Annotated in this window: 51 protein-coding genes and 8 pseudogenes (1 of these 59 cut by a window edge); 24 read left to right on the plus strand and 35 right to left on the minus strand. The window is 61.4% G+C overall.

Translation table 11 applies throughout. The features are described from left to right. Window positions 1-111: 111 nt before the first annotated feature. The 11 genes and pseudogenes from DQ405_RS00280 to DQ405_RS00325 all read right to left on the minus strand — a co-directional run bounded on the left by DQ405_RS00280 (window position 112) and on the right by DQ405_RS00325 (window position 12982). Entirely contained in the window at window positions 112-1386 is a 1275-nt protein-coding gene (locus tag DQ405_RS00280) for an ATP-binding domain-containing protein (protein ID WP_241729728.1), read from the minus strand. Continuing rightward, window positions 1368-2708: an ATP-dependent nuclease gene (locus DQ405_RS00285; RefSeq protein ID WP_241729730.1), complete on the minus strand. Its 1341-nt coding sequence runs from the start codon at window positions 2706-2708 to the stop codon at window positions 1368-1370. The genes DQ405_RS00280 and DQ405_RS00285 overlap by 19 nt, the downstream gene beginning before the upstream one ends. Window positions 2709-2941: 233 nt before the next feature. Beyond that, the gene (locus DQ405_RS27380; RefSeq protein ID WP_241729733.1) at window positions 2942-3154 is read right to left on the minus strand and encodes an AAA family ATPase; all 213 of its coding nucleotides are present in this window, start codon (window positions 3152-3154) and stop codon (window positions 2942-2944) included. Window positions 3155-3641: 487 nt separating this feature from the next. Further along, a complete protein-coding gene (locus DQ405_RS00290) occupies window positions 3642-4475 on the minus strand; it encodes a thymidylate synthase (protein WP_168422385.1) in 834 nt (277 codons plus the stop codon). Next, window positions 4472-4978 (minus strand): hypothetical protein, encoded by a 507-nt coding sequence (locus DQ405_RS00295; RefSeq protein ID WP_168422386.1) that lies wholly within the window; start codon window positions 4976-4978, stop codon window positions 4472-4474. The genes DQ405_RS00290 and DQ405_RS00295 overlap by 4 nt, the downstream gene beginning before the upstream one ends. After that, the gene (locus DQ405_RS00300) at window positions 4975-7044 is read right to left on the minus strand and encodes a tyrosine-type recombinase/integrase (RefSeq protein WP_168422387.1); all 2070 of its coding nucleotides are present in this window, start codon (window positions 7042-7044) and stop codon (window positions 4975-4977) included. The genes DQ405_RS00295 and DQ405_RS00300 overlap by 4 nt, the downstream gene beginning before the upstream one ends. After that, window positions 7041-9389, minus strand: coding sequence for a site-specific integrase (locus tag DQ405_RS00305; protein ID WP_168422388.1), 2349 nt, complete (start codon window positions 9387-9389; stop codon window positions 7041-7043). Before DQ405_RS00305 ends, DQ405_RS00300 begins: the two co-directional genes overlap by 4 nt. Then, complete coding sequence (locus DQ405_RS00310; RefSeq protein ID WP_174824636.1) at window positions 9386-10642, minus strand: tyrosine-type recombinase/integrase; 1257 nt, start codon at window positions 10640-10642, stop codon at window positions 9386-9388. Before DQ405_RS00310 ends, DQ405_RS00305 begins: the two co-directional genes overlap by 4 nt. 91 nt (window positions 10643-10733) lie before the next feature. Next, a pseudogene (locus DQ405_RS00315) lies at window positions 10734-11282 on the minus strand (thymidylate synthase); the annotation flags it as partial. A 106-nt stretch (window positions 11283-11388) separates the two neighbouring features. Continuing rightward, the gene (lgt, locus tag DQ405_RS00320; RefSeq protein ID WP_168422389.1) at window positions 11389-12189 is read right to left on the minus strand and encodes a prolipoprotein diacylglyceryl transferase; all 801 of its coding nucleotides are present in this window, start codon (window positions 12187-12189) and stop codon (window positions 11389-11391) included. A gap of 10 nt (window positions 12190-12199) precedes the next feature. Next, complete coding sequence (locus tag DQ405_RS00325) at window positions 12200-12982, minus strand: sulfite exporter TauE/SafE family protein (protein WP_168422390.1); 783 nt, start codon at window positions 12980-12982, stop codon at window positions 12200-12202. 112 nt (window positions 12983-13094) lie between these two features. Between DQ405_RS00325 and DQ405_RS00330 the strand changes: the two genes are divergently transcribed. Continuing rightward, window positions 13095-13868, plus strand: coding sequence for an NRDE family protein (locus tag DQ405_RS00330; RefSeq protein WP_168422391.1), 774 nt, complete (start codon window positions 13095-13097; stop codon window positions 13866-13868). On the opposite strand, the gene ptsP is transcribed toward DQ405_RS00330, so the two are convergent. Both ptsP and DQ405_RS00340 read right to left on the minus strand, forming a co-directional pair. Next, on the minus strand, window positions 13865-16138 hold the full coding sequence (gene ptsP, locus DQ405_RS00335) for a phosphoenolpyruvate--protein phosphotransferase (RefSeq protein WP_168422392.1): 2274 nt from the start codon (window positions 16136-16138) through the stop codon (window positions 13865-13867). The two genes, DQ405_RS00330 and ptsP, sit on opposite strands and share 4 nt — an antisense overlap. 19 nt (window positions 16139-16157) lie before the next feature. Then, window positions 16158-16637 (minus strand): RNA pyrophosphohydrolase, encoded by a 480-nt coding sequence (locus tag DQ405_RS00340; RefSeq protein ID WP_031310843.1) that lies wholly within the window; start codon window positions 16635-16637, stop codon window positions 16158-16160. 179 nt (window positions 16638-16816) lie between these two features. Between DQ405_RS00340 and DQ405_RS00345 the strand changes: the two genes are divergently transcribed. Further along, complete coding sequence (locus DQ405_RS00345) at window positions 16817-17470, plus strand: histidinol-phosphatase (protein WP_168422393.1); 654 nt, start codon at window positions 16817-16819, stop codon at window positions 17468-17470. A gap of 90 nt (window positions 17471-17560) precedes the next feature. Here the strand turns inward: DQ405_RS00345 and DQ405_RS00350 are convergent, their stop codons facing one another. The 4 genes from DQ405_RS00350 to ilvA all read right to left on the minus strand — a co-directional run bounded on the left by DQ405_RS00350 (window position 17561) and on the right by ilvA (window position 21319). Continuing rightward, a complete protein-coding gene (locus DQ405_RS00350; RefSeq protein ID WP_168422394.1) occupies window positions 17561-18028 on the minus strand; it encodes a DUF2269 family protein in 468 nt (155 codons plus the stop codon). Further along, window positions 18025-19293, minus strand: a complete 1269-nt coding sequence (locus tag DQ405_RS00355) for an SDR family oxidoreductase (RefSeq protein ID WP_168422395.1) — start codon at window positions 19291-19293, stop codon at window positions 18025-18027. The genes DQ405_RS00350 and DQ405_RS00355 overlap by 4 nt, the downstream gene beginning before the upstream one ends. Then, entirely contained in the window at window positions 19293-19733 is a 441-nt protein-coding gene (locus tag DQ405_RS00360) for a DUF2269 family protein (protein ID WP_168422396.1), read from the minus strand. Before DQ405_RS00360 ends, DQ405_RS00355 begins: the two co-directional genes overlap by 1 nt. Before the next feature lie 71 nt (window positions 19734-19804). Then, window positions 19805-21319, minus strand: a complete 1515-nt coding sequence (ilvA, locus tag DQ405_RS00365; RefSeq protein ID WP_168422397.1) for a threonine ammonia-lyase, biosynthetic — start codon at window positions 21317-21319, stop codon at window positions 19805-19807. A 154-nt stretch (window positions 21320-21473) separates the two neighbouring features. On the opposite strand from ilvA, the gene rpiA reads away from it, so the two are divergent. Further along, a complete protein-coding gene (rpiA, locus tag DQ405_RS00370; protein ID WP_168422398.1) occupies window positions 21474-22145 on the plus strand; it encodes a ribose-5-phosphate isomerase RpiA in 672 nt (223 codons plus the stop codon). Between the two features lie 88 nt (window positions 22146-22233). Beyond that, window positions 22234-22580: pseudogene (locus DQ405_RS00375) on the plus strand (YegP family protein). A 42-nt stretch (window positions 22581-22622) separates the two neighbouring features. Here DQ405_RS00375 and DQ405_RS00380 read toward each other — a convergent pair. The 4 genes and pseudogenes from DQ405_RS00380 to DQ405_RS00395 all read right to left on the minus strand — a co-directional run bounded on the left by DQ405_RS00380 (window position 22623) and on the right by DQ405_RS00395 (window position 26721). After that, on the minus strand, window positions 22623-23525 hold the full coding sequence (locus DQ405_RS00380; protein WP_168422399.1) for an SdiA-regulated domain-containing protein: 903 nt from the start codon (window positions 23523-23525) through the stop codon (window positions 22623-22625). A 103-nt stretch (window positions 23526-23628) separates the two neighbouring features. Beyond that, a complete protein-coding gene (locus tag DQ405_RS00385) occupies window positions 23629-24540 on the minus strand; it encodes an SdiA-regulated domain-containing protein (protein ID WP_168422400.1) in 912 nt (303 codons plus the stop codon). A gap of 104 nt (window positions 24541-24644) precedes the next feature. Next, window positions 24645-25309: pseudogene (locus tag DQ405_RS00390) on the minus strand (fumarylacetoacetate hydrolase family protein). A 17-nt stretch (window positions 25310-25326) separates the two neighbouring features. Further along, on the minus strand, window positions 25327-26721 hold the full coding sequence (locus DQ405_RS00395; RefSeq protein ID WP_168422721.1) for an FAD-binding oxidoreductase: 1395 nt from the start codon (window positions 26719-26721) through the stop codon (window positions 25327-25329). 200 nt (window positions 26722-26921) lie between these two features. Between DQ405_RS00395 and serA the strand changes: the two genes are divergently transcribed. Further along, a complete protein-coding gene (gene serA, locus DQ405_RS00400) occupies window positions 26922-28151 on the plus strand; it encodes a phosphoglycerate dehydrogenase (protein ID WP_168422401.1) in 1230 nt (409 codons plus the stop codon). A gap of 59 nt (window positions 28152-28210) precedes the next feature. Here serA and DQ405_RS00405 read toward each other — a convergent pair whose 3' ends face one another. The 3 genes and pseudogenes from DQ405_RS00405 to DQ405_RS00415 form a co-directional block, all read right to left on the minus strand. Continuing rightward, a complete protein-coding gene (locus DQ405_RS00405) occupies window positions 28211-28498 on the minus strand; it encodes a hypothetical protein (protein ID WP_168422402.1) in 288 nt (95 codons plus the stop codon). A gap of 127 nt (window positions 28499-28625) precedes the next feature. Continuing rightward, on the minus strand, window positions 28626-28940 hold the full coding sequence (locus tag DQ405_RS00410) for a hypothetical protein (RefSeq protein WP_168422403.1): 315 nt from the start codon (window positions 28938-28940) through the stop codon (window positions 28626-28628). 210 nt (window positions 28941-29150) lie between these two features. Next, window positions 29151-30850, minus strand: a pseudogene (locus tag DQ405_RS00415) (OPT/YSL family transporter). A 280-nt stretch (window positions 30851-31130) separates the two neighbouring features. Between DQ405_RS00415 and DQ405_RS00420 the strand changes: the two are divergent. From DQ405_RS00420 to DQ405_RS00470, 11 genes and pseudogenes are all read left to right on the plus strand, one after another. Continuing rightward, window positions 31131-31715, plus strand: a complete 585-nt coding sequence (locus DQ405_RS00420) for a helix-turn-helix transcriptional regulator (RefSeq protein ID WP_168422722.1) — start codon at window positions 31131-31133, stop codon at window positions 31713-31715. After that, window positions 31703-32113, plus strand: a complete 411-nt coding sequence (locus DQ405_RS00425; RefSeq protein WP_168422404.1) for a CsgE family curli-type amyloid fiber assembly protein — start codon at window positions 31703-31705, stop codon at window positions 32111-32113. The genes DQ405_RS00420 and DQ405_RS00425 overlap by 13 nt, the downstream gene beginning before the upstream one ends. Window positions 32114-32233: 120 nt before the next feature. Then, window positions 32234-32722, plus strand: a complete 489-nt coding sequence (locus DQ405_RS00430; RefSeq protein ID WP_168422405.1) for a curli production assembly protein CsgB — start codon at window positions 32234-32236, stop codon at window positions 32720-32722. Between the two features lie 23 nt (window positions 32723-32745). Continuing rightward, complete coding sequence (locus DQ405_RS00435) at window positions 32746-33672, plus strand: hypothetical protein (RefSeq protein ID WP_168422406.1); 927 nt, start codon at window positions 32746-32748, stop codon at window positions 33670-33672. A gap of 42 nt (window positions 33673-33714) precedes the next feature. Next, window positions 33715-34161: a curli-like amyloid fiber formation chaperone CsgH gene (gene csgH / locus DQ405_RS00440; RefSeq protein ID WP_174824637.1), complete on the plus strand. Its 447-nt coding sequence runs from the start codon at window positions 33715-33717 to the stop codon at window positions 34159-34161. A 199-nt stretch (window positions 34162-34360) separates the two neighbouring features. Beyond that, entirely contained in the window at window positions 34361-35371 is a 1011-nt protein-coding gene (locus DQ405_RS00445) for an SDR family oxidoreductase (protein WP_168422407.1), read from the plus strand. A gap of 135 nt (window positions 35372-35506) precedes the next feature. Beyond that, a complete protein-coding gene (locus DQ405_RS00450) occupies window positions 35507-36109 on the plus strand; it encodes an outer membrane protein (RefSeq protein ID WP_168422408.1) in 603 nt (200 codons plus the stop codon). Window positions 36110-36179: 70 nt separating this feature from the next. Beyond that, complete coding sequence (locus DQ405_RS00455) at window positions 36180-36857, plus strand: response regulator (RefSeq protein ID WP_045160296.1); 678 nt, start codon at window positions 36180-36182, stop codon at window positions 36855-36857. Beyond that, window positions 36854-38251, plus strand: a complete 1398-nt coding sequence (locus DQ405_RS00460; RefSeq protein ID WP_168422409.1) for an ATP-binding protein — start codon at window positions 36854-36856, stop codon at window positions 38249-38251. Before DQ405_RS00455 ends, DQ405_RS00460 begins: the two co-directional genes overlap by 4 nt. An 82-nt stretch (window positions 38252-38333) precedes the next feature. Next, window positions 38334-38776: pseudogene (locus DQ405_RS00465) on the plus strand (ketosteroid isomerase-related protein). A gap of 323 nt (window positions 38777-39099) precedes the next feature. Continuing rightward, entirely contained in the window at window positions 39100-39453 is a 354-nt protein-coding gene (locus DQ405_RS00470) for a hypothetical protein (RefSeq protein WP_178113958.1), read from the plus strand. A 200-nt stretch (window positions 39454-39653) separates the two neighbouring features. Here DQ405_RS00470 and DQ405_RS00475 read toward each other — a convergent pair whose 3' ends face one another. The 10 genes and pseudogenes from DQ405_RS00475 to DQ405_RS00525 form a co-directional block, all read right to left on the minus strand. After that, window positions 39654-41306, minus strand: coding sequence for a proton-conducting transporter transmembrane domain-containing protein (locus DQ405_RS00475; RefSeq protein WP_168422410.1), 1653 nt, complete (start codon window positions 41304-41306; stop codon window positions 39654-39656). After that, window positions 41303-42799 carry a complex I subunit 5 family protein gene (locus tag DQ405_RS00480; RefSeq protein ID WP_168422411.1) on the minus strand — a complete coding sequence of 499 codons (1497 nt, stop codon included), beginning with the start codon at window positions 42797-42799 and terminating at the stop codon, window positions 41303-41305. Before DQ405_RS00480 ends, DQ405_RS00475 begins: the two co-directional genes overlap by 4 nt. Then, window positions 42796-44220 carry a complex I subunit 5 family protein gene (locus tag DQ405_RS00485; protein WP_168422412.1) on the minus strand — a complete coding sequence of 475 codons (1425 nt, stop codon included), beginning with the start codon at window positions 44218-44220 and terminating at the stop codon, window positions 42796-42798. Before DQ405_RS00485 ends, DQ405_RS00480 begins: the two co-directional genes overlap by 4 nt. Beyond that, window positions 44217-44498 (minus strand): NADH-quinone oxidoreductase subunit K, encoded by a 282-nt coding sequence (locus tag DQ405_RS00490; protein WP_168422413.1) that lies wholly within the window; start codon window positions 44496-44498, stop codon window positions 44217-44219. The genes DQ405_RS00485 and DQ405_RS00490 overlap by 4 nt, the downstream gene beginning before the upstream one ends. After that, window positions 44495-45406 (minus strand): hydrogenase subunit MbhD domain-containing protein, encoded by a 912-nt coding sequence (locus DQ405_RS00495; protein WP_168422414.1) that lies wholly within the window; start codon window positions 45404-45406, stop codon window positions 44495-44497. The genes DQ405_RS00490 and DQ405_RS00495 overlap by 4 nt, the downstream gene beginning before the upstream one ends. After that, window positions 45399-45695, minus strand: a complete 297-nt coding sequence (locus tag DQ405_RS00500; RefSeq protein WP_168422415.1) for a cation:proton antiporter — start codon at window positions 45693-45695, stop codon at window positions 45399-45401. The genes DQ405_RS00495 and DQ405_RS00500 overlap by 8 nt, the downstream gene beginning before the upstream one ends. Next, entirely contained in the window at window positions 45688-45939 is a 252-nt protein-coding gene (locus tag DQ405_RS00505) for a monovalent cation/H+ antiporter complex subunit F (protein WP_168422416.1), read from the minus strand. Before DQ405_RS00505 ends, DQ405_RS00500 begins: the two co-directional genes overlap by 8 nt. Then, window positions 45939-46430, minus strand: a complete 492-nt coding sequence (locus DQ405_RS00510) for a Na+/H+ antiporter subunit E (protein WP_168422417.1) — start codon at window positions 46428-46430, stop codon at window positions 45939-45941. Before DQ405_RS00510 ends, DQ405_RS00505 begins: the two co-directional genes overlap by 1 nt. Before the next feature lie 118 nt (window positions 46431-46548). After that, window positions 46549-48950: pseudogene (locus DQ405_RS28420) on the minus strand (glycoside hydrolase family 65 protein). Further along, window positions 48943-49902: a PfkB family carbohydrate kinase gene (locus tag DQ405_RS00525; RefSeq protein WP_168422419.1), complete on the minus strand. Its 960-nt coding sequence runs from the start codon at window positions 49900-49902 to the stop codon at window positions 48943-48945. Before DQ405_RS00525 ends, DQ405_RS28420 begins: the two are co-directional and overlap by 8 nt. A 408-nt stretch (window positions 49903-50310) precedes the next feature. Here DQ405_RS00525 and DQ405_RS00530 point away from each other — a divergent pair. The 5 genes and pseudogenes from DQ405_RS00530 to DQ405_RS00540 form a co-directional block, all read left to right on the plus strand. Further along, window positions 50311-51051, plus strand: a pseudogene (locus DQ405_RS00530) (carbon starvation CstA family protein); the annotation flags it as partial. An 86-nt stretch (window positions 51052-51137) separates the two neighbouring features. Then, window positions 51138-51251 (plus strand): annotated as a pseudogene (locus tag DQ405_RS28050) (carbon starvation CstA family protein); the annotation flags it as partial. 27 nt (window positions 51252-51278) lie between these two features. Beyond that, window positions 51279-51953 carry a carbon starvation CstA family protein gene (locus tag DQ405_RS27385; protein WP_241729739.1) on the plus strand — a complete coding sequence of 225 codons (675 nt, stop codon included), beginning with the start codon at window positions 51279-51281 and terminating at the stop codon, window positions 51951-51953. Then, window positions 51950-52216, plus strand: a complete 267-nt coding sequence (locus tag DQ405_RS00535; protein WP_168422420.1) for a cory-CC-star protein — start codon at window positions 51950-51952, stop codon at window positions 52214-52216. Before DQ405_RS27385 ends, DQ405_RS00535 begins: the two co-directional genes overlap by 4 nt. Further along, window positions 52207-53193 carry an ArsA family ATPase gene (locus DQ405_RS00540; protein ID WP_168422421.1) on the plus strand — a complete coding sequence of 329 codons (987 nt, stop codon included), beginning with the start codon at window positions 52207-52209 and terminating at the stop codon, window positions 53191-53193. The genes DQ405_RS00535 and DQ405_RS00540 overlap by 10 nt, the downstream gene beginning before the upstream one ends. A gap of 19 nt (window positions 53194-53212) precedes the next feature. Here the strand turns inward: DQ405_RS00540 and DQ405_RS00545 are convergent, their stop codons facing one another. Beyond that, a complete protein-coding gene (locus tag DQ405_RS00545) occupies window positions 53213-53842 on the minus strand; it encodes a CDP-alcohol phosphatidyltransferase family protein (RefSeq protein ID WP_168422422.1) in 630 nt (209 codons plus the stop codon). Between the two features lie 376 nt (window positions 53843-54218). Between DQ405_RS00545 and DQ405_RS00550 the strand changes: the two genes are divergently transcribed. The 3 genes from DQ405_RS00550 to DQ405_RS00560 form a co-directional block, all read left to right on the plus strand. Next, complete coding sequence (locus DQ405_RS00550) at window positions 54219-54794, plus strand: antibiotic biosynthesis monooxygenase (protein ID WP_168422423.1); 576 nt, start codon at window positions 54219-54221, stop codon at window positions 54792-54794. Between the two features lie 228 nt (window positions 54795-55022). Continuing rightward, a complete protein-coding gene (locus DQ405_RS00555) occupies window positions 55023-56108 on the plus strand; it encodes a polyamine ABC transporter substrate-binding protein (protein WP_168422424.1) in 1086 nt (361 codons plus the stop codon). Continuing rightward, window positions 56095-57030 carry the 5' portion of a putative bifunctional diguanylate cyclase/phosphodiesterase gene (locus DQ405_RS00560; RefSeq protein ID WP_168422425.1) on the plus strand. 1434 nt of this gene lie beyond the right edge of the window, so the window shows 936 of its 2370 coding nt (coding positions 1-936); the start codon lies at window positions 56095-56097; the stop codon falls past the right edge of the window. Before DQ405_RS00555 ends, DQ405_RS00560 begins: the two co-directional genes overlap by 14 nt.

Below are 57030 nucleotides of genomic sequence, written 5' to 3' on the forward strand. Positions count from 1 at the left end.
GGCCCGAGCTACCGCTGCCACCAACGCTCCGGAACTTGAATCCCTCCTAAACTTCCCATGGGAGGGAGTTTATGATCTTGCGCAGCGCATCCTGATTTTAGACACTTCGATTTAAGCGAACGGAGGTGCAACCATAGCTCGCGCGCTCTGAACTAGGACTAAACATTGCCCTTTCGCTCGCGTGATCGCATTGTAAAGAAGCCGCCTTTTCTGGGTATCGTCCCCCCCAATTGCTGCAGGCCAAAGTACAAGCACCAAATCGAACTCACGATTTTTTGCACCATGCACCGTCAGAGCTCGAATCCCAGCACCATCATTGCCTGCAAGCCGGCGCTGATTGGAAAATGTCTGGCGGATCGCATCTTCCATTTCCTCGCGGGAAAATGTGGTCCGTCCTTTAGTTCTTCGCTGCCTATCAACCCAGCGGATAAAATCCTGGACAATGCCTCGCGGCTTTCCCTCCATCAACGCGAGCGCGTCAATGACGCTAGCATGGTCGGGCAACGCCAACTCAGCGATGAATGCTTCTGAGCGAACCGACTCCGACTGCTCCAAGATTACACGGTGCGGGCCATTCCCTTTTTTGGTGGTGCGCGTCTCTACCCATTCGCGTACTGCGTGAGCAAAGGTACCCATTGTCGGAGTGATGATCGCAACTCTATTGCCGGCTCTGTTCCAACTGATCGCATTAGATATCCACGTACCCGCTAACCCTGCGTTCGCAGTTGCCACCACCTTGAACTGACCAGAGCTTCGAGGTGCCAGCCCAGAGCGGACCGCCCTCGCAGCAGCAAGTAGATCACGATCATTCGTACGCATAGGCCGATCTAACGTGACCTCGTTTCCGACAGCGGCTAACCACTCACACGCTAAATTTGGACGGAGCTCCTCCACCAGACACTGAAACTCATCGGATGCAACAAGCAACTCCACATGAGCCGCGAGCGATTGAAGGATAGCAAGTCGGCTGGGCGTTAAGTCTTGCGCCTCATCGACCACGATCACAGGAAAGGCACCGGCGACCCAACGGGCAACCTCGTCACGGGCAACCAACTCTGACGCCAGGCCGCAAATTTGCTCGTATGCACCAGCCTCAGGAAGCTCTCTACCCAAGTAATGAATCAGCGCTCTCCAGCGACTGACTACCCGCCATGCGAAGCTGTCGAGGGTGCTGCATTCGTAACGACGATTAAGACCAATTACTCCCGCTAAACGGTCATCCAACCGTCGCCTTGAGCCATGCATGAATGTAAGAGCAAGCACTCTTTGACCATCCTGCAACGGCTGATGGTTCAACTGTGCCGTGAGCGAGCACATAAGTTGAAAGGTTTTGCCACAACCTGCAGGCCCTGAGAAAGATCTAACTGTCATCGATGAAATACCCAAGCACCCTCGTCACCTTGGGCAAAATGACGATTAGGACGACCCGCACACGCTAGGGCTAATGCGCTAAACAGGTCAGCAGCCCTACGACGGCACTCCGCCGAGTTAACAATGGCGTCCGCTAATGCCTCATAGCAGATCACATCCATTTTCTTGAGTTTCAGATGTGCCACGATATCTGCCACGGATGCCGGAGGTACGGTTGGCATATCATTCAGCGCCCTCACCATTTTCTCTTCTTCCGCCTCAAGTACCCACCCCAAGACATCCTCGATCATCTCGCCGTTAGCCCATCGGATGATTACTGGCGGGGGAGTTTGTAACTCTCGTAACCCCCGCGTGTAACGGCGCCCATCTGCGTCGCCATCAACAAGACAGCAAACACGCTTATGCGCGGAAGACAGAAGTTGGTAGGTCTCGACCACTTTTGCATCTTCCGTCGGCACGACCCCCACCTGAAGGCCGAACATTGCATCCATACCGGTTGACCACCCCTCACTCAGCATCAACGGGCGAAGAACTGTTTTCAACAGCTGAAAATCCGCTCGCCCCTCGGGCACAAGCACGCACGGGTGCATGAGTGCCGAAAGCACATCCACTCGGCTTTGCTGGAAGAACTTGCGCTTCCAATTAGGTGCCTCAGGCGGCAGTTTTTTGGGTAAAAAAGGCAATGCTGATAGCTGTCCGTCCACATTACGAAGGATCAGTACAGATGCGGGATCCGAGGTCGCAGCAATAAGAGGTGAATGAGTGGTAACAAAAGTCTGAGTGGAAAGAGCCTGCACACGCTGCACCAACTGTTGCTGACCTGCTGGCGGCAGGTGCAGTTCAGGCTCTTCTAAAGCCATCAGAAATCCTTCGCCAGCAGCGGCTCGACCTCTGCCTAACTCTAGCAACAACAAGAGCCCTTGAAGCGATATGAGGCCACTGCCTTGGCGGGCTGCGGGAACTCCCAATCCTTCGCCGACCGCGAAATGTGCAGCGACAGAATCCAGCAGGGATCGACTGTCTGTGCTGGTTACCCTCAGCTGTACAGAGGGTGCATTGGGAATGCACTTTGCCAACTCAGCGTTGACGTTCTCGATGAGAAGAGAAATCTGCCGATCATTTTCAATTGGAGTTTCCGGTCTTCTCAGCCGATCTCTTTCTGCAAGTATCGCTGATGAAGGCTGCGCCGCAGCAGCCTGCAAAGTACGGCGGAACAACTCGCTACCCCATGAGAAAACTTTGTCCCAAGTCCGGCTAGCCCTTACGAGGTAAAACCCCATCTCCTTTATGAGCTTGGGCGGCACGCCCACAGGCGCATCATCTGCAAAAGGATCCATAGGATTATCATGGTCATGGAAATACCTGACCAATTCTACGCTCAGTGAATCACGATCGAAGTACGCTTGAACACCGAGTTGACAACACAACATCCAAGTCGGATCAACCCTAACAGGACTCACGTTACCGTTAGCCTCATCAAGCCACTTTGGAACACCCCTCCCATCTCGAAACCAGTCCAAGTGATCACCAGGATCTTGACTGGGAAACCCTGTGACAGTTGCGACAAGCTTTATCCGATCCCCAGGCTGGGGATCGGATCCAAAAAATCGTGCTCGGTAAGCTCTCGTACCATCCGCTCTCGGCCGAATAGCAACGTAAGAGCCTCTATTACAGTAGTTTTCCCAGTGTTGTTAGCGCCGACTAACACTGTGTGCTGCTTGAAGTGAACCGCCCCTTGGCGAACACCTCGGAAATTCGAAATCTCTAGAACCGCAACTCTCATCCCAACTCCTTTTGTCAAATACTACGGGTAGATTTATTAGGTTGCGGCTGAGCGGATCGAAGTACTCGCCACAAGAAGTACCCAACAAGACTATGCGGTATGCGAGTTTTACCCGGTAGCTGCCTCCCTACAGACTACCTGTATGGCGTTGACCAGAAATATACTGATGCCACCATAATCCACCCTCTCCCAGCAGCCTAAGCATGCTGGCGATGATGCTAGGTTTGTTTCTCACAGCCCTGCTCTGCAAAGCTATTCCTATGTGCAAGAGGACAGCACTGAGCCCTAGCACACCTCCTCTCCCTAGCACTTGATTTTTGTTGCGCAGGGTGTCGACCAGATCTACATCTTGGAATCCTTGTGGGCTTCGCTCAACGCTGACGCCAAGCATAGTTGGCATACTAGACAGGGAGGCAATGAGCCGGGTGGCGCGTCTCAAACGTTCGAAACGCTTGCCTCACCAGGCTCAAGGCCACCCCCTAGGAGATCAGATCGACACAGGGGCAGAAATGTGGGGATGCGGGTCGTAACCCACGATTTCGAAATCCTCAAACTTGTAGTCGTAGATGCTGTCCGGCTTACGCTTCAGAATCAATTTAGGCAAAGGTCGAGGCTCACGAGTCAATTGCAACTTCACTTGTTCAATATGGTTGAGGTAAATGTGAGCATCCCCCATAGTGACCACAACTTCACCAACACCCAAATCACATTGCTGAGCCAGCATATGAGTCAGGAAACTTACCCCAGCCAGGTTGTACGGATTTCCGAGTAGCAGATCGCTAGATCGAATATATAGGTGCGCCGACAACTTTTGGTTTGCCACATAGAACTGGTAGAGCAAGTGGCAAGGAGGCAGTGCCATTTTTCCGTTCCGCGCATTCTCCTGAGGACTTACTGACTCGTCTGGCAGGTATTCGACGTTCCATCCGTGGAACAGGATGCGACGGCTGTTCGGATTGGTTTTGAGCGTATGAACGACATAGTCGATCTGGTTGATGGTCTTCCCATCCTGAGTCGGCCATGCAGTCCACTGCTTCCCATAGATTGGCCCGAGATCACCATCCTCAGTCGCCCACTCATTCCAGATGCTGACACCATGCTCCTTGAGCCATTTGGTGTTGGTATCGCCGTTCAAAAACCAGATCATCTCATTGATGATGCTCTTGAAATGCAGCTTCTTGGTGGTGAGCAGCGGGAAGCCATTTTCCAGATTGTGGCGGAACTGGCGACCAAAAACGCTTAAAGTGCCGGTCCCTGTGCGATCGCTTTTCTCGACGCCGTTCTCCAAGACATCGGCCAGCAAATCGTGGTACATCTTCATTTCCATTCCTCTAAATTCGCGCTGACCAAATGCAGCGCGTCACGCAGCTTCTGAATTTCAGTATCCTGCAGCTTTATCTTTAAACGCAGATCATCGACGATCTGCACGTAGTAGTCCCTGGACTCAAGGACAGTGTTCAACCGCTTATCAAGCGAGGCCCAGGAACTCTCAGTTTCCTGATGCCTATTGAACCAATAAAGGACCTCCAAACGACTCTTTTCAAGGCGCTGCATCAGAATCGCCTTAGGATCCTGCTTCTTCTCAGCCCTAACCTTGTGAGCAAGCACTTCCATACGGCGGTTTTCTTTAATGGCTTCTAGGCGCTCCAAGGGCCACCGTCGTTGTCGGATAGTGTTGCGATGGATGCCCGTGATCCGGCTGAGCTCAGCTGCAGTCGGTTTCAAAGATACATCTGCTGAGATCTGCATAATTCCTCGTGCCAGCAGCTCAGTGTTCTTGTCGAAGTCGAGCTGATTTTTGACATCAAAAGCCTGGCCCGTCATAACTCGACCTCCTCGCCCAAATACTCCAACACACCCTTCGCTTCTGCCACCGCGGCACGAAGGTCTTCTTCAATCTGGGCGGATGGCGGAGAACTCAGTGCCAAGCTGCTCTGGACATAGATCTCACGCCACTTAGGGGCATGAGCTTTCGTGATCACGGCGTTTTTGCACCGGTTCGGATTGCAGCGCAGCGACCCGATGCAGGGGAGAGTCTCATCATGCTCCTCGCGCTGGCTGCCGTAACAGAAGCCTTGGCCCACGTTGATGATCGCCAGCCGCTTTTTCGCCATCTGGGCGATGATCTGCTCCTTGGTGTAACCGGCTGCCATGTACCCGCTGAATACCTTTCTCATCCGCGCCTTATGGCTCTCTGCGTTCGGGCCGGCGTAGTTTCCATCAGGATCACAGAAACTCATGATGTACTCCTCCTCCGCCAGCTGACCGGGGGTCTTGCCAGAGGAACGGCCACCTTTAGACAGGATCTCAGCGATCGCCCCATAGCCAAGCGTGACCGTACTAAAAGCTTTGTTTTGACCAGCACCGCCAATGAGATTCCCAAAGTGCTTCAACTGATGAGAGATGAACGGAAGCCCGAGCTCAGCCCTGGCCATTTGATAGGCCAAGGTGTGCCGCAACGTGTAGGGAGAGAATTCAAGAGTCTCTAATTCTTCGTCTGTCAGAATCTCCTCGAAGAAAACGCTGAATTGGCGTGCAATCCCTTTTGAAGGCATCGAGGCTGGCTCGCCGCCCTGACCAACCATCAGCACACTGGAAAACAGATAGGGATTCTGCTTGATCTTGGCGATGAAGCAGGCAGCACGAATGGCGTCGCGTACGATGGGAATCGCAATCCATTTGTCGTCAAAAAGCTTGGCCAAGCCCTGCCGGTGTTTGATGACGTTACTGACCAGAAGCCAGTAATCACTCTCTTGCTCTATGCACGACTCAACCAAGATCTCGGAGAGTTCTGAGGGGCGCATGCCGGTGTACTGCGCTACGAGATAACATGCACTGTAGGAGACGAAGTTGATGTACCGACGGAAGTCGTCGTCCAGCTTCGCCTTCGTGAGCTTGCTTAAGGTTTCCGATGCCTTGAAATCATGGAGCTTAAACTCCGACTGGAACTCCGGTCGGACACGATCCATCGCAGCAGCCATCGCATCGGAATCATAGCCATTCCGTCGAAGTCGCAGTGCCACGTACAGGTCGAACTTGAACCGCGTTAACCCATGAGCCTTGGCCAGGGAGTACCCGCCTGCGTTTTGGCGGGTCAGGGAAACCAGGTCATCTACAGGCTCTCCAAGTGTGCTCAGGAAGTCGACGACAGCAAACGATGCCTCGCGGGAGGCCTTCTCGAACACGTCGTTCGGAAGGATTCGATAGGCTCTCTCGGACTCATCCATGTGCTTGCGTACCTTGGCCCAAGCCAGCGACTCAAGCTCTACATAAGGAAGTGACTCCGCGAAAATATGTTCCTCAAGAAATGGCGACCTGACCAGGGTGAAGAATCTCTTGAGATCAGGGCCGTAAGAAAGAGGATGGGCGAGTGCCGCTTCGCGATACATGCCCGCATCGAAATACGACAGGCCATGGTAGCCAACCTCAAAAAATTCATCCGTCATGAGCTGTCGTGCCTGCCCTGACATCGTGTTCAGAAAGCTCAGGCCGGCCTTGAACCACGCAATGGCGGTGTTGGCCTTGACGCCCCTTGGAGACGCCAGTGTTCGCATGGCCGACGGCATTTTCAGCCAACAATACATCGTTACCTTCACTTCCAGAATCGCTGACTGGTTGAGCAATGGGTACCACTCAAAATTGAGTCTCTGCTTGCCGCCTTTGACGTTCCTGGCAGCATTCGGGTAATCATCATTGAAGTCCCAAACAGAGTCGCCCAAGGAGGAAAGCTTACTAACAGGCAACGCCATCAGTGCGGTGTACCAGGAAAGCGCCTCAAGTGGCACCAAGCTAGACTCGGCAATGTTCTTCTGAAGACCCAACAGAAGGACATGTGAGGCACTCCGCCATTTCTTGAAGGCTGCGAGCTCAGGCACGATGGCTTGGCTCATAACGCAACCCCCTCAATTAGGATATTGATTTGCAGGTTCTCAGAGAGGCGCTCGGCCTTGGCCAGCTCTTCTATGGAAAAATCAGAGGTCTCCGGATCTAGGATGCTGTTGAGCACACTGAGGTTGTCCAAGATCACCGTTCCGTAGGGCGTGTCGAGCACCCGGTTGACCTCGATCATGCGCTGGTAGTCACGACGCCTGGCAAAGAGCTCCGGCAGGTGCGACACAGTGATGATGCTGTTACTGCACGAGAGACACTTGTTGAACAGCGTGCAGGGCTTGCTGGGGTCGTAGCCCGCCAGACCTTTGATGAAATCTGGCGGGTCGAACACGTTCATGCAGGTAGCCGTGCCCGCCTCCAGCAACACCTTCTCAGAGGCCTGCTCAATCGTTCGGGTCGGAATGATCTTTGGAGCTTCGTTCAAGGTGTCTTGGTGTATTTCATGAAGCACTTTATTCAGCATTCGGCGCGCCACTGGATTGAAATCCATCCGATCCAGATACGCCATGGTAGTTCTGAGACTCTTATGGCCCAGAAGCACCTGAATCTCGCGCGGGGACACACCGCGCTCGATCAGCTCGCTCACAAAACTTGGCCGAAAACGTGAAGCTGAGAGCTTGAGCGGATTGCGGTCCTCATCGAGCAGACCATGATCCTGCGAGAACTTCTGCAAAATCTTGCAGAGCAAACTGTGGCTAGAGTTCTCGACGGAATCGATCACACCATATTTAGTCCCAGAGCTTGAGCAATAGATGAACAGCTTTGTCTGGACTTCTGGTGGTGCTTCCGCTCGAATGTTACGGGTCAAAAATATAACATCATCAAAAACCTGCTTGACCGCACGCCCTTGTGAAGTGGTCAGCCACGAAATATCGGCATGGAACAGATCAAGGTGAAGCACCTTCTCGCCCTCAGACCTTTCCTTCCAATAAATCAGGCACGGCCTATCCGTCAAATCATGACGTTCGATGAAATCATCTAGCTCAAGCCCCAACAGTGAATCTGCGTTCATGCCTGTAACTTGGGCAAGCCTTGTGATGTACGGAGCCAGTACCCGAGCATCAACTTGGTATAAAACTCCCCAATCTTTGTAGACTTCGGAGATCGTCTTAGAAGATCGTTGAATAATCCGAATGAAAGCTCTCTCGTAGGCATTATCGCGGTCAAACGTCCTGAAGTTAACCGGGGTACATGCTAGTTTGCTCTCAAATATCCATCGAGCATTATCGAGGGTCCCATAGCCTTTGCGGATACCCCCCTCAAAGCCAACTGGATCTTCACCAGCGAGGCTGACTGCATAGGGCTGAGCCAGGCGGTTGGTTTCTTCAACTTCTTGCAGGATGGCACTCGAAATGCGAGTCCGCTCAACCGAGGCATAGGGTCTGTATTGATCGGTTTCACGTTTGACATCAAAGCCCTCGGCTTCGACGAAGCCGGCCAGCCCCAAGCCCTCAATCTGAAGCGCACGTCTCATCATTTGGCGTACCGTGCTCATCAACGTACTGCAGTGGCCGGTCGACAGTGAGCGCTCAAGGATCTTGTCCTGGAGATAACCTCTGAACCTAGGGAGGGTATAGCCGGTGACGAGTTCACGGATGTCTTCCTGGCCCGTGTAACTCGCTGTTTTTAGATAGTCTCGGTACCAGTTAAACGCCTGGACAGATTTTACCTGGGCGGTGGCAATACAGCCTCTTTTTGACGAGGCACTGAAGAGGTGCAGCAGATGATGAAAAGGGCGCTCGGCATCTGGCGGCGCGATGTCGGAAAACCGATTGATGTGGACTGCACGTAGGGCCCGGAAGGCGTCTTGCACCGTTTCTGTCTTTTCAGTTGGCTTCTTCGAGGCGATGCGCTGTGCGACGGTCTGATAGTTGGGGTCAAGGACACCAAGCCGCCGGAGGTCATCAAGGATCTCCTCGAACGTAGCCTTAACTAACTCAATCCTCCTCGCCTCGTGAAAGCCAGCCAGTTCAGGGATCTCGCTAATGTACCCCTGGTACCGGATGGTATTGGCATTCACTGGGATGGCCAGTTTCTCTTCTTTGGACATACCCTCGTACCAGGCGAGAAGCCTGCGACGCCAATCGCAAGCAAGCGGGGTATGGCCTGGGACGATAATTCCCTCCTCGCTCATTGCTTCCAGGATGGGTTGTAAAAGCGGTGCCCTTGATAAGACTGTCGTCTGAACCAAGTTTGTATGCTCGGCGACGTAGCTAGTAGACACTGCAAGGTCATCACCCCTATTGAGACGAATCTTAAGCAACGACTCCCGCTCATCAGTGGCGCGGGCTACAAACGACTCGATGGCAGCGTCTACCTGAGCACTACTTAACCGACCACTCATTTCATGTCTCCCGCATCAATTCTCAGGCGCGTCTGCAGGGACAACTCGGCCATTTCACCCGCTTTCGTCTTGGTTTCAGTTCCAGGACTGACGAGCTTCTGATAGAGGTCGAACGGGATTTGGGTATAGGTTTCCGATGTTTTGAGCTGTGAGTGACCCAGCGTCTTCTGTACGGACACCAACCGATCGAGGTAATCGGTGCCGATGTCCGGCGTCCTGAGCAGAGCATAAGCGTTCCCGTGCCTCAATTTATGCGGGGAGATCATTCTGTCTATTTTCATCAGGCAAAGGGCACGCTTGGAAGTGCGTTCCAAGAGCTTGGAGATCGAGCGTGCGGTGAACTGGCCGCCTTCCGCATTTAGGAAGGCAGGGGTTGCTTCTGCACTGGGGAATTGGCGCTTGTACATTCTGTAGAGCGGTGAGGCGTGATACTTCTTCACTCGCAGCAAGGTGGCACGACTGACCAAGGTGTCACGCGGCTTGAAGGAGTCAGCAGGGCCTTTGCTGCCATCGATACGGAGAGGGCAGTAATCAGCATTGACGGGCTCAGAAATACCCCGAGAGATGAACAAAGTGTCCTGAAACCTAAGCGCGTCATCGATCGCCTTTAGGGTCACTCGCGGGACTTCTGAGCGCCGCAGGCCTGTGTCGTAAATAAACTGGAGCAGACAGCGCTCTCGCTCGCTCTGCGTGGCTAGGATGAGCTCTCTGAGGTTGTGCAGAGAGCACGCGACCACCAAACTCTTATTCGGACGAGGGGACAGGTATCCCGCGACATAGGGATTCGGTGCAGTTCGAGGAGCCGGAACATCGTCTACTCCCCGGCATAGCGAATTGTTGAAGAATGCCATCAGGGAGCAATCCCGATTGCGCAGCGTCTTCTTCGAGATTTCCTCGATCTCGCGGAGGTGAGCGAAGTACTCCTCAATGACGTGGGTTCGTATTTCCAGAAAGGCAGAGTCACGTTCGCAATCCCGAAACTCCCGACGCCCCATCAGGTACTCATGGGTATACCCAAGGTTGCGGCCATATGTCAGAGCTGATTGCTCGGAGATCAGGGCATTACGAAGCCCATGCGACAAGAAACCCGAAATCAAAGGCATCAGGCGCTCGTCGTCATCAAAGACGGCTGCCCCCGTAAGCTTCACGGCTTCATGAATTTGGGAAACTTCGGTTGTGTTGTCCCGCCTGGTCGGGGACTCACTGAACTCTAGGATCTTTCCCCTGATTGATATCACCTTCACTACTTCCATTCTCCTCGAAGCCGCCCGCACCATACACAATGTGCAAATCGTACCGGGGCACAATAAACGAGCTTGGAAGGCAGTGTTATTACGCAGCCTTTGCGTACTGTGCGATTTCCTCCAGGGGGTATAAAAGGAAAATGTCGGCCGAGCGCTGGTACAGCTGGCAGCTGAGCTTGCCGTCGGCAACGTAGAACTGGAACAGCGCGTGGCACGGCGGCAGCGCCATCTGGTCCACCAGGGCGGGGTTCCACGCCGACACAATCAGCCGGCGAGAGTCCGGATTGGTCTTGATCATCTCGATCAACTTGGCGATCTGGTCGACCGATTCACCGTTCGGTGCCGGCCAGTTGCGCCACTGATAGCCGTAGACCGGCCCTAACTCGCCGTTCTCGTCGGCCCACTCGTCCCAGATGCGCACGCCGTTTTCCTGCAGATAGCGGACGTTGGTATCGCCCTGCAGGAACCACAACAGCTCGTGAATGATGGATTTCAGATGACACTTCTTGGTGGTCACCAGCGGGAAACCGTCCGCCAGGTCGAAGCGCATCTGATGGCCGAACACACTGTAGGTGCCGGTGCCGGTGCGGTCGCTCTTGAAGGTGCCGTTTTCGCGCACATGGCGCATCAGGTCGAGATACTGTTTCATCGATGGGCTCGAAGCGGGCGCCGAGGCGCGGTGAAAAGAAACCTGGGAATAGTAAGAGCCGACGCCCGACTTGTCTCGCGCTTGGCGACGAAGCCGGGCGAGCGGTTCATGCCGGTGCTTTGGCCGGCTCATGGCGATAACCCCAGGCGATCATGCCGAGGCCGATCAGCACCATCGGCACGCAGAGCACTTGTCCCATGGTCAACCAGCCAAACGCCAGGTAGCCAAGTTGCGCATCGGGTACCCGCACGAACTCGACGATGAAACGGAAGATCCCGTAGCAGACCGCGAACAGCCCCGATACCGCCATGGTCGGCCGCGGCCTGCTCGAATAGATCCAGAGAATGACGAACAGCGCCACGCCTTCCAGCGCGAACTGGTAAAGCTGCGAGGGATGGCGCGCCAATTGCTGCGGATCGGTGGGGAACACCATGGCCCAGGGCACGTCCGTCGCCTTGCCCCACAGCTCGGCATTGATGAAGTTGCCGATGCGCCCGGCACCCAGCCCGATGGGTACGAAAGGCGCGATGAAGTCCATCAGCTCGAAGAATTTCTTGCCGTTGCGCCGCGCAAAGATCCAGCTGCATAGCAGCACGCCGATGAGGCCACCGTGGAACGACATGCCGCCCTTCCACACTTGAAATATGAGCGTCGGATCGTTGAGGTAGGACGCCAGATCGTAGAACAGCACGTAACCCAACCGCCCGCCGACGATCACGCCCATGGCGACCCAGAACACCAGATCGGAGAGCTTGTCCTTGTCCCAGCTCGGGTCGAAGCGGTGCAGCCGGCGCGATGCCAGCAGCCAGGCGCCGCCGATGCCGATCAGATACATCAGGCCGTACCAGTGGATTTGCAACGGGCCTAGCGAAACGGCCACAGGGTCTATCTGCGGATAAGGCAGCATCCAGGTTTCCTCAGATCAAGAAATTGATACCCACGCTGAGCAGCGACAGCGCAAACAGGCGCCGGAGCATCAGCGCCGATAATCGATGTGCCAGCTGTGCACCGATGCGCGCGAAGAACATGCTGGTGATGGCGATGCCGAACATCGCCGGCAAATAGACGAACCCCAGGCTCCATTCCGGCAGATGCACATCCTGCCAGCCAACCACCGCGAAACTCAACGCGCCGACAATGGCGATTGGCAAACCACAGGCGGCGGATGTCGCGACCGCCTGCTGAATGGGCACGCTGCGCCAGCTGAGAAAGGGCACCGTCAGGGACCCACCACCGATCCCGAAGATCGCCGACGCCCAGCCCACCACCATGCCCGCCAGCGTGAGCCCGGGCTTACCGGGCACGCCGCGGCTGGCCTTGGGCTGAAGCGAAAAAGCCATCTGAATCGCCATGGCAATGGCGAACACGCCGATGATCTTCTGCAACATAGGCCCTTGGATCGCCGCCGCGGTGACGCTGCCCAAGACCGCCCCGAGCAGAATGCCGATGGTCATCCACAGCACCACCGGCCATTGCACGGCGCCCTTGTGGTGATGGGCTCTGATCGAGTTCAGTGAGGTGAAAATGATCGTCGCCAGCGACGTGCCGACCGCCATGTGGGTCAACACCAGCGGATCGAAACCCTGCATCGTGAAGCTGAAGACCAGCACCGGAACAATGACCATTCCTCCGCCGACACCGAACAGCCCCGCCAACACGCCAGCAACCCCACCGAGCAGCAGGTAAAGCGCGAACTCCATCGGACCACCCTGAAAAACAAAGCAGCATGGTAGCCGAAAAGCGGGAACAGGTTGCCGAGTCGGGCTGCTTGGCTTCAAGCTGCCGGCTTCGAGTTTCCAACTGAGCAGACCTATGTGCCTGATCGTATTCGCCTGGCGCCCGAGTCATGCGCTGCCATTGATTGTCGCGGCCAACCGTGACGAATTCCATGCGCGCCCGAGCCTGCCGTTGGGGATATGGGAGGACGCACCGCAGATCATCGGGGGACGCGACCTACAGGCAGGCGGCACCTGGCTTGGGGTTGGAGCGGCGGGCCGCTTCGCCGCGCTGACCAATATCCGTGCGCCCGAAACGCCAGCCGGGGCGCGCTCCCGCGGTGAGCTTCCCGAGCGTTATTTGCGGGGTGAGTTGTCACCGCAAGCCTATCTGACCGAGCTGACCGGCCATCTCGAGCACTATTCGGGGTTCAATCTGCTGGTCGCCGATGCGTGCGAGCTGTGGTATCTCAACTCAAGCACGGGCACGCCGGAACAGCTATCGGCCGGCATCTACGGCTTGTCCAACGCGGCATTGGACAGCCCCTGGCCGAAACTCCTGCGCACCCGCGCGGCGCTGCATGGTTGTATCGATGCACCGGAAGCGGAAATCCTGCTGCAGCTGTTGAGCGACCCGCAACCCGCAGCGGATGACGAGCTGCCCAGCACTGGGGTGCCCTACGAGTGGGAGAAGAGACTGTCGAGCGCGTTTATTGCCAGCGCCGACTACGGGACTCGCGCCAGCACCGCGCTGATCCGTCGTGCTGACGGCTCGACAGAGATCGTCGAGCGTCGCTTCGGTCCGGCTGGTGCGCTAGGCGACAGTCGCATCAGCCTGCCGCCGTTCAGCCAGCAGTCAATGCTGGGCTAGAGCGCCGCCGACGGGTTGACCATTCGATCCAGCCCGAGGTTGCGCAGGGTCAGCTGCACGGTGGCATGAATCACCTGCGGACTGTCCATCACCATCACCTTGGTCAGCAGCTCGCGCGCCATGGTCGAGCTGATCTGGCGCAGCATCCATTTCACCTTGGGCAGGTTGGTAGCGTTCATCGACAGGCTGTCGAAACCCATCGCCAGCAACAGGATGGCAGCGCCGGGATCACCGGCCATCTCACCGCAGATACTCACCGGCTTGCCTTCGTCATGGGCCTCGCGGACGACGCGTTGCAGTGCCTCGAGCACCGCCGGGTGCAGGTAGTCATAGAGATCGGCCACACGCGGATTATTGCGATCGACCGCCAGCAGGTACTGGGTCAGGTCGTTCGAACCCACCGAAAGAAAATCCACCTGACGCGCCAGTTCGCGGGTCAGATAGACCGCTGCCGGCACCTCGATCATCACGCCGATCGGCGGCATCTCGACGTCGGTGCCTTCATCCCGCACCTCGCCCCAGGCGCGATGGATTAGGTGCAGCGCTTCTTCCAGCTCGCGCGTGCCGGAGATCATCGGCAGGAGGATGCGTAGGTTATTCAGCCCAGCACTGGCCTTGAGCATGGCGCGGGTCTGCAGCAGAAAAATCTCGGGATGATCCAGGGTGACGCGGATGCCGCGCCAGCCAAGGAAGGGGTTTTCTTCCTTGATCGGGAAATACGGCAGGCTTTTGTCACCGCCAATGTCCAGGCTGCGCATGGTCACCGGCAGCGGATGGAAGGCCTGCAGTTGTTCGCGATAGATCGCCATCTGCTCCTTCTCGCTGGGGAAGCGCTCCTTGATCATGAAGGGCACTTCGGTTCGATACAGACCGACGCCTTCGGCACCGCGCTCCTGCGCCCGCACCACATCGGCCAGCAGACCCGTGTTGACCCACAGCGGAATACGCACGCCATCGGTGGTCTCGCAGGGCAACTCGCGGAGGATATCCAGACCCTCGGAGAGCTGACGCTCTTGTTCGGCCAGGACCAGGTATTGCTCACGCAGCACCTTGGCCGGATTGGTGATGATCTCGCCGCGCGTACCGTCGATGATCAGCTCAATGCCATCGACTTTCGAATACGGCAGATCGACCGCGCCCATCACCGTAGGTATGCCCATGGCACGCGCCAGGATCGCGACGTGGGAGTTGCTCGAACCGAGCACCGAGATCATCCCGGCCAGCTTGCCTTCCGGCACCTCGCCGAGCATAGAGGGCGACAGCTCCTCGCTGACCAGAATGGTGTGATCTGGATAAGTCAGGGTCTGCTGGCGAGCCTGCTGCAGGTAACCGAGCAGGCGACGACCGATGTCCTTGACGTCCGAAGCACGCTCGCGCAGATAGGCGTCGTCCATCATCTCGAAGCGCCCGACGTGATCGCTGACCACCTGGCGCAAAGCGCCCTGAGCCCACTGGCCGGTACGGATGACCTTCGATACCTCGCCGCCCAGGGCGGAGTCGTCGAGCATCATCAGGTAGACGTCGAACAGCGCCCGTTCTTCCTTGCGCATCTGCGTAGCGAGCTTCTCCGACAGGGCACGCATGTCGGCACGCACGGCCTCGAGCGCGGTCTCGAACAGCTCGAGTTCGGCGGGAATATTATCGATTGCCTTATCCGGCACCACGTCCAGGTCAGCCGGCGGCAGAACAACCACGGCCGTACCCACGGCCGCGCCGGGCGCGCCGGGAATGCCGATGAAGCGAGTTTCCTGAATACCCTTGCCCTGCCGACCCAGGCCGCGGATCGAGCCGGTCGCTTCGGCATGGGCAATGACCCCCGCGAGCTGCGCACTCATGGTCACCAGGAACGCCTCTTCGCCCTCGTCGAACAGCCGCTGCTCTCTCTGTTGAATGACCAGAACGCCCATCACCCGCCGATGGTGGATGATCGGCGCACCAAGGAATGAGGCGTAGCGCTCTTCGCCGGTCTCGGCAAAGTAGCGATAGCGCGGGTGCTCTGAGGCATGTTCGAGGTTGAGCGGTTCCTCGCGGGTTCCGACCAGACCGACCAGGCCCTCGTTGGGCGCCATGCTGACCTTGCCGATGGCTTTCTTGTTCAAGCCTTCGGTGGCCATCAGGACGAATCGACCGGATTCGGGATCGAGCAGGTAGACCGAGCAGACATGGCTGGCCATGGCCTCTCTCACTCTCAGCACGATAATGCCCAACGCCGCCTTGAGGTCCTTGGCGGCATTCACTTCCTGGACGATCTTGCGCAGCGTGCCGAGCATGCTCAGGGGCTTTCTCCCGTCAGTCCCGCGCCAGGAGGCGCGGGGCGAGTTCTTTTAAGGCGCGACGATAGACCTCACGCTTGAAGGTGACCACCTGGCCCAGCGGATACCAGTAGCTGACCCAGCGCCAGCCGTCGAATTCGGGCTTGCCGGTCAGATCCATACGCACCCGATCCTCGGCGCCGGTCAAGCGAAGTAGAAACCACTTCTGTTTTTGGCCGATGCACAGCGGCTGGCTGTGGGTACGCACCAGGCGTTGCGGCAGACGATAGCGCAACCAGCCTCGTGTACAGGCGAGGATCTTCACATCCTGCTGCTCAAGCCCCACTTCCTCGTTGAGTTCGCGGTACAGCGCCTCTTCGGGTGTTTCGCGCGGATTGATACCGCCCTGCGGAAATTGCCACGCGTCCTGATTAATCCGTCGAGCCCATAGCACCTGCCCGGCATCATTGGTCAGGATGATGCCGACGTTGGGACGAAAACCATCGGAGTCGATCACGGCATACAACCTCGCAAACGCATGTCGCGGCATTGTTCCACAAAATGACGATAAGCAGAAAGCGCGCTGAACGGCCATTGATCAACCGCCTCAGGATGCCGGGCTACCGCCTTGCGGGTGCCATGTGCGGGGTAATCCCGCTATGCTTCGCCTCTTTTCATCGCTCCGAGGAACGCAGCGTGCGCCTGGCTCTATTCGATCTCGACAACACCCTGCTGGCCGGTGACAGCGACCACGCCTGGGGCGAATTTCTTTGCCAGCGTGGCCTGGTCGACGCCGAGTCATATCGCGCCCGCAACGATGCCTTCTACCAGGACTACCTCTCCGGGGAGCTGGATGTCGAGGCCTACCAGAACTTCTGTCAGGAACTGCTGGGCCGCAGCGATATGGCCCAGCTGCAGCAGTGGCACACCGAATTCATGCGTGACCATATCGAACCCATCATGCTGGCCAAGGGCGCAGCACTGGTGCGCCGGCATCATGAGGCCGGTGATCGGGTGGTGATCATCACAGCCACCAACCGTTTCATCACCGGGCCGATCGCCGCGCGGTTGGGCGTCGATACGCTGCTGGCCACCGAGTGCGAGATGCAAGACGGCCGCTACACCGGTCGTCTCACCGACGTGCCCTGCTTCCAGGAAGGCAAGGTCACGCGCATCGAGCGCTGGCTTGAGGAAAACGACCAGAGTCTGGACGACAGCTATTTCTATAGCGACTCGCGCAACGACCTGCCATTGCTCGAGCGGGTCAGCCATCCCGTCGCCGTCGACCCCGATCCCACTCTGCGCGAGATTGCCCAGCAACGCGGCTGGGACATCATTAGCCTGCGCTAGCTGGGGTCGGTTGCCGTTGCTTTCCGGCCGACCCGCCTTTCGGGTTGGCACGCGTCGTTGGTGTGATTGAGCGGGGAACAGCAACAGCCCCTAGGCGCCCTTGCCGACCATCAAATAGAAGATGGCCACGAACGAGAGGAAAGCCGGCCAGCCAAGCGCAAACCACCAGCGCATGTAGCGAAAGGCCGCCTCGGGCAGGGGCGTGCCGTCACGCAACGCCTGTTCGGCCAACTTGTGCACTCGGATTTGCAGCCACACCACCGGCAACCAACAGGCGCCAGCCAGCACGTAGAGACCGATGCTCCACATCAGCCAGGGCTGACTCAGGTCGAAGCCGGCCAGGTGCACCAGGGCCAGGCCACTGAGTGGCTGAATGATCGCCGTGGTCGCGGTGAAGGCCCAGTCGGCGAACACCAGGTGCCGGAAGGTTACGGCGATCACCTCAAGCTTGCCGCTGCGCCAGGCGCGCCAGCTGTAATAGGCCGAGCCCAGCCCTGTGCCGAACAGCACCGTCGAGGACAAGATGTGAAGCGTTTTGAGCAGCAGATACAGGCTCATCGCTGTCCCTCCGGCATGGGTTCGCTCCATAACAGCCAAAGCGTGGCCACCAGCAACACGAGGTTCTTGCCAATCGCGGCAAAGGGATCGAACCAGTAATGCGGCAACCACAGGCTGATGATCAGCATGTAGCCAAGCATCAGTATTATCTGCGCCTGCAAGGCATGACGGCGCCAGCGGCGCGACAGCAGCCCCAGGCCAAGCAGCGCATCCGTCAGGGCACCGGCAACAATGGCCACAGCGGCAAGCAGGCCCCCTACGCCCAACTCCGCCATGATCCGCAGGCCCCAGTCGTAACCTGGACCGAGGCAGACGGCGGCCGTGCCCAGCCAGATCAGTACCAGCACCGCCAGCAACACGGGACGCAGGGCCATCGCCGCAGTCTGTTCCCGTCTCGGCCAGTCAGCCAACCGGCTCGCAAGCGGCGCGGCCGCCCCACCACAAGCAGCTTTCATTGCGTCGGACGAGGCCAGGTTGTCGCGTTGCGCCAGCATCACCGTCTGGGAATTCAACGCCTGCCAGCCGAAACGATCACCGAGCCGTGCGCCCAGCCTTGAAAGCGTCGGGGGAATCCGAACATAGCGCCCTGGTCCCCAGCCCTGAGCGGCACGCAGCCGATCAAGCAACTGTGGCAGCGTCAGCGCCTCGGCGCCTACCAGCGGGATCACAGCGGGCTCCGCTGGCCAGTTGCGCAACAGCCCAAGCACTGCCGCGACCAGGTCATCGACATGCAGAGGCTGCGCCCGAGCCCGAGTATCGAGCAACGGAATCAGCGGCCAGGGCGACAGGCGGACCAGCCAGCGGCTGCTTGCCCCGCCCTCGCCGAGCACCAGCGAGGGGCGCAAAACAACTGCCTGAATCTGTAACGAGAGAAGGTGTTCATCGGCGGCGGCCTTGCTGGCCAGAAAGGGTACGTCCCGCTGTGCTCCCGCACCCAGCGCGGACAGCTGGATAACCCTAGCGCCGTGGTGCGCAGCGAGATCGAACAGCGCGCGTGTACCACGGTCCTGCACGCTGGCGAGGTGGTGCGCATCAGTGCTCAACACACCGGTGGCGTTGACCACCAGGTCGATGCTGTCCGGCCAGTTGAACCGCTCGGGATGGCTGGCCAGGCTGGCGAGATCCAGCGACTGCCAGCGCACGCCCGGAAGCTCGACGCCTCGTCCCGAACGCGAGGTCGCGATCAGCTGATGGCCTTCGCCCTGCAGTGCCCGCAGCAGATGCCGGCCGATTAAGCCGCTGGCCCCCACCAGCAGGATGCGCATCAGACGGGCTTGGCTCCCATCAGCCCCATGATGGCGACGAGGATCAGCAGGATCAGGCCTGCGTAGACCAGCGCGAAGCGCGGCAGTTTGGCCGGCGCGGGCTCGTCACCCAGCCCCTGCCAGGCGCGCAAGCGTCCACCCAGCAACAGGCCGAGCGGCACCAGCACGAGAAACAGCACCGAACTGGCCAGCAGCCACAGCTGGCCCAACGGAAACCCGGCCAGATGCGCCAGCCACCAGCCCGTCAGCGGCAGCAACAAAGCCAGAATGGCCAGCAAAGGAAGAGAAAACAGCCGTGTGCGGCGCAGCTTCTGCTGCAGCACGGCTGTATCGGCGCGGCGCCAGGCCTTCCACAGCATGGCGATGTGGGCGATCAGCCCAAGTGTCAGGAGAATCGCCAGCGCGGTGTGGACGATGTTCAACAGCTGATAGTGTTCCATGTTCTCGCCAGTGCTCTGTTCGGTTAGTTGATCGGCGCCTGCCTGATTACAGCGGCTACAGCCACACGGCGCTAACCGAGAAACAGCTGATAGGCCGGATTGTCCGTTTCGTCCCAGTAGCGGTAGCCGATTTTGTCCAGCGCCGCCGGCAGTAGATGACGATCTTCGGCAGGCACTTGCAAGCCAGCGACCACGCGGCCGTCGGCGGCACCATGGTTGCGGTAATGGAACATCGAGATGTTCCAGCGCCCGCCCAGATTGTTGAGGAAGTTGAACAGTGCACCGGGTCGCTCTGGAAATTCGAAGCGAAACACCACCTCGTCGCTGACGCCGGACGCATGCCCGCCCACCATGTGACGCGTATGCAGCTTGGCCAGTTCATTGTCGGTCAGGTCGAGTACCGGGAAGCCCTGCGCGCGCAGGCTTTCGACGAGCGCCAGGCGCGGGTCGTTTTCCGGATGGGTCTGTACACCGACGAAGATGTGCGCCTCGCGATTCTGATGGTAGCGGTAGTTGAATTCGGTGATCTGGCGCTTGCCGATCGCTTCGCAGAATGCTTTGAAGCTGCCCGGCTGCTCGGGAATGGTCACGGCGATGATCGCCTCGCGCTTCTCGCCCAGCTCGGCGCGTTCGGCCACGTGGCGCAGCCGGTCGAAGTTGACGTTGGCACCCGAATCGATGCCCACCAGCACCTGATCGGCCACGCCGTCGCGCTCGACATAGCGCTTGATTCCGGCCACCGCCAGCGCACCGGCCGGCTCGGTGATCGAGCGGGTGTCGTCGTAGATATCCTTGATCGCTGCGCAGATCTCATCGGTGCTGACGGTGATCACCTCGTCCACATGGTGACGGCAGATATCGAAGGTATGCTGACCGATCTGCGCCACCGCGACGCCGTCGGCAAACAGCCCAACCTGCGGCAGCACCACGCGCTCCCCCGCCGCCATGGCTTGCTGCAGGCAGTTGGAGTCGTCCGGCTCGACGCCGATGACCTTGATTTCAGGTCGCAGGTACTTGATATACGCGGCCACGCCCGCAATCAGGCCACCGCCGCCCACCGGCACGAACACGGCATCGAGGCGGCCCTGGTGCTGACGCAGGATTTCCATCGCCACGGTGCCTTGGCCTGCGATCACATGCGGATCGTCGTAGGGGTGGATGTAGACATAGCCCTTTTCCTCGACCAGCTTCAGCGAGTAAGCCAGTGCCTCGGGGAAGGCATCGCCATGCAAGACGACCTTGCCACCACGGGCGCGCACGCCCTGCACCTTGAGCTCTGGGGTGGTGCGCGGCATGACGATCGTCGCCTTGATACCCAGCTCACGTGCCGCCAGCGCCAGCCCCTGGGCATGGTTGCCGGCCGAGGCGGTAACTACGCCACGCGCCAGTTCCTCGGGGGACAGCTGCGCCAGCTTGTTGTAGGCGCCGCGAATCTTGAAGGAAAACACCGGCTGAAGATCCTCGCGCTTGAGCAGAATCTGGTTGCCCAGCCGCTCGGAAAGCTGGCGTGCAGGCTGCAACGGGGTTTCGACGGCGACGTCATAGACGCGCGAGGTGAGGATCTTCTTGACGTACTGTTCGAGCATCGTGGGCTATCTTGGCGGGCATTGCGGGGTCAACGAGTCTACCCCGCGCAAAACCCGCCGACCACCGGCAATCGGCAGGTAATCGGGGTAAGACCCATCGGGACGCTCTCGTTATACTTTGCGCCTCCATTCTTTCGCCCCGGACCCTTACGCCATGACCCAGGATCAACTCAAACAGGCAGTCGCACAGGCCGCTGTCGACCTCATCGTCCCACAGCTCACTGACCGCAGCATCGTCGGCGTCGGCACCGGTTCCACCGCCAACTTCTTCATCGACCTGCTGGCCAAGCACAAGGGCTTCTTCGATGGCGCCGTGGCCAGCTCCGACGCGACGGCAGAACGCCTGAAAGGTCACGGTATCCCTGTTTACGATCTGAATTCGGTGTCGGAACTCGAGTTCTACGTCGACGGCGCGGACGAAACCAACAGCCATCTGGAGTTGATCAAGGGCGGCGGCGCGGCGCTGACCCGCGAGAAGATCGTGGCAGCGGTAGCCCGGACCTTCATCTGTATCGCCGATGGCAGCAAGCTGGTCGAGCGCCTCGGCGAGTTCCCGCTGCCCGTCGAGGTCATCCCCATGGCCCGCAGTCATGTCGCGCGCGAACTGGTCAAGCTGGGCGGCGATCCGGTCTACCGTGACGGCGTGGTGACCGACAACGGCAACGTGATTCTCGACGTGCACAACCTGATGATCGGCTTCGCGCCGGACCTCGAAGCGCAGATCAACAATATCGTCGGCGTGGTCACCAATGGCCTGTTCGCTGCACGCCCGGCCGACGTTCTGCTGCTGGGCACCAAGGACGGCGTGCAGACGCTCAAGCGCTGAACGAAACGGCGACATCCGTGATGTGCGGCTACGCTTGCCTGGTGCAGAACATCAGCGATGTGCAGACCACCAACAGGAGGGTGTCGTCATGTCAGGCAAGTTCCAGCTGAAGAAGGTCAGCAGCGGTCAACTCCATTTTGTGCTGGCGGCCAGCAATGGCCAAATCATATTGCCCAGCGAGCAGTACAAGGCCCACGCCTCTGCGCTGGCCGGCATCGACTCGGTACGCAAGAACCCGGGCGCGAGGGAGCCTTCGAAATAAAGGATTCCAGCAACGGCAAGCATTACTTCGTGCTCAAGGCGACCAACGCCCAGATCATCGGTCAGAGCCAGTTGTATAGCAGCCTGCACAGCGCGCAACAGGGCTGCGACTTGGTCCGCCGGCACGCCGCCGATGCCGATCTGGAGGACGAAAGCGCCCGTCCGGCTGCCTGAGCCGACGCTGTCCGGGTGGTCGAAGCGGTACCGACCCTCGGATCACTTGCGAAAGACGTAGAACAGGTTCGGTTCACTGACCAGGTAAAGCGTGCCGTCGCGGCCCATCGCGATCCCCTCGGCCTGTGGAATGTCTTTATCCAGACCCTGATCACCGGCGCTGAGCGACAGGCTGCTGACGGGCTTGCCGTTGGCATCCAGCTCGACCATCAGGCGCGACTCGTCCGACAGCGCCAGCAGGTGCCCGGTCCTTTCATCGAACTGCAGACTGGACAGGTCCCGGACGAACAGATCGGCATCACGCTGGCGATCTTCGCGGACGTGAACCGCGAGCGGTCGGTCCTCTTCGCGGTAGGGGAAGCCCTCGATCTCGTATATCCGCACCGGATCGCGCTCCTTGCCAACGAACAACCGTTTGCCCGCCACGTCGTAGGCCAGTCCCTCGAAGCCCTTGTTGCCGTTGCGCCCGATTCCCAGCGATAGCTGTTGTGCGTCAGCGGCGTCGATCACCCTGGCCTGCTCATCGACCTCGACACGCAGCAGCCGTTGCGAGCGCTCATCACTGATGACGTATACGCCGCGGGAGATGTACTCGATCGCTTCCGGATCGCCGAACCCGAGCAATGGGATGGCGCGCAGGATCCGGCCCTCCAGGTCCAGTTCGAGCAGATGCGGCTTGCCGTTGGTGACGGCGATCAGGCTGTTGCGGTCCGGATCGAAGGTCAGCCCTGACAGATCATCCGCGATGCCAACGACCTGTCGCGCCTGGATAACCGCCCGGTAGTCGGGTAGCCACAGCGAGCTGGCCTGGCGCTCTTCCGCCTGGTGCCATTGCGAAAAGTTGAACCAGGCACGCTCGAACAGCTGAAAGCGCAGGCCAGCAAAGAGCGCCAGCAACAGGCCGAGGCCGACCGGCACAGTCAGTATCTTGAAAGCACGACGCATGTCGCCGCTCCGCTAATGGGAAAGACCCGATTGTGCGCAGTCGTGCTTACTTGAACCTTAACCGACGAAACGCCACCCCGCGTGCTGCCTGGCAGGTCGCGCGCTACCGGTGCCGCCTGAAGACATAGAAGCGGTTGGGTTCGGCAACCACATAGATGTTGCCCTCGCCATCCATCGCTACACCTTCGGCCTGATCGATGCCCTCCACCAAGCCGTTAAGGCCGTCGAACAGGCTGATGAAACTGCGCGGGGTCCCCTGCAGGTCCAGCTCGACCAGCAGCCGTGACTCATCGGAAAGCATCAGCGTGTGGCCAGTACGGGGATCGACGGCCACCGAAGAGATATCGCGCACCAGCAACGGATGATCGGGCAGCGCCTCGAGTGTGCCAGCCGCGCCGTCTTCACCGGGAAACGGCAGCTCGAACAAGCCCTGCGGGCCGCGTTCCTTGGCCAACAGCATGCGCCGGGTACGCGGATTCCAGGCCAGCCCCTCGAAACCCTTGTTGCCTGCATCATCGAAACCCAGGTCATAAGTGGCGAGGTCATCGAGATCAAGACTCTCCACGCCAGGCGCAAGCCGGAATACCGCAACCAGACGGCGTCGCTCGTCAACGATCCCCAGTTGACCATCGCCCAAAGCTTCGACTGCCTCGGGATCAGAGAATCCGGTCAGGGCTATACGCCGCAGCACCACGCCGCCGGGGGAGAACTCCACGAGCTGCGGGTTCTGGCCGGTCACCGTGAACAGCGTGCCGGTCGCCGCGTTCCAGGTCAGCCCTGAGGTTTCGTCTTCTTCCAGGCCGACCAGGGTGGTTTGCAACACCAGCTCGTAATCGGGCAACCAGATACTTTCGGCGCGCTGTTCGGCGTCGATGGATTGCTCCTGCCAATAGAGTTTCAGCTGATCGTCCCAATGCAGCAGCCAGCCCGTTAGCATGACTGCCACGACGGTAAGACTCAGCATCGCGTAGAGAAACAAGCGCAGGCGGGATGATCGGGCAGCAGTGTCAGGCATGGAGGTCAGCCGCAGAAAAGGGCTGTGATTACAGCATGACCGTCAACGGCGAGGATACGCAGCAGACAGGCCGGATACGCCAAAACGTACCCGGCCCGGGCCAGTCAGAGCACGCGACTCTCGAAGCGAGACAGTCCGACCAGCTCCAGCACCAACTGGTCGCCCTGGTTCAGCGGGCCGACACCGACCGGTGTACCGGTCAGCACCACGTCGCCCGGCTGCAGGCTGAAGTGCCCCGCGATGTGCTGCAGCAGCGGCAGGATGGCATTGAGCATCTGGCTGCTGTTGCCATCCTGGCGAACCTCGCCGTTGATCGTCAGGCGAATGCCGATCTCGTTCAGATCGCTCACCGCATCGCCTGGCACGAACGTGCCAGCACACAGGCACCGTCGAAACTCTTGGCAATTTCCCAGGGATGGCTCTTTTCCTTCAGTCTGGCCTGCACGTCACGCAGGGTCAGATCCAGCGCCGGGGCGAAGCCGGAGATCGCGTCGCGGACTTCTTCTTCGTTCGGCTTACGCGACAGCGGCTTGCCGATCAGCACGGCGATTTCGGCCTCGTAATGCACCGCGCCGCGGTCGCTCGGAATGCTGAAACCACCGTCCAGCGGCACCGTGCAGCTACCGGCCTTGATGAACAACAGCGGCTCGGTCGGCACCGGGTTGTTCAGCTCCTTGGCGTGCTCAGCGTAGTTGCGGCCGATACAGACCACCTTGCCCAGCGGGTAATGGATCGTGGTGCCGTCGGTGTACTGGTGCTTGTAGGTCATGGAGAGTTCCTGTCTGTTCAAACAGCGAAGATCTTGCCCGGGTTCATGATGCCGTTCGGGTCGAACGCCGTCTTGATCGCCTTCATGTAGGCGATTTCGGCCTCAGAACGGCTATAGGTCAGGTAGTCGCGCTTGGTCATGCCGACACCGTGCTCGGCGGAAATGGAACCGTTGTACTTCTCGACCGTCTCGAACACCCACTTGTTGACCGATGCGCACTTGTCGAAGAACTCGTCCTTCGACAGCGCATCGGGCTTGAGGATGTTCAGGTGCAGGTTGCCGTCGCCGATGTGGCCGTACCAGAGCACTTCGAAATCCGGATAGTTGCTGGTGACGATGGCGTCGATGTCGGCGAGAAACGCCGGCACCTTGGAAACGGTCACCGAGATATCGTTCTTGTACGGCGTCCAGTGCGAGATGGTTTCGGAGATGTATTCGCGCAGCTTCCACAGATTCTGCAACTGCTGTTCGCTCTGGCTCATCACGCCATCGACCACCCAGCCTTCGTTGACGCAATGTTCGAAGGTCGCCAGGGCCTGCTCGGCACGCTCTTCGGTGGTCGCCTCGAATTCCAGCAGCGCATAGAACGGCGTACGGGTCTCGAAGGGCGCGGGAATATCGCCGCGGCCGAGAATCTTGTCCAGGCACCTGTCGGAGAAAAACTCGAAGGCGGTCAGGTCCAGCTTGTCCTGAAAGGCATGCAGCACCGGCATGATCGACTCGAAGTCCGGCGTACCCAGCACCATCGCGGTGAGATTGGTCGGCTGGCGCTCCAGGCGCATGGTGGCCTCGACGACGAAGCCCAGTGTGCCCTCAGCGCCGATGAACAGCTGGCGCAGGTCATAACCGGTGGCGTTCTTGATCAGGTCCTTGTTCAGTTCGAGCAGATCACCCTTGCCGGTGACGACCTTCAAACCGGCCACCCAGTTGCGGGTCATGCCGTAGCGAATCACCTTGATGCCGCCGGCGTTGGTAGCGATGTTGCCGCCAATCTGGCTGGAGCCGGCCGAAGCGAAGTCCACCGGATAGTAGAGGCCTTTGTCCTCGGCGAACTGCTGCAGCTGTGCGGTGATCACGCCCGGCTGGCAGACCGCGGTGCGATCCATCACGTCGAAGGCGAGGATCTGATTCATGTAATCGAAGGAGACGACCACCTCACCGTTGGCCGCCACGGCCGCAGCGGAGAGGCCGGTACGTCCGCCCGACGGCACCAGCGCGACCTTGCGCTCGTTGGCCCAACGAACGATGGCCTGCACCTGTTCGATGGTCTTCGGGAACACAATGGCCGAGGGTGCCGGAGCGAAATGCTTGGTCCAATCCTTGCCGTAGGCATTCAGCGAATCGGCATCGGTCAGCACCTTGCCAGGCTCGACCAGGGTCGTCAGCTCATCGATCAGGGCAGCATCGGTCATCATGGGAACTCTCATTCGATTCATGGTCACCCTGAGTACGCTTCAGCTCAGGACATAGGGTGTTTCGAGGGGCCCGTATGCTAGCATACGGACCCCTTTGAAACGTGCCTCGGCAGACTTCCCGACACCGTATCTACCCGGTTCGGCCAGCCTTTGCTGGACACATCAGTCCTCTTTTCCGGCCTAAAGGTTTTACGCAGATGAGCCAGACCTCTCTCGACAAGAGCAAGATACGTTTCCTTCTCCTTGAAGGCGTCCACCAAACCGCCGTAGATACCCTCAAGGCTGCCGGGTACTCGAACATCGAGTACCTGACGGGTTCGCTGCCCGAAGCCGAACTGAAGGAAAAGATCGCCGATGCGCATTTCATCGGTATCCGTTCCCGGACCCAGCTCACCGAGAGCGTCTTTGACGCGGCGAACAAGCTCATCGCCGTCGGCTGCTTCTGCATCGGCACCAACCAGGTCAACCTCAATGCCGCCCGCGAGCGCGGTATCGCAGTATTCAATGCGCCCTACTCCAACACCCGCTCGGTAGCCGAGCTGGTCCTGGCCGAAGCCATTTTGCTGCTGCGCGGCATCCCCGAGAAGAACGCCTCCTGCCATCGCGGCGGCTGGATCAAGTCGGCGGCCAATTCGTTCGAGATCCGCGGCAAGAAGCTCGGCATCATCGGCTACGGCTCCATCGGCACGCAGCTGTCCGTGCTCGCCGAGGGCCTGGGCATGCAGGTGTTCTTCTACGACGTGGTCACCAAGCTACCGCTGGGCAACGCTCAGCAGATCGGCTCGCTGCATGAACTGCTCGGCATGTGCGACATCGTCACCCTGCACGTGCCGGAAACCCCGGCTACCCAGATGATGATGGGCGAAGACGAGATCCGCGCAATCAAGCAGGGCGGCATCCTGATCAACGCCGCCCGCGGTACCGTGGTGGATCTTCAGGCCCTGGCCAACGCAGTCAAGGACAAGCACCTGATCGGCGCGGCAATCGACGTGTTCCCGGTCGAGCCGCGCTCCAACGACGAAGAGTTCGAAAGCCCGCTGCGCGGCCTGGACAATGTCATCCTCACGCCGCACATCGGTGGCTCGACCGCAGAGGCCCAGGCCAACATTGGCCTGGAAGTCGCCGAAAAGCTGGTCAAGTACAGCGATAACGGCACATCGGTGTCTTCGGTCAACTTCCCGGAAGTGGCGCTGCCATCGCATCCCGGCAAGCATCGCCTGCTGCACATCCACCAAAACATCCCTGGTGTGATGAGCGAGATCAACCGTGTGTTCGCCGAGAATGGCATCAACATCGCCGGTCAGTTCTTGCAGACCAACGAGGAAGTCGGCTACGTCGTGATCGACGTCGATGCAGAATACTCCGACCTGGCCCTGGAAAAGCTCCAGCAGGTCAAGGGCACCATCCGCAGCCGCGTACTGTTCTAAGCAGAACGTTGTTAAAAAGGGAGGCCTCGGCCTCCCTTTTTTTTGGCATCCCGCGACGCTCAGCTGGCCGGCGCGGGATTGCCGCTGGCTTCACTGCCACGACGCTCTGGATCCGGCTTAGGCCGGCGCTCGATCGGCTCGGCCGGTGGTATCTCAGGCGGCGCCTCGAGCGTGGGTGGGCGTGGCTGACGCTGGCTATCATCCCGGTCGATGATTTCTTGTCGTGGCTCGCGATTGTCCAACGGGTGCTCTCTGCTTTTTTCCGGCAAGGTCGGCCCGGTGCCGGTCGCGAGTGCGGCGGAAGCCAATGCCAGGCTTGCTACAAAAAACGGTAGACGCAGGTCCATAGCTCACTCCTGAAGAGGCAGCTCGATGGGCCTTACGCAACAACATCGACCATGCGTCTGGGCGTCAGGGCTGCCGCACAAAAAAGCCCCAGCCAGAGACCGGGGCTTTCATCTGGCTGTGGCCGTATCAGTTACCCGTGCCGCCAGAGCCGCCGGTACCACTTCCAGCGCCTGAACCGGTCGCGCTGTTGCCAGTGCCGGTCGTGTTGCCCACGCTGGTCCCGGTACCAGTGCCGGGTCCTGCTTCCTCGCCGCTTTCGGTAGTGGTGCCCGCACCGGTGGTCAGGCCCGAGCGGTTGGTGTCATCGGTGGTTGTGCCATCCATCGACTCATGTTTGGTTTCGCCGCTGGTGGCACTGTCCATATCGGTGGTGCCCGCTGCGAAGACACCCGTGGACATCAGACCGGCTAGAGTCAAAGCAGCTAGTTTATTCGTTTGCATGTGCGCTCTCCTTTTTCCATGGGGTACCTCTAATCCGGCAGCGGCCAGGCGCAGGGGTTGCATCGAGCGCATTACAAATTCTTTCTTGAACGGCGAAAGGCCACGCCAGACCGGCCGCCGCGAGCGACCATTTGTCGGCGATCACCACGTGTGACCACTCGTCGCTCTGGCGATCGCATCGGACAGCCGCCATGCGGCATCGCTAGCGTCTCAGCGAAGCAGCTGCGCCAATGAAATGCCAACCCCGGCCATGCTCTCGCCTGCCACCAGCCCCGCCGCCGCGACGATGACGAAGCGCTCGGCGAGACTGCCCCAGCGCGCAGCGAACAGCCAGGCCAGCAGCGCACCGAACGTCATCATCAGGGAGATCGAGGCCGGAATGATGAAGGCCAGCCCCAGCGCCGCGGAGCTCGGCAACCAGCGCAACCGCCAGACCGGCAGTAGCCCTTCGAGCGTACCCAGCAGCACCCCGGCGAGCGCACCAGCACCGATCGCCCAGCGAACGTCAGTGCCGATCGAGTCCAGCCCCTCCGTCAGCGCCTCGGCCACGGCCTTCCAGGTGGCCACCGCCGGTGCGGGCCATTCAGCGGTGATCAGCATCGTCTGCGGGTCGGGAATCAACAGCTGGTAGATAAACACCCCGACCAGGCTGCCAACCAGTATGCCCAGGCATTGCGCGACCACCTGACGCGACGCGTCGCACCGATGGCGTGCCCGACCTTGAAGTCATTGAGCAGGTCGGTGCACTGCCCCGCCGCACCGCCAGCAGTGTTGGCACTCATCAGATTGATCGCCACCTGGCCGGGTGCGATGGCGCCGAAACTCAGTTGCGACAACTGACCAATGGCACCGATCGGTGGGATGCCGGTGGCACCAACCACACGCGCCGCCACCATCGCCAGCAGCAATGCCAGGGGAATCGACAATGCCGCCAGCAGCGGATGGATGTCGAACAGCGACACCTGCATCAATACAACCAGTACCGATGCCGAGGCCAGCCCGAGCAACGGCCGCATTGCCGGACGACGTAGGCGCAGGCGGCGCTGTGAGTCCTCTCGTTGCGCCCGCAACAGACGCAGCCCGAGGGACGTCAGCGTGGCGCACACCATCAGGCTCACGCCCGGCCACAGCAGCCACTCGATCAACAGAGCGAACTGCGGACCACTGGCGCCAGCCGGCATGTTCACCAACCCTTCGGCAATCAGCCAGGGCGCGAGCAGCCCCCAGGCCAGAACGGCGCCGAGCAACAGCGACAGACCGACCCGTAGGCCGATGATGCCGCCGAAACCCAGCAACAGCAGCGACGGTTCGAAACTAAAGGTGAGCCGCTCCAGCTGCGCACTTGGCGCCCAGCGTGGCAACGTCCACAGCAGACTGTCGATCAACTTGCCCAACGCCGCTAGCACCGCGGCAGCGCCGAGGACTATCAACCGCCTGGTCGCTTCCGCGCCGTGGCTGTAGATCTGCTGCATGGTCGCCAGGGTCGCCATGCCCTCGGGAAAGCGCAGTTGCGCCTCGACGATCAGCGATGGGCGCAGATACCAGGCCACCCAGATACCGAGAAAGCTCACCGAGAACACCCAGGCGGTCAGGGGCAACGCATCCAGCTGCTGCCCGGTGATCAACGTATAGGCGGGAATCGGCGCCACCAGACCGCTGGAAATGATCGAGGCGGCGGACGAGGCGGCGGTCTGGTTGATATTGCTTTCGTGCAGGGACCAGGCCGGCCAACGAAAGGCTCGCGCCAGGGTCTGCCAGATCGCGAAACCGACCAGCAGCGCAATGATCGACATGTTGAACGACCAGCCGATCTTCAATCCCGAGTAGATATTCGAAGGGGTCAGCAGGGCTCCGAGCAGCAAGCCGGTGAGCAACGCGCGGAGTGTAAGTTCGCGTGGGGGTCTGCTCATGCCGGCTCCATCGTATGGGTGATTGACTCACCTTAGTCCATTCGGTCCACGGGATGCTTTTCTCAACCGCCCGTCGGGTTCTCCTCTTTCCAGCGCAGATCGCTGCTCAATCGCGGCTTGGACGCTGAACTTCATCATTTTGCTCCGGTCGTTTAGTAACTTTTCTATGCGGCACAACGGCACCCAAGACCAAGGATTGAACATGGACGAAGCGGATTTCACTCACCAGGACCGTAACCAGCCTACCGTTACCCTGCTCACCGGCAATGAACTTCTGGGACTGTTCTTCAAACATTTTCTTGGCGAGCAAGCTCAACTGGACGTCGCCCTGGCGCGGCTCGAGGAAACGGCCGGAACGACCACCGATCTTTATCTGGTTGACGCAGGCAACAGCCAGACCGAACAACTGTCCACGCTTCTCGATCAGCTCAACGAGCAGACACCCGTGGCACTGGTCAATATCGCGCCGGAACAGGCCGAACAGCTGGTAGACAAGCACCCCGGGATTCGTGGCGTTTTCTACAGCCACGCCACTCGTGAGCATCTACTCGATGGCATCCAGGTATTGCTCGACGGCGGCGACTGGCTACCGCGCATCCTGACAGAACGCCTGCTCAGCCAATGGCGGCGGATGCGTCAGCTGGCCGGCAGCAAGCCATCGCTGACCCTGCGCGAGCGCGAAATTCTCAGCCTGGCCGGCAAGGGCCTGTCCAACGCCGAAATAGCCGAGCAGCTCTGCTTGAGCCCGCACACTATCAAGAGCCACATCCACAACCTGTTGCGCAAGATTGGCGCCTCAAACCGCGCCGAAGCAGCGTTTCTGCTACGTGGCCGTCTGGATTGGTCCGAGTCGTGTCACGCCTGACGCTCGGCCTGCTACTGCTCGTCCTGCTCAGCCCACTGCAGGCGCAGGAGACATCGGAACAGGCAGAGCACGAGGCGGAACTGAGCGGGCTGATCATCGACAACACCATCACCCGCTTCGGGCACGACTTTCACCGTTACCTGAGCTTTCAGCTGCAGGACGCCAGCGAGCTCGAAAATGACCTGGTGGTTCGCGAACGGCCTTCGGCGCGCTGGGGCAGTCTGGTCTGGGTTGAGTATGGCCAACGCACCGTCTACCGCCGCTTTCTGCAACCCAACGTCGCTGAAATCGAGGCGATTGCCACGCAAGCAGCGCAGCTCATTCTCGAAGAGATCAACCGCAGCAAGCTGCAGAACCTGCTTCAGGATACCTTCGACATGGATCGCGATGAGCTGTAACTATCACTTGGCAGACTTAATTCGCTCCACTCATCGCGAAGCGGTTGTTTTGCACCGTTCGATGGATGTTCACCGCGTCGTCTCCCGTCAAGAATCCAAGCACTACTCCGAGGTGCCTGCATGGATCGTATAGCGCTGTTTCGCCGCGGCTTGTTCGCCGCCCTTTTGCTCGTTTCCCACGCCTCGCTTCAAGCGGCCGACCTGCTGGACAACGCCGACCTGGCCGAGGGATCGCTCAACCTTGGCAGCGCCGCGGCGCTCGCCCTGCAATTACCCGACGGGCAGACCGCGCGGGTGCTGCAGCAAGGCAACGACAATCTGGGCGACCTCAGCCAGATCGGCGAAAACCAGCTTGCCAGCATCGTTCAACAGGGCAGCGATCAGCAGGCCTTCATCCTCCAGCAGGGTGACAACCAGCTCGCCAGCATCCTTCAGATCGGCCAGGGCAATATCGCCGACATCAGCCAGATCGGCAGCGACAACCAGGCCGCGATCGCCCAGGTGGGGGCCAACAACAACGCCAGCATCGAACAAATTGGCAGTGGCTTGAGCAGCACTGTCATCCAGTACGGAAGTGACCAGCGCATACAAGTCGTCCAACACCGATAAAACAAAAAAGAAAAAGGATTGCCATGCGCAGCAAGCTGTCTCCCGTCGCACTCACATTTTTATTGGCCATTGCCAGCGATCTGCAAGCCGACAACAGCCTACGGATCGAACAAACCGGCACCGACAACACCGCCAATGCAGAGCAGAGTGGCGTGCTCAACGAGGCTGTGATCAGGCAGAACGGTACCGCTAACACGGGCTCGATCTTTCAGGCCGCCGAGTCGAACCTGGCCACCATCGTGCAAGTCGGTAGCGGCAACCAGGCCACTGTCGACCAAGGCTCTGAAAGCCACTTCGGTAGCGCGAGCGTCTATCAGCAGGGAACCGGCAACCGCGCCGAGGTCGAGCAGAGCTGGTACGCCAACGACCTGCAAATCAGCAGCGTCGGCGACGGTAACTTCATCTCCGCCACGCAACAGGGTTTCGCCCAGGCCGAGGCGTATCAGATCGGTAATGACAACTCGGTGACCCTCACCCAGGATGGCGTCTACCACGGTACGCGGATGGCTGTTTACCAGGTCGGCAATGAGAACCTGGCCTCCATCGATCAGGGTGACGCCGGTCAGATCACACTCGCCCAGAACGGCAACCAGAACAGTGCACAGATCGCGCAGAACACGCTGTTCGGTGAGATCACGTTCAATCAGGCCGGCGATGACAACCTGTTGACCGTCGAACAGACCGGAAGAGGCCACGAATTCCGGGGCTCGTCGACTGGGAATGGCAACACTGTCGAACTGATGCAATGGTTCGATGGCAACCAGGCCAGCATCGTCCAGAACGGCGACGGCAACCTGGCCGACGTTCGCCAGCTGGCCGAATACAACGAGGCCCGCGTCAGCCAGATCGGTTCTGCCAACCAGGCCTTCATCATGCAGAGCGCCGCCGGGATGAACGCGGTAATCCAGCAGTCCGGCACCGGCAACATGGCGACCGTCAACCAGCGCTAGCAGACTGGCGCACTTATACGGAGCCTAAGGGAGATGCTAACGATGACCCTCGCTTCGTGGCTTCTCGCAGCCGCCCCCGCAATGGTTGAGGCACAGCTCGATCTGATCGCCGAAAGCCAGGACCGCTTGGCGCTGCGACTATGTTTCAGCAGCTCACAGGCGCACCAGATCGAGTATCGATTAGAGGTCGCCACAACCGGCGCCGCCGGGACCAGCCGAACGCGCCAGTCCGGCAAGTTGACCAGCCGCAGCGACAACCAATGTCCGATCAACAACCGCCTCGGCCTCTCGGCCAATGGCCGCGTCGAGGCCACAATGGACTGGTGGGTCGATGGCCAGGCGCAGCCCAAGATCCAGCGCAGTCATCCAGCCATGCAACCCATTCGCCCAGGCCCGCCACAAGAGCCTCCCCAGCAAGACAAGCCGCGTGATGCCGAAGCGCTGGTCGCCTCCGTCCAGCCACAACCGGACGAGCCGCCCCGCCGCTAGCCGCAGCGACCAGCCCACCGAGCAACTGAGCGCCGGGCACCAGGATATGACGGCAATGGCGCTTCGGGTTCGCGCCCTATAGGCATGCTCGGCACAGACAAAACGAACCATTGACCGCCATCCATCACCTGCCCGGAACCGCAAGCGGGCCTACGGCTTCTACCGAGCCCACCCCTGCTGGTTAGCCGAGGAGACCCCGATGCGTATCTCTCTGAAACCCGTGCACGAACAAGTCATCGTCATCACCGGAGCCTCGAGCGGGATCGGCTTGGCCGCCGCCCGCCTCGCCGTCGAGCAAGGTGCCCGCGTCGTGCTGGTCGCGCGCAACGAAATGACCTTGGCGGATATCGAGCGCGACCTCAATGCCAGTGACCGTGTATTGCATGTGATGGCCGACGTGGGTGATCGCGCGCAGCTCGAACGCGTCGCCAGCGAGACCATTGCCCGGTTTGGCGGTTTCGACACCTGGATCAACAACGCCGGCATCTCGGTCTGGGGACGCTTCGACGAGGTCAGCGACGCTGATCATCAGCAGGTCATGCAGACCAACTTCTGGGGCACTCACTACGGCTCTTCGATCGCGGTGAAGCATCTGCGCGACAAGGGCGGTGCGCTGATCAACATCGGCAGTGTCGAGTCGTCCAATGCTCTGCCGTTTCACAGCAGCTACAGCGCCAGCAAGCACGCGATCAAGGCCATGACCGACGTGTTGCGAGTCGAGCTGCAGAAATCCGGCACACCGATCTCCGTGACCCTGGTTCGGCCCTCCTCCACGGATACGATGTTCATGGATCACTCGAAGAACTACCTCCCCAACGCCCCGGTCTTTCCACCGCCGGTCTATGCGCCAGAGGTGGTTGCTCGAGCGATTCTGCATGCAGCCGAGCACCCACAACGCGACGTCTATATCGGCAATGCCAAATTGTTGTCGAGGCTGGCCCAGAATGCGCCGCGCCTGGCCGACTGGGTCAACCGCACCTTCGTTTACGACGCCCTTCAGAGCGACCGCCCGGACCGCCACCGCGACGGCGCGCTGTACGCCGGCGACGTCGGTCGAGCGGGTGACGGTAAGGCCAGCGGAGACTATCCCGGCAGAGTGCTGACGCGCAGCCTCTATACCCGCGCCACGCAACACCCGGTGGCAACCACGGCGGCCGTGGCGGTAGGTGCCGCCGCACTGCTCGCCTTGCTGGGGCGCCGCGGGCGCTGACCAATTGGACGGCGCCGCGCCGCTGCGCCGTTTTTTCGGTCGTTCAGCTCAGGTTCAGCCGGGGTTCAGGCGCGGTTCAGGGGGTCGCAAGCAGGATGGATACGTGACTTATCCATGCCTGCAAAGGAGCGACACATGAACAAACTGCATACCCTGGCCATCGCCACCAGCCTGAGCCTCTTCACCCTTGGCGCCCACGCCGCCGATAACTTCGCTGGTCTCACCTGGGGCGAGAGCACGGTCAATGTCGACCGCTCCAGCACCTTGAAACAGAACATGGGGCCGGATCGCTTCGATGACATCATCAAGAACAGCGGTACCTGGGGTGTCCGTGCCGGTCAGATGACCGACGAAGCGCGCTACTATGCCACCTACGAAAACGTCTCCGATGACTACGGCAGCTCGCTCAAGCTGCGCCAGCAGAACCTGATCGGCAGCTACGACCTGTTTCTGCCAGTGGGCGACACCACCCGCCTGTTCGGCGGTGCCAGTGCCGGTGTGACCAAGCTTGAGCACGAGTCCAGCGGTTACCGCCGTGACAGCGACATCGGTTACCTGGTCGGCTTGCAAGCCGGCGTGCTGCAGGAGGTCGGTAGCAACGCGTCGATCGAGGCCGGCTACCGCTACCTGCGCAGCAATGCCGGCACTGAAGTGTCCGAGCGTGGCGTTGGCAAGGTTGGGTCGATCGACGTGCACAGCAGCAAGCAGGCCTACCTCGGCGTGAATTATCACTTCTAAGCCGCACGGCTTGCCTCAAGAAGAGCCACGGCCGGGATCGCCCCGGCCGTTTTCATGGCAGGAGTAATCAATGAAAGTGCTGGTGGTGGAAGACGAGGCGCTGCTGCGCCACCACCTACTGACTCGCCTGAGCGAAAGCGGCCATATCGTCGATGCGGTGGCCAATGCCGAAGAGGCGCTGTATCAGACCCGCGAATACAACCATGACCTGGCGATAGTTGATCTCGGACTGCCAGACATCAGCGGGTTGGACCTGATCCGGCAGCTGCGCAGCAATGGCGAGCGCTTCCCCATCCTCATCCTCACCGCGCGCGGCAACTGGCAGGACAAGGTCGAAGGACTCGCTGCCGGCGCCGACGACTACGTTGTCAAACCCTTCCAGTTCGAGGAGCTTGAGGCACGGCTCAACGCGCTGCTGCGTCGCTCGTCCGGCTTTACCCAGGCCAGCATCGAGGCTGGCCCGCTGAGGCTCGACCTCAACCGCAAGCAGGCGCTGGTCAACGACGAGCCGCTGGCACTGACCGCCTTCGAGTACCGCATTCTCGAATACCTGATGCGCCACCAGCAGCAGGTGGTCGCGAAAGAGCGACTGATGGAGCAGCTCTACCCGGACGACAACGAGCGCGATGCCAATGTCATCGAAGTGCTGGTCGGTCGTTTGCGCCGCAAGCTGGAAGCCCACGGCGGACTGAAACCGATCGATACCGTGCGCGGACTGGGTTATCTGTTTACCGAGCGCTGCCGATGAGCCGGCGCTGGCGCCGCTGGCGGGTGTTGGCGCGTACCTCCCGTCGAGGCAGCCTGTCGCTGCGCCTGCGGCTCATGCTCGGCGCCACCTGCTTGGCCATTCTGTTCATGCTGGCCCTGCTTCCGGTGTTGCAAGCGGCATTTAGCCTCGCCTTCGAACGCGTCATCGAGGAGCGCCTGGCTGCCGATGCCAATACCCTGATTACCGCATCGCACCTGAAGAATGGACGTCTGGTCATGCCCGATCGGCTGCCGGACGAGGAATTCAACCTGCCGAACGCCAAGCTGCTCGGTTACATCTTCGACCCGCAAGGCAAGCGGCTCTGGCAGTCGCGCTCGGCCGAGGACGAAAGCATCGACTACCAGCCGCGCCCGGGCGGCGACCTCACGGAGTTCAAGCGGGTACGAGACGCCGATGGTCTCGAGTACTTCGTCTACGACGTCGAGCTGCGATTGACCGATGAGCCGCGCCAGGCGTTCAGCTTCGTCACCATGCAGCCCACCAGCGAATACCGCAGCCTGTTCGAGGAATTCCGCCAACAGCTCTATCTGTGGCTGGGTGGCGGCTTACTGGTGTTGCTGACGCTGCTGTGGCTGGGCCTGACCTGGGGCTTCCGCTCGTTGAGGCGACTGAGCCACGAATTGGATCAGGTCGAGTCCGGCCGGCTGGACAGACTCAGCGAACAGCATCCGAAGGAATTGCTGCGTCTGACCCGGTCACTGAACAGACTGCTCGTCGGCGAGCGCCGCCAGCGTGAGCAATACCGCAACTCGCTCGGCGATCTGGCGCACAGTCTGAAAACCCCGCTGACCGTGCTGCAGAGCGTGGGCGAGGTGATGAGCGCGCAGCCGGGCAATCGCGAACAAGCCCGCGTCATGCATGCGCAGATCGAGCGAATGAGCCAACAGATCGGCTATCAGCTGCAACGTGCGAGCCTGGGCCAGAGCGGCCTGGTACGCCATCGAGTCCCCCTACATCCGCTGCTGGTACGCCTATGCAGCACCCTGGACAAGGTCTACCAGGACAAGCGGGTGCAGGTCGACCTGCACCTGTCGCAGGATGCGACCCTACCGCTGGAGCAGGGTGCACTGATGGAGCTGCTCGGCAACCTGCTCGAGAACGCCTACCGCCTCTGCCTGTATCAGGTACGCGTCAGCTTGAAGCAGGACGCTGATCGGCTGTGGCTGAGCATCGAAGACGACGGCCCAGGCGTACCGGTCGATCAACGCGCACGTATCCTGCGTCGCGGCGAGCGCCTGGATGCCCAGCATCCCGGTCAGGGCATCGGTCTGGCGGTGGTCAAGGACATTCTCGACAGCTATGGCGGTGAGCTCCGGCTCGACGATTCCAGCCTGGGCGGCGCTGCGTTCAGGCTTAGTCTGCCTATCGACTGATTTGCCGAAGCGCATGCGGTGGCTGCCCGTCGCCAGTGGCTGCTGCTACAGTAGAACCACCGCCGCGCAACGGATGATCGGAATGTCACTGAGCGACAATAAAAGGCTGGTTCGCAAACACATCGAGCTGTCCTGGAACCGCGGCCACATGGCCCTCGCCGAGCAGTTCCACAGCAAGGACTTTCTCTACAAGAGCTCGTTCGTTGGCCATCCCCTGAGCAGCGCCGAGTTCGCCGCGATGATCATGCAGATCCGCACGCCATGCCCGATCTCGAAGTGGTGATAGAGGACTGCATCGCCGAGGGCGACAAGGTGGTCACCTGGAGCACGCTGATCGGCACCATCGAGAATCCAGCCCTGGGCTATCCGCCCAGCGACAAGGTATTGAGCATCTCGGCCATGGCGTTCTGGACCCTGACGCCGAGCGGGCAGATTCGCGACATCTGCACCATGTTCGACATGGAAAGCTTCCGCTCTCAGCTCGGGCTGCCGACACGTACCTACGCTGAAAAAGCCCTGCCCTGACTGACACGGTCAACCACAAACCCGACGCTTCATCCCTTCGTGGCAGTCTTCGCCTCGGTTTCGCGATCCGCTTCCGGTTCGCATGCATGGCCGTTATAAACCTCTCTTGCCCAAGTAAAAGAAACGTACACAGCGCAATTACCAGTTAATTCGGCCACTCGTTTAACTATCGCTTCGATCGATTTATATAATTAGCCGAATCGATATATAAATAAATCGGTTATCACGATTGTCGATGTTTACTATTGATACGCTCGCGTTCCCCCATGTAGTTCTCGCCCGTAGCATAGGACCCGTACCTAGCTCCTACCGAGGACAACATTATGAAAACGCTACTTGCAAGTTTGATTCTGGCGAGCGCCGCCTCCACCGCCTTCGCTGTTCCGCCGAGCCATCCACAACCCCTACTGGGCGAGGCACAAGGTAGCGACACCGTGCGCGAGCACATCCTGAACGACCGTACGCTGACGGAGAACGGCTTTGAACGTACGCCGTTGGGCGAGCGGCTGGCCGAAGATGGTTTTGATCTGACCCCGCATGGCGAACAGCTGGCCGAGGATGGATTCGATCTGACGCCACAGGCGGACCGGCTGGCGGATGACGGTTTCGACCGTACCCCGCTGGGGCAGATGCTCGCAGAAGATGGCAGCGACCGAACCCACTTGGGACGGACCTGAAATAACCGATTCACTCAAGGCGCCGTTGGCGCCTTTTTTATCGGGTGAGACTTTTAAAACAACTTCCCGGCAGTGCGCACGCATTATTAATCGTTACAGAACAACTAACGAAGCGAAGGTCATAACTTTAGTTTTAACTGCAATTAAACCAGCCTATAAAAAATTTACTTTCTTATAAAGCTGCGCAAACTGCTGTCAACTCACCACAACCAGCCCAACCACAGCAGCGCCACCAGCAACCAGGCGCTCATGGCGAGCGTGCCGGTATTCCACAAGCGATTCCAGTGCCGCTCCCGCTGCCGCCAACGGGGTTGATCCGGGTCCGCGCTCGGCACCGCCAAGGGTGGTCGCTGCACCAGCCGCTTGAGCCGTAACGATAACCAGAGCGTCAGTTTCGGACCGGCAGCCAGCCGTGACGGGACGTTCCAGCCGAGCCGCAACGCCAGCATCGCCAATATGAGCGTCAACAGCAGCGGCCACAGCGCAGCCCAGATGCCGCTCGGGTACAAGCCATGCAGCATGGGTTCGCGCAAGGCGGGCCAGAGCCAGGGGAGCAACAGCGCCAGGCTGCTCAGCAGCGCCCACGGCAACAGCTGCGCTAACGGCGGCCACGATGCCGGTGCTTCCTGGGCGTCACGCCGCAGCAGCCACAGCGCGCGCGTCAGTAACAAGGCGGTGGTCAGGCTGCTGAAGCTCAACCAAGGCAGCCAAGCCTCGAATGTGCCGGCGCGCCAAGACTCCTTCAGCGCCGTCTTCACCGCCCCGCCGCTGGTCAACGGCAGCCCGATGATCGCCAGTGCCGGCACGGCCAGCAGCAGCCAGCAGATACGCGGCAGCCGTCCGGCATGGATCAGGCCGGCCGCGAGAAACAACGCACCCTTGGCCAGCCCGTGATGCACGCCGTAGAGAATCATCACCGTGGTCAGCGCCTGCAATTGCTCTGGATGGCGCCAGACCAGCGCCAGCAGCATCAGCAGGTAACCCATCTGGCTCACCGAGGAGTAGGCCAGCGCCGCCTTGGCCTTATTGGCAAGCAGCCCCAGCAGCGCCGGGTAGATCGTACCGAAGATGCCCACGGCAAGCAGTACCTCTGCCCAGCTGGACAGCAATGGATCCTGTTCGGGCAGGCAGCGCCAGAGGCCGAGGAAGCCCGCCTTGAGCATTGCCCCGGAGAGCACCGCACTGGCCGGTGCCGGCGCCGCCGGGTGCGCCAGCGGCAGCCACACGTGCAGCGGCCAGAATCCCGCCTTCAGACCGAGGCCGATCAGCAACAGCAGCAGGGTCAGGCCGTCCATGGGCAGCGCACGCCAGGCGGCAAAGGCAAAGTCGCCGTCAGCGGCGTGGCTACGCAGCATCAGCGCTGCCAGTAGGGCCATCTCGCCGCAGATCGCCAGCTGCAGATACAGCCGCCCGGCACGGCGCGGACCCGGGCCGCCCTGATGCACGATCAGTCCGTAAGCGGAAAGGCTCATGGCGCTGAAACCGAGATAGAAGCTCAGCGCATCGGTGGTGATGATCAGCAGCAGATTGCCGGACAGCGCCAGCAGCCAGAATGTCCAGAAGCGCATTCGCTTGGGATCGTCCCGCTGACTGCTGACGGCAAATATCCCGGCACATCCCCAGAGCAGCGCTGTGAAGCCCAGCCAGGCGCGGCTCAGCTCATCAACCGTCCCCCAGCGCACACCTTCCCAGAGCATCGGCAGGTCCAGCGCCGGCATCGGCCAGACGACCATGGCCAGCGCCGGCACACAACCGAGCCAGAGCCAGCCGAGGGCCCGCTCGCGCCAGATCAGCAGGCCCAAGCCGGCCAGCAAGGGCGCCACGGGGACGAGGAGCCAGAGCCAGGCGTTCATATTTCGAACTCTCGTTGGACAATCAGCTGCGCCCAACCCAGCGGGCTTAGCGCAGTGCCGGCAAGCAACCCGACCACCACCGCCAGCGCCGCCGTGAACAAGGCCGGCATCAGCAGCATCCAGTGCGTCTCCCAGCGCTCCTCGCGCCAGTTGTCTTCATGCCAGTCGGCCGGCTCGGCAAACCAGCCGCGCCACAACAGCGGCAGAAAATAGCCGGCATTGAGCAGCGCCGAGCCCAGCAGCACCAGCAGCACCCAATCCTGGCCGACCTCCAGCGCACCCATACCCAGCGCCCACTTGCTGGCGAAACCGGCAATCGGTGGAATCCCGATCATCCCCAGCGCGCCGATGCTAAAGGCCGTCATCGTCAGCGGCATGCGCCGACCGACACCGTCCATCTCGCGAATGCGATGAATGCCCAGGGTTTCGGCGAAATTGCCAGCGCAGTAGAACAGTGTCACTTTCATCAGCCCCTGATGCACCAGGTGCGCCAGACCACCGACAGCCGCGATCGGCCCGAGCAATGCCACACCAAGGGTCACGTAGGACACCTGGCTGATGGTCGAGTAAGCGAGGCGCTTCTTCAGCTCCTGCTGCTGCAGCGCCCGCAACGAGCCGTAGAGAATGGTCGCCGCCGCCAGCCAGAGCAACGGCCCAGCCATGTCCAGGCGGGACAGGGCCTCGGCACCGAACACGTCGTAAACCACCCGGATGATGCCGAAGGCTCCGGCTTTGACCACCGCCACGGCGTGCAGCAGCGCACTGACCGGTGCCGGTGCCACCATCGCCTGCGGCAACCAGCCGTGCAGCGGAATCAGCGCCGCTTTGACGCCGAGCCCGGCCACCAGCAGGACGAAGGCCACGCGCAGCGCCAGACCATGTTCCGAAACCGCCTGCAGCAGATAGCCACCGGGCTGAAAATCCTGCCCGCCGGTCAGCCCATGCAGTAACGCCACACCCATCAGCACCAGTGCGCCGCCGCCTATGGTGTAGGCCAGATAGACGCGCCCGGCCCGCAGCGCCTCCGGCGTGCCGCGATGTACCACCAATGGGAAGGTCGCCAGCGTCAGCATCTCGTAGAACAGCAGGAAACTGACCAGATTACCCGCCAGCGCCAGACCCACGGTGGCGCTGACGCAGAGGCTGAAATAGCCGAAGAAGCGCGAACGCAGCGGTGAGTTTTCCAGATAGCCAATGGCGTAGATGGTGGTCGCCATCCACAGCACCGAGGACAGCGCTACGAATAGCAGCGACAACGCATCGCCTTGCAATACCAGCGGTGCGCCGGGCAGGAACGGCAGGCTGAAGCGAAACTCCAGGCCGCGACTGACGCCGTAAATCATCGCCCCCACCAGCAGCAGCTTGAGACCCACCCCGCACAGGTTGAGCGCCACCCGAGTTCGCTGCTGATCCTCGCGCAGGGTAAAGATCAACAACCCTGGTATCAGAGAACTGAGCACAATCGACAAGGGCAACCAGCTGGTCCAGCTCATCGCGCCACCCCTCCAAGCCAGAGCAGCAGGGGTTCGCTGATGAGCGCCAGGCTTAGCACCAGCAGGGCCGGCAGCATCGCCAGCCATTGTGCAAGGCGATCCGGCGCCACACTGGGCGGATTCGGCCTGGCGCGATCAAAGCCCAGCGCCACCACCCGAAACACATACGCAGCGGACATCAGCGTGCCGAGCAGCACACCGAACGCCCAGGGCCAGTGCTGCGGCTGCTCGAACAGCGGCTGCAGCAACAGCCATTTGGCGAGAAAGCCGCCGCTGGGTGGCAGGCCGACCAGGCTGGCGCCGGCTACCGCAAAGGTCGCCATGGCCACCGGCATGTTCTGGCTGGCACCTTTCAGCGCACGCACCCGACGCGTGCCCAGCACCCGCTGCAACTCACCGGCGGCGAGAAACATCGACACCTTGGCCAGGCCGTGGGCGAGGATGAACAACCACAGCGCCGCCGTCATGCGCGGCTCTTGCCAGTGCAGCAGCAGGCCCAGCGCCAGCAACGCATAGCCCAGCTGCGCGACGGTCGAGTAAGCCACCAGCATTTTCAGTCGCGGCGCGCGCAGCGCCGACCAGCCACCGGACAGCAGCGCCAGGATGCCCGCCGCGGCAAATAGCGCGCCGGCTTGGCGTCCCAGTTCGGGCGGGGCGATCTGACTCCAGATCAGCCAGAGAATGTAGATCGGCCCCTTGACCACCAACGCCGAGAGCAACGCGCTGACCGCCGTCGGTGCGCCGGAATGCGCTGGCGGCAGCCACAGGTGCAGCGGCCACAGCGCCGCCTTGAGCATCAGGCCGACGCTCATCAGCAGCAGCGCCAGTCGCGTGCTGGCGTCCGCTTCGGCCAGTTCCGCCAGCAACAGCACATCGAGCGCGCCGTAGCGGCCGTAGAACAACGCGACACCGAACAGATAGGCGAGCGAGCCGGCCAGCGACAGCATCAGATAGTTGAAGGCCGGGCGGTAGGCCCTGCGTCCGGCCAGCGCCACCAGCGCAACGGCGGTAAGGCTGAGCAGTTCGAGCGTGACGTAGAGGTTGAACAGATCCGCCGACAGCCACAGGGCGGCCAGCGCGCCGTGCAGCAGGCAGGACAGCGGCCAGTAATCTTCGCTGCCGGTGGCATGCGGGCTGCGAGCGGCGTAGAGCGCCACCAGCAGATGCAATCCGGCGGTGAATACCATCAGCAAGGCCGTCAGCGGGGTCAACTGGAAGCGGATCGCCAGAGGCGTATCCCAGCCGCCAATGTGCAGCAATTGCGGGCCCAGTTGCATCGCCTCGTGCAGCGCCGCAGAGGCGGCCAGCAGGCTGGCGAGGCTGATGGCAATCACCCCCAGGCCGTTATGCCGTGGCTGCAGCAGAACCAGCAGCAGTCCGCCCAGCAACGGCAGGGCCAGGCTCAGCAAGGCCATGTTCATTGGCGCCGCTCCTCGTCGCCCTGCACCACTCCGGCCAGCCGCAACGCCAGCGCCGTGGCACTCACCGCCACCACCAGACCGGTCACCACCAATGCCACCAGCAGCGGATCGCTCGGCTGGCTGCGCGTCGCCAGGGCGATCATCACCAGAAACACGCCGCTGCCCATCAGGTTGAAGGCGATGATCCGCCGCAGCGCTTGCCGCAGGGTCAGCAAGCCATGCAGCCCGAGTAGCCAGAGCGCGGCGCCGACAGCCATCCAGAACAATGCGCTGCTCATGAGGATGACTCCTCTCCTTCGCCGATCACCAGCAGACTCAGGCTGGCGGCAATCGAGAAGGTCGCCATCGCTTCGATCAGCAGGATCACGTATTTGGCCGATCCGTCCGGGTAGTTCAGCCAGCCCCTGCCCAGCCAGGCGGTGGCGATGGCCACGCCGATAAAGACCAGCAGGCCGCCCAGCACCAGCAGCCGTAGCGGCGCGAACGACCAGCGCAGCCTCGGCAGCAGGCCGGACAAGCGCAGCAACACCACCCCGGCCGCGAGCAGCGAACCCGCCTGGAATGCGCCGCCCGGTGCGCTGGCGCCACGCCAAAGAATGTAACCCGCCGCCAGCACCAACAAGGGTGCCAGCACCCGTGCCCAGGCACGCAGCAGTGGCCAGGGTTCGGCGAGATCGAGGCTACGCGGGCCCAGCTGTCGCGCGCCGAGTAGCGCCAGCAGCAGGACCGCCAGTTCCAGTAAGGTGTCCCAGGCGCGCAGGTTAAGCAGCACGGCGGTGACCGGATGGCTGACACCGGTCTGCGGCAATACCCGAGCGATCTCGGCCGGCAGCGTCGAGGTGCGATCGGCCAGCGGTACAAGCCCCTGCACCAGCATGATCAGCAAGGGCAGCATCACCATCGCCGCGGCGAGGCGCTGGCGGATCGGCGTGATATCCGGCAGCTCCGCCGGCCCCGGCTGGCGCGCCAACGCCGCGAACAGCAACACCCCGGTCAGCCCCGCCCCGATGGCCGCCTCGGCCAGGGCCAGGTCTGCCGCGCCCAGGCGCGCCCAGATCAGCGCCAGCGCCAGGCCGAAGGCAATGAACAGCAGCACGCTGGCGTAGAGGTTGCGCCCATGCAGCGCACCAAAGGCAAGGCCGAGCAACAGCAGGCCGAGCGCGCCGTCGAATAGCCACTCAGTCATCGTCCGGCTCCTCGCCAGCCTGGCGTGCCAGCAGCTGGCAGGCGGTGGCGCTGGAGGCCAGTAGCAACAGCCAGATCAACAGCATCTGGCCAACTTCGAGCAGGCTGTCGGCGCGAAGCGACAGGCCCGCAATCACCAACCCAAGGCCGAGGGTATCGGCCTTGGTGAGGGCATGCAGACGGCTCACCGCATCGGGAAAACGCAGCAAGCCGATGCTGCCGGCCGCAAAAAACAGCAGGCCGCCAATCAGCAGCAACCAGCTCAAGACCATGAGCAGCAGTTCAGTCATGGCGGCTCCGTCGCAGCAGCTGCACCAGCGCGGCACTGGCGACCGCCGCCAGCAACCCCAGCAGCAATGCCACATCGCGCAGCGCCGGATGCCCTTGCCACTGCGCCAGGACCAGCAGCAAAGCCGTGCCGGCGGTGCCGAACAGCTGGATCGCCAGCAGGCGATCCACCCTATCCGGCCCCAGCACGACACGTCCCAAGCCGACGACGATGGTCAGCAGCAACAACGTCGAGTACAGCGCCATCAGCGGCCGCCTCCGCTACCGAGCAGCTGCACCAGGCGATCTTCCAGCTCGATCACTGTCGGCTCCCACCGCTGCCGTCGATCAAGCACGTGCACGCGCATGCTATCGGCGTCGATTCGCGAAGCCAGCGTGCCCGGCAACAGCCCAACCAGCGCCGAAAGCAACAGCCGTACCCGTGGCGATTCGGCGCGCAACCGGTAGTCGAGCCAGGCGGGCTCCAATGGCCGTCGAGGGTGCAGCGCACGCACCGCCACGTCCCAGGCGCCCAGCGTCATACGCCCGAGGAAGAACCAGACAAACCCCGGCAGCGCGCGCAGAGAGGGCTGCCAGGGCCGCGTACCGAGCCGGAGCGACAGCGCCACAGCAAGCAGAATGCTCGGCACCCCCAGCGCCCAGCCGCCACCCTCGGCGAACAGCGCCCAGATCGCCGCGTAAAGCAACGCCCAACCCAGCCCATCGAGCCAGCGGCGTCGTAGCCCGGTCTGTTCCATCACTGGTGCTCCTTGTTGTATCTCGCGTTCCTCGAACCGGAAACGGCTACGGTGCATGGTCGAGATCCGCACCGACGGGTATCGATGCGTTGACCGGCGATAAGCCGCATGCCGCGACTCACACCCCAACCCGACACGGCACCAGAAGTGACTGGCCGGGCTCGAGCTGCGCCCGCCCCTCGGCATGTCGTACCGGTACCGGCACCTGGTTGTCAGCATGGGCAGCCACCCACAACTGCCCGCCGCGCCGCTGCAACTCGAGCCGCGCCTGGCGGTAGGTCAGCTGCAAAGTCAGGTCGCCCAGCTCTGCCGGCATTGCCGGAAAAATGTGCAGCCCATCGAGTTCCAGTCGCACCCCGAGATAGTGCCGCTGCAGCACGTCCAGCGAGCCGCACATCGCCCCCAGATGGACGCCCTCCTGCGTGCCCTGGTTATCCGGTGCGTATAGATCGGTATTCAAGGATTGCTGGAAATACGCCCAGGATGCCTGGCTGTCGACCAGAGCCAACGCACCGGCGCACACTACCTTCGACAAACTCGACTCATGGGTGATACGCGCCAGGTGGTGAGCGAGGGTGTGGCGCCTGCTTTTTTCGTCGTGGTGATAACTGAGCCGCTCGAGCAACGAATCCAGCGCCGGCTGCGGCAGCAGGTGGTAGGCCATCAGCACATCGGCCTGCTTGGTCAGTTGATAGCCGTCACTGCTGTCGTGGCGCGCTTCGAGCATCCAGTCCAGGCGCGGCCGATCCCCATGCAGCCACTCCTGCGGCGGCGGTTGCAGTTGCTCGAAGCCCTCGAACTGACAGAGCACATCCTCGTCGATAAAGGGCAGATACATGCGCCGGCTGATGTCCCGCCATCGGGCGGGCTCGTCCACGCCCAGCTTCAGCCGCTCGGCCAGCGCGGCGACGCAGGATTCAGGCAGCAGCTCCAGCACTTGCAGGGCCCGGCACAAGGTCCAGGTCGCCATCAGGTTGGTGTAGGCATTGTTGTCCAGCCCCGGTTCGGCGGCGCCGGGGTAGCCGTTGTGGTACTCGTCGGGGCCGATCACATCGCAGATCAGGTAGCGCTGCCGCGCCGGGTCAAAGCGCACCAGGCTGGTCCAGAAGCGCGCGACTTCGATGATCAGCTCACCAGCTGGACCGGCCAGCAATGTCTCGTCGCCAGTCGCCAGATACAGCTGCCACGCGTCGTAAGCCACGGCGGAACCGATGTGCCGCTGCAGGTAGGTGTGATCGGCCATCCAGCGGCCCGACATCGGATTGCACTGCCAGGGCGGAGTTTCCTCTTCGCCGCTGCAGGCGCTGCGCCAGGGGAACATGGCACCGTGCAGCCCGAGCCGCGCGCCCGCTCACGGGCCTTATCCAGGCGTCGATGGCGGTAATCCAGCAGGCTGCGCGCCAGTTCCGGGAAGTGCGTGGCGAAAAACGGAAAAGCGAACAGCTCGTCCCAAAATACCTGGCCGTAGTAGCCCTCCATCCAGCCGCGCGGCGGGAAGCCGATGTCATGCCCGACGCTGTGTGGCGACACCGTCTGTAGCAGATGGAAGGCATGAAAGCGTAGCGTCAGCTCGAGCCGCGGGTCATCGGCATCAATGCGCATCCGCTGCCAGAGCCGTGCCCAGGCATCGCTGTGCGCCCTTTGCAGATCGGCAAAGCTGTCGTCCGGTAGCTGCTGAAGTAACTGCGCACGCGCCATGCCGTCATCCCTTGGCCGCTCCTGGTCGACCTGGACCACCACCCGCTTCTCGATGATAAACCGGCCATCGGCGGGACGACGGCATTCGGCTTGCTGTAACAGCCTCTGCTCGGCCTGCCGACCCCGCCACCGCAGGTCCATTCCAGGCGTGCGGACCTGTGCGGCCATCACCAGCCGGTGCTCTTCATCGGCCAATCCGGCGCTGAGCGCGGCGCGCCCGTCCTCCTCGTGCTGCAGCACGACGTCTCGCAGCCGCTGCCCTTCATAGGCCTGATTGCGCCGTATGGCCGCGTTCGTGACACCACCATCAAGGGCAGTGCGCAAGCGCAGCCGGTCGACTTGCGGCGGGATCTTAAGCGCCCAGCGCAACACTGCAAGCTGCGGGGTGGCCATGCTGACGAAGCGGGTTTCGTGCAGCTGTAGCACGTGGCCCGCCAGTTCGAAGTCCAGCTCGCGCTCCAGCAGGCCGCTGTCCAGCGTCAGCGACTGTCGATAACGGCGCAGTTCGACCCCATCGAGGCGGTACCAATCGCCGTCATTCAATGCGAAGCTCAGCCCGAAGGGGTCCGGGAGGTTGACCAGCGCTGCCATCTCTACCTTGCTGCCGTTGACCTCCCGGGCCGCATGGTCATACCAGCCGGCGCGGTAGAAGCCGGCGTAGTGATCGCCGGCATTCGCCGTATGCAACGCGGCGGCCTCCGGGGCACTGGCGCGGCAGGACAACAGGCCGTTGCCCTGCGCCAACAGCGCTTCACGGCGGCGCTCATCGGCCGGATCGTAATGATCGAAGACCAGCTTGCACGGCGCTTGCCGATTACCCATCGACTGCCCTCGTCCGTTCCAGCAGACCGTTCGCCATCCGCTCCACCTGCTCACGCGTCGGGTAGCTGGGCTGCGAGCTATAGCCGGAGACCGCCCGGTTTGCCGCCGCCACGCCCCAGGCGGCGGCCTCTCGGGGAGCACGACCTTCCAGCAGCGCGATGGCGAAGACCCCAGTGAAGGCATCGCCAGCACCGGTCGTGTCCACTGGTACCACCTCGCCCGGCGGGATGTGCAGCAACGCCTGCTCACTGGCTAGCACGCAGCCGCCATCCGCCAGCTTGATGCAGACGATGGGCGTGCCTGACCGCTGTAATTCACGCGCAGCGCTGGCGGCCTCCGCTACCGAACCAATGGAACGCCCGACCAGGCCCTCGGCTTCGGGCAGGTTCGGCGCGATGGCGTGCAGCTTGCCTAACAGGTCGCGCTCGAGACGATCCGGGAAGGACGGGTCGAGCACCGTCTGCAAGCCCTTGCGCGCCGCAGCCTCGATGGCGCGGCGCACAACCCAACCCGGAATTTCGTAATCGAGCACCAGGCTGGCCGGGGTTTCGCAGCCGTCAATGCACGCGGTCATGGCGTCGGCAGCCGCGTCATCCCAATAGTCGTTGGCCTCCGTGGCCAGGACGATCTGCTTCTTCGCATCCGGCGGCACCATGATCATCGATACGCCGGTGGATTGACCTTCGGCCTGCCCGACCCCCTCGACCTGAACGCCGGCCTCGCGCAACGGCGCAAGCGCCTGCTCGGCCAATGCATCGTCGCCCACTCGGCCGAGCAGGATGCTGCGCAGACCGAAGCGGGCCGCGAGGTAGGCAGTATTGCTGGCCTTGCCACCGGAAAGGCGACACAAATCATGAGCCAGCAGGGTTTCACGACCGCCGGGCGGCTCATCAATCCGCACCTGGAAATCGGCATTGATGCTACCCAGCGACAGCAACGTGAGGCGCTCCATGAACAGGCTCCGGTGAATCAGGCTCGTTCTTCAACGGACCTGAACCACCGGCCAGGGTTCGCGTTTCGCTGAGCGGCCCGGCGAATCGGGCTTCCGCAATCGCTCGATGATCGCCTCCAGCCCCGGTGCCAGAGCCTTCATGCATGCGATAGCCGCCCGGTCGCTTCCCCGCCCTACCGGGGAAACCTTTTGCGTTGCGGCCGCTCGAAGCTCAATCGCCCAGCCGTCCTGCTCTGGCTCGCGGTGCGCCGCCGCAGGGTCTTGCTGGTCGATACCGAACACAGCACCCGTCAGGGTGCCTAGTTATTAGCGGGCGACAGCCCAAGCCTGCGTGATGCCTGTATCGGGCACGCGTGCGAGGAGCCTTCGATGAGTGCGATTGCGTTGATGATTGTGGGGCTGGCGGCGATGTCGCTGGGGTATCTGTTCTACTCGAAGTTCATCGCCGAGAAAATCTACCGTCTCGATCCCAACTACCGCACCCCGGCCCACACCATGCGCGACGGCGTGGATTACGTGCCAACCAACAAGTTCGTACTCTGGGGTCACCACTTCACCTCCGTTGCCGGCGCAGCGCCCATTGTCGGCCCGGCCATTGCCGTTATCTGGGGCTGGGTGCCGGCCTTTCTCTGGGTAGTGCTGGGAACGATCTTCTTCGCCGGCATTCATGACTTCGGCGCGCTCTGGGCCAGCGCCCGCAACAAGGGGCAATCGGTAGGCATGCTCAGTGGCCGCTTGATCGGCTCGCGTGGACGCAGCCTGTTCCTGGTGGTGATCTTTCTCGTATTGCTGATGGTCAATGGTGCCTTTGCCGCGGTGATTTCCAACCTGCTGGTGTCGACGCCCACCTCGGTGATTCCGGTGTGGGGCGCGATCGTCGTCGCGCTGGTGATCGGCCAGCTGATCTATCGCTACAACGTCAAACTGCTTTGGCCCTCATTGGGCGGTGTGATCGTGCTCTATTTGCTGATCCTGCTGGGCAGCGCTTATCCGATCACGCTGCCCGACACAGTGCTCGGGCTGAGCGCCAAGTCGTTCTGGATCCTGCTGCTGTTCGCCTATGCCGCCATCGCCTCGCTGCTGCCGGTTTGGGTGCTGTTGCAGCCACGCGACTACATCAATGGCCTGCAATTGTTCGTCGGCCTCGGCCTGCTGTATTTCTCGGTACTGTTTGGCGCCCCTGAACTGGTGGCGCGGCCTACAACGCAGAACTGCCGGCCGACAGTCCGAGCATCGTGCCGCTCCTGTTCGTCACCATTGCCTGCGGTGCCATCTCCGGCTTCCACGGGCTGGTTGCATCCGGCACTACGTCCAAGCAGCTGGACAAGGAGACCGACGCCCGCTTCGTCGGCTATTTCGGCGCAGTCGGTGAAGGCATGCTCTCGCTGGCGGCGATCATCTGCTGCACAGCCGGTTTCGCCACGCTGCTCGACTGGCAGCAGGTCTATACCGCCTTCGGTCAGGGCGGCGTGAATGCCTTCGTTCAGGGCGGCGGCACCCTGCTCGCCAATGGCCTGGGCCTGCCCGCCGACCTCGGCGCGACCATCCTCGCGGTGATGGCGATCCTCTTCGCCGGCACCACCATGGACACCGGCCTGCGCCTGCAGCGCTTCGTGATCCAGGAAGCCGGCGAACTGGCCGGTATGAAAGTGAACACGCTGGTCGGCACGCTGATCGCCGTCGGCGTGTGCATGGCGCTGGCATTCGGCGCTGGCTCCGAGGGCAGTGGCGGCATGGCCATCTGGCCGCTGTTCGGCACCACCAACCAACTCCTGGCGGGGCTGACGCTGTCGATCGTCACGGTGCTGCTGATCAAGCAGGGCCGGCCGGCCATCTACACGCTGGTGCCGCTGGTGTTCCTGCTCGCCATGTCGATATACGCACTGCTGGTGCAGATGGGCCAGTTCTATCGCGCCGAGAACTGGCTGCTGCTGGGTATGGATGTGGTGATCCTGATCGCCGCGCTGTGGGTCACGCTTGAAGCGATAGGCGCCATGCGCAAAGGCCGTGATCCGGCTGCCGAGATGACGACTGACGAGCCGCTGCCATGAGCGGGGAACGACTCTTCCTGCAAAAGCTTGCCGATGGACTGCAGGAGTTCTATGTCGCGCCCTACCGGCGCACATTCGCCCGTGCCCGGCGCGACGAGGACGACCTGTTCATGCTGCTGGTTTTTTCCGAGGCGCTGGGTGTGCCCAACCCCGCGGCCTGGTACACCCTGGAGCTGATGCCCGAACTCTACGAGCGCTTCCATGACTGGCATCGACGCATGGGCATGGAGCACTCGCCGCTGGATCACATCGGATGTTGCTAGAGCTGGCTGCGCAGCGCCGAGTGTTGTTCATCGGCGGCAAGGGCGGCGTCGGCAAGACCACCGTTGCCGCCGCTACCGCCCTGCAGCAAGCCGGGACCGGACGCCGCGTGCTGCTGGTTTCCACCGACCCGGCGCACAACCTGGGGCATCTCTGGAATCGCCCGATTGGCGCCAGCATCGTGCGCCTGGCCGCGGGTCTCGATGGCCTGGAGCTTGATCCCGAGCTCACCGTGCGCAGTCATCTGAACGAAGTGGGTGCCGCCCTGCGCCGATTGATGCCGCCGCATCTGGCCGGCGAAGTCGATAAGCACATGGCGCTGTCCCGCGATGCACCCGGCATGCACGAAGCGGCGCTGCTCGAGCGCATCGCCGATACCGTCACCCAGGGCCTTGATCGCTACGATCTGCTGGTGTTCGACACCGCCCCGTCGGGCCATACCTCACGGCTGATGGCCCTGCCGGAAATGATGACCGCCTGGACCGAAGGCTTGCTGCAGCGTCAGGAACGCAGCAAGCGCTTCGGCGATGTGTTGCGCAATATTGGCAAGGACGACGCAGGCCTGGGTGAAAGCATCCTCGGCCGCGAAGCGAGTGACGGCGACGACCGCCAGCAACGTGTGCGCCAGCTGCTCTACCGGCGGCGAGAGCGCTTCAGCCAGCTGCGTGACGTGATTCAGGATCGCCAGCGCTGCGCGTTCATCATCGTGCTGGCCGCCGAGCGCCTGCCGATGCTGGAAACCATCGAGCTACAGGCCCAGCTGCAGCGCAGCGGCATCGACGTCGCCGGACTGGTGGTGAACAAGCGTTCGCCAAGCAATGCCGGCGCCTTTCTTGCCGAACGCCACGCTGGGGAGCAGCGCCATCTGGACAGCCTCCAGCAGGCATTGCCGAACCTGCCGATTCAACAACTGCCGCTGCTCGCCGAGGATGTGGTCGGCGAGGCTGCACTGAGGGCATTTGGTGCACGGCTGCAATAGCGCACTGTACGGAAAAGGCTCAACCAGAAGACTCGGCACGCGCCAACTGACCGGCAATGATCCTTGTGCGACTCACGCACGTCATGACTGAACCAGCCGCAATGATGACAAGCGCGAGCAATAGCGAATTGGACGTGGCGAAGAAGATGGATTCTGGGATGTTCAGCGCCAGACCAGCCGTCATGGCCGCCATCCGGTGCTGCTTCGCCATGGGGCCGCTAAAGGTCTGCTTAAGCCCGAGAGCGCCGCCAAACACCCGCACGTAGGCCGTCAATGCAGCGGCAAGCGCAGCGAACCAGCCAAGCGACGGACTACCTGCTGCATATCCCAGCGCCACGATCAGCACGGTGTCTGCAATGCGATCCGGAAATTCGTTGTACAGACTGCCAAGTCTCGATTGCTTACCGCCCTCGACGGCCACCATGCCGTCGAGCAGGTTGCAAACCAGCCTCAATTGAATGAACAGGATGGCGGCAAATGAGACGATGACGCTGGCAGAAGCTACCAAAGCTGCTGCTGCAACGACCGCGAAACCGATACTTGCGATTGATATCTGATTAGGCGAGACATCATGGGCGATCAAAAGCGTGGCAAGTGTCGTTGCCCAGCGTTGGGATCGTGACTTGATGGGCCTGCGGTTATCTTGCATATGGCGTTCCTTCCCTGTGACGCAGCAATGGGTCGCTAGTAGGACCGAAGGATGCAAGCGCTTCAAGCGCAGCGGTCACAAACCGGAAGTTGGCTTTGCTCGAAGAGGTCGCCCAGCCGCCGCGGCGCCAGTCCCCGTATGAAGCAGATCCGACCGGCCACCCCTGGTCTGTACCTTCATGACATGCCGCCCCTTCCAAGTGCAACAAATCTCCGTATAGTGCGCCGTCGTCCCGGCGATGCCGACCCCGCGTGGTCTGGCACTGTCTGACGACCGAGGCATGACCCTTGCCTGACCCATTTCGCAGCCCACCATCCCGGCGCTGCGTTTGCCGAATGCCCTATCCGGGTGGCCGGCTTGATACTGGAGATACACGATGTCTACCGAACCCGTCACGCTGATGGTGGCCCGCCGCGTGCGCGATGGCCGTTACCACGATCTCCTCGCCTGGCTGCACGAAGGCGAACAGCTGGCCGCGGACTTTCCCGGCTACCTCGGCTCCGGCGTGCTGGCACCGCCGCCAGGCGACGATGAATTCCAGATCGTCTTCCGCTTCGCCGACGAGCAGACCCTCGACAGCTGGGAACATTCGGCCTCGCGCCGGGCCTGGCTGCAACGCGGCAGCGAACTGTTCGGGCAACCCCACGAGCACCGCGCCCGCGGCATCGGCACCTGGTTCGGTGGAAACGACAGTGCGCCCCCGCCGCGCTGGAAGCAGAGCGTAGCGATCTGGCTGGCGTTCTTTCCGGTATCGCTGCTGTTCAATCTGATGTTCGGCGGTGCACTTAGCGAGCTGAGCCTGGTGATGCGCATTCTGCTCACCACGCTGGCGCTCACGCCGCTGATGACCTATCTGTTCATTCCGCTTTCCACGCGCCTGCTGGCGCCCTGGTTACAGACCCCGCCTCGCCCGCACATACGTCACGGTAAACAGGCCGTCCCCGCCCGCTGATCGACTGGCAGCAAACAACTCGTAAAAAAACATTGCTGCCATTCATCTGACGCCATTAAAGTGCCACTACCGCAGGCCGATAATCCGGTTGATCCCCGCAATGACGTTCGAAGCCGAGCCGACGCGACGGAACATCCGGAAGGCAGGCAGTACGCACATGCGTAATCGCTACGCCTAGCCGAACTCAGCGAGCCGACCAAGGCAGTGCCATAGCGGATGGAGCAACGGATGAATGACAACAACCCGGAGTCGCCTGCGTGGCGCCTGTGCGGCGCCGTTCTGGTCGCCGCCAGTCTGCTGTTTCCCTCGGGCCTGGTGCGCGCAACGGAAACGCTGACACTGCTGAACTGGGAAGAGTATCTCAGCGAAGCGGTAATCGAGCGCTGGCAGGCCGAAACCGGCGTCGCCCTTCAGCAGATCTATTTCGATAGCGGCGACAAGCGCGACGAGATTCTTGCCAAGCCGGAGCACCGGATCGACTTGGTCGTGGCCGGGCGAATCAGCTCCGACCGGTTTGGCTCGCGCAGCCTGCTCGAGCTTATCAGCGATGCTGAACTGCCGAAGCTGCGCAACGTCTCGCAACGCTGGCGCGACAGTTGCGGTGCTTACAGCGTCCCTTACCTGTGGGGCACGCTGGGCATCGTCTATCGGGCCGACCGTATCGCCGAAGCCCCGCAATCCTGGGCTGCATTGCTGCAACCGACCAAGCGCGACGAACCGCATATCATCATGATGGAAGACCACGAAGACATCCTCGCCGCCCCGCTGATCTACCAGCAGCGTTCGATCAATACGTCCGATAACGACGAGCTCAGGGCCGCCTTCGAACTGCTTCAGGCGCAGTCCAGCGCCGTGCTGACTTACGAATACGCGATCACCTCGCTGAAAAGTCAGCGCCATCTCGACCAGGCCGACATGGCACTGGCCTATAGCGGCGACCAGCAGGTGCTCAACGAAGTCGAGGGTATCGAGGGCGAGCCGTGGCGCTATGTGGTGCCTAAGGAGGGCACGCTGCTCTGGGTCGACTGCCTGTCGATCCCGGCTAATACCCCAAACAAGGCACTGGCTTACCGTTTCCTGAACTTTATCAGCGACCCCGAGATCGCCGCACTGAACGCGGCCGAGCTGGGCGTCGCAACACCCAACGCCGCCGCTCGAGCGTTGCTGCCTGACGCGATCCGACAGGATCCGAGCATCTATCCGCCAGACGAGGTGCTGGAGCGCAGTCAGGTCTTCGAGACGCGGCCAATGGAAGCCACGCAGACGCGGCGACGCATCATCAGCGCACTGATTAACGCCCATGACGCTCGGTAAACGCGCGCTGCTGGTGATTTTCCCGGTCATCCTGATCATACAGCTGGTGGCCGCGTCCACCGCCTACCTGACCCAGCGGGCCGCGCTGCTGGGTCTCGAACAGGCACGCCTGGCGCAACAGCTATCGGTATTGAAGTCTGCCTACATGGACTACGAGGCGTTCAGCCGCAGCGTGCTCTACTCGATCATCGACAGCGAGGCGCTGTTGCTGTTTCTGCGCGAGTCGAACACTGCCTACCGCAACGAAACGCTGGGCCTGCGCATTCAGCAAAGCATCCGCTCGCTGTCCACCAGCGGGCTGCCGTTCGTCTCCTTCGCGATCGTCCAGCCTGACGGCGAGGTGGCCTACTACTTCGAAAGCAGCCTGTCGCCATTCGCCACCATCAATGCCCGGCAGCAGCAAGCGGTCCGTGATGCCAGGCAGGCGGTCGACACGGGTGAGATCAGCTACCTGACCGATACCAACAATGGGCCGTTGCTGCTGGACACCGATTTCATCCTGCCAGCCTCAGGCAGCCAGCCGTTGCCAAGCCAGCGGGCCGAGGCCTTCGCCGTGCAACTGGCGGTACGGCCGGAACGCTTCGTCGCACTGAAGGAGCGCCTCGAACGGGAATATGGCGCGACGGTCGAAATCGCCCCGACATTGCCACCGGTTGCGACCGGCCTATCGGCCGATATCGAGCTGTCGAGCGCACTGCAGGCGCGACTGACACCGGCACCGGACTATATCGCCAGCCGCCTGCAGACCCTGAGTGTGGCCTTTATCACCGGCGGCTCGCTGGTTTGCCTGATTACCATCGGTCTGTTGTTGGTACTGATCCGCCGCTACGTCACCGACCCCATCAGCCAACTCGACAGCCAGCTCACCGATCTGTTGTTGCGCAAGCGTGACGCCCTGGACCAGCCCGGCGATGGCGGCGAG

The sequence above is a fragment of the Pseudomonas sp. SST3 genome, assembly GCF_003325755.1.

Bases quoted from the DNA above. Each gene is read 5' to 3' on its own strand.
- DQ405_RS00395 (WP_168422721.1), bottom strand. From the start codon at position 26,721: ATGACCGATGCTGCCCTGATCGATGAGCTGACGACCCTGGTCGAGCCT.
- DQ405_RS00330 (WP_168422391.1), top strand. From the start codon at position 13,095: ATGTGCCTGATCGTATTCGCCTGGCGCCCGAGTCATGCGCTGCCATTG.
- DQ405_RS00545 (WP_168422422.1), bottom strand. From the start codon at position 53,842: ATGCAAGATAACCGCAGGCCCATCAAGTCACGATCCCAACGCTGGGCA.
- DQ405_RS00535 (WP_168422420.1), top strand. From the start codon at position 51,950: ATGAGCGGGGAACGACTCTTCCTGCAAAAGCTTGCCGATGGACTGCAG.
- DQ405_RS00430 (WP_168422405.1), top strand. From the start codon at position 32,234: ATGGATCGTATAGCGCTGTTTCGCCGCGGCTTGTTCGCCGCCCTTTTG.
- DQ405_RS00525 (WP_168422419.1), bottom strand. From the start codon at position 49,902: ATGGAGCGCCTCACGTTGCTGTCGCTGGGTAGCATCAATGCCGATTTC.
- DQ405_RS00490 (WP_168422413.1), bottom strand. From the start codon at position 44,498: ATGAGCAGCGCATTGTTCTGGATGGCTGTCGGCGCCGCGCTCTGGCTA.
- DQ405_RS00505 (WP_168422416.1), bottom strand. From the start codon at position 45,939: ATGGCGCTGTACTCGACGTTGTTGCTGCTGACCATCGTCGTCGGCTTG.
- DQ405_RS00500 (WP_168422415.1), bottom strand. From the start codon at position 45,695: ATGACTGAACTGCTGCTCATGGTCTTGAGCTGGTTGCTGCTGATTGGC.
- DQ405_RS00455 (WP_045160296.1), top strand. From the start codon at position 36,180: ATGAAAGTGCTGGTGGTGGAAGACGAGGCGCTGCTGCGCCACCACCTA.
- DQ405_RS00295 (WP_168422386.1), bottom strand. From the start codon at position 4,978: ATGACGGGCCAGGCTTTTGATGTCAAAAATCAGCTCGACTTCGACAAG.
- DQ405_RS00300 (WP_168422387.1), bottom strand. From the start codon at position 7,044: ATGAGCCAAGCCATCGTGCCTGAGCTCGCAGCCTTCAAGAAATGGCGG.
- DQ405_RS00355 (WP_168422395.1), bottom strand. From the start codon at position 19,293: ATGCGCATCCTGCTGGTGGGGGCCAGCGGCTTAATCGGCCGGCATCTG.
- ilvA (WP_168422397.1), bottom strand. From the start codon at position 21,319: ATGCTCGAACAGTACGTCAAGAAGATCCTCACCTCGCGCGTCTATGAC.
- DQ405_RS00285 (WP_241729730.1), bottom strand. From the start codon at position 2,708: ATGGATCCTTTTGCAGATGATGCGCCTGTGGGCGTGCCGCCCAAGCTC.
- DQ405_RS00310 (WP_174824636.1), bottom strand. From the start codon at position 10,642: ATGGAAGTAGTGAAGGTGATATCAATCAGGGGAAAGATCCTAGAGTTC.
- DQ405_RS00290 (WP_168422385.1), bottom strand. From the start codon at position 4,475: ATGAAGATGTACCACGATTTGCTGGCCGATGTCTTGGAGAACGGCGTC.
- csgH (WP_174824637.1), top strand. From the start codon at position 33,715: ATGACCCTCGCTTCGTGGCTTCTCGCAGCCGCCCCCGCAATGGTTGAG.
- DQ405_RS00555 (WP_168422424.1), top strand. From the start codon at position 55,023: ATGAATGACAACAACCCGGAGTCGCCTGCGTGGCGCCTGTGCGGCGCC.
- DQ405_RS00510 (WP_168422417.1), bottom strand. From the start codon at position 46,430: ATGGAACAGACCGGGCTACGACGCCGCTGGCTCGATGGGCTGGGTTGG.
- DQ405_RS00475 (WP_168422410.1), bottom strand. From the start codon at position 41,306: ATGAACGCCTGGCTCTGGCTCCTCGTCCCCGTGGCGCCCTTGCTGGCC.
- DQ405_RS00495 (WP_168422414.1), bottom strand. From the start codon at position 45,406: ATGACTGAGTGGCTATTCGACGGCGCGCTCGGCCTGCTGTTGCTCGGC.
- DQ405_RS00460 (WP_168422409.1), top strand. From the start codon at position 36,854: ATGAGCCGGCGCTGGCGCCGCTGGCGGGTGTTGGCGCGTACCTCCCGT.
- DQ405_RS00385 (WP_168422400.1), bottom strand. From the start codon at position 24,540: ATGCCTGACACTGCTGCCCGATCATCCCGCCTGCGCTTGTTTCTCTAC.
- DQ405_RS00405 (WP_168422402.1), bottom strand. From the start codon at position 28,498: ATGGACCTGCGTCTACCGTTTTTTGTAGCAAGCCTGGCATTGGCTTCC.
- DQ405_RS00410 (WP_168422403.1), bottom strand. From the start codon at position 28,940: ATGCAAACGAATAAACTAGCTGCTTTGACTCTAGCCGGTCTGATGTCC.
- DQ405_RS27380 (WP_241729733.1), bottom strand. From the start codon at position 3,154: ATGAGAGTTGCGGTTCTAGAGATTTCGAATTTCCGAGGTGTTCGCCAA.
- lgt (WP_168422389.1), bottom strand. From the start codon at position 12,189: ATGCTGCCTTATCCGCAGATAGACCCTGTGGCCGTTTCGCTAGGCCCG.
- DQ405_RS00325 (WP_168422390.1), bottom strand. From the start codon at position 12,982: ATGGAGTTCGCGCTTTACCTGCTGCTCGGTGGGGTTGCTGGCGTGTTG.
- DQ405_RS00445 (WP_168422407.1), top strand. From the start codon at position 34,361: ATGCGTATCTCTCTGAAACCCGTGCACGAACAAGTCATCGTCATCACC.
- DQ405_RS00550 (WP_168422423.1), top strand. From the start codon at position 54,219: ATGTCTACCGAACCCGTCACGCTGATGGTGGCCCGCCGCGTGCGCGAT.
- DQ405_RS00540 (WP_168422421.1), top strand. From the start codon at position 52,207: ATGTTGCTAGAGCTGGCTGCGCAGCGCCGAGTGTTGTTCATCGGCGGC.
- serA (WP_168422401.1), top strand. From the start codon at position 26,922: ATGAGCCAGACCTCTCTCGACAAGAGCAAGATACGTTTCCTTCTCCTT.
- DQ405_RS00305 (WP_168422388.1), bottom strand. From the start codon at position 9,389: ATGAGTGGTCGGTTAAGTAGTGCTCAGGTAGACGCTGCCATCGAGTCG.
- DQ405_RS00435 (WP_168422406.1), top strand. From the start codon at position 32,746: ATGCGCAGCAAGCTGTCTCCCGTCGCACTCACATTTTTATTGGCCATT.
- DQ405_RS00480 (WP_168422411.1), bottom strand. From the start codon at position 42,799: ATGAGCTGGACCAGCTGGTTGCCCTTGTCGATTGTGCTCAGTTCTCTG.
- ptsP (WP_168422392.1), bottom strand. From the start codon at position 16,138: ATGCTCGGCACGCTGCGCAAGATCGTCCAGGAAGTGAATGCCGCCAAG.
- DQ405_RS00380 (WP_168422399.1), bottom strand. From the start codon at position 23,525: ATGCGTCGTGCTTTCAAGATACTGACTGTGCCGGTCGGCCTCGGCCTG.
- DQ405_RS00470 (WP_178113958.1), top strand. From the start codon at position 39,100: ATGAAAACGCTACTTGCAAGTTTGATTCTGGCGAGCGCCGCCTCCACC.
- DQ405_RS00450 (WP_168422408.1), top strand. From the start codon at position 35,507: ATGAACAAACTGCATACCCTGGCCATCGCCACCAGCCTGAGCCTCTTC.
- DQ405_RS00360 (WP_168422396.1), bottom strand. From the start codon at position 19,733: ATGGAACACTATCAGCTGTTGAACATCGTCCACACCGCGCTGGCGATT.
- rpiA (WP_168422398.1), top strand. From the start codon at position 21,474: ATGACCCAGGATCAACTCAAACAGGCAGTCGCACAGGCCGCTGTCGAC.
- DQ405_RS27385 (WP_241729739.1), top strand. From the start codon at position 51,279: ATGCTCTCGCTGGCGGCGATCATCTGCTGCACAGCCGGTTTCGCCACG.
- DQ405_RS00485 (WP_168422412.1), bottom strand. From the start codon at position 44,220: ATGAACATGGCCTTGCTGAGCCTGGCCCTGCCGTTGCTGGGCGGACTG.
- DQ405_RS00350 (WP_168422394.1), bottom strand. From the start codon at position 18,028: ATGAGCCTGTATCTGCTGCTCAAAACGCTTCACATCTTGTCCTCGACG.